Source organism: Agrobacterium rubi TR3 = NBRC 13261 (genome assembly GCF_000739935.1).
Lineage (GTDB): Bacteria > Pseudomonadota > Alphaproteobacteria > Rhizobiales > Rhizobiaceae > Agrobacterium > Agrobacterium rubi.
In genome coordinates this window covers 1-57,671 of the sequence record NZ_BBJU01000007.1, presented here as the reverse complement: position 1 = coordinate 57,671, position 57,671 = coordinate 1, and the positions used below count along the sequence as shown (strand labels likewise).

At 56.1% G+C, this 57,671-nt stretch carries 53 protein-coding genes and 1 pseudogene (1 of these 54 running past the window's edge); 19 read left to right on the top strand and 35 right to left on the bottom strand.

Annotated elements, in window-relative coordinates; translation table 11 throughout:
• On the top strand, window positions 1-492 hold the end of the coding sequence (locus RRU01S_RS04835) for an alpha/beta hydrolase (protein WP_234936099.1). Its footprint begins 645 nt before the window's first position; 492 of the gene's 1,137 nt are visible here — the last part of the coding sequence; its start codon lies beyond the left edge, outside the window; the stop codon is at window positions 490-492.
• Window positions 493-659: 167 nt separating this feature from the next.
• Entirely contained in the window at window positions 660-1,223 is a 564-nt protein-coding gene (locus RRU01S_RS04830; protein ID WP_045229599.1) for a metal-independent carbonic anhydrase family protein, read from the top strand.
• Between the two features lie 8 nt (window positions 1,224-1,231).
• On the opposite strand, the gene RRU01S_RS04825 is transcribed toward RRU01S_RS04830, so the two are convergent.
• Complete coding sequence (locus tag RRU01S_RS04825; protein ID WP_045229127.1) at window positions 1,232-1,942, bottom strand: response regulator transcription factor; 711 nt, start codon at window positions 1,940-1,942, stop codon at window positions 1,232-1,234.
• Complete coding sequence (locus RRU01S_RS04820; protein ID WP_045229126.1) at window positions 1,939-3,576, bottom strand: sensor histidine kinase; 1,638 nt, start codon at window positions 3,574-3,576, stop codon at window positions 1,939-1,941. The genes RRU01S_RS04825 and RRU01S_RS04820 overlap by 4 nt, the downstream gene beginning before the upstream one ends.
• A gap of 258 nt (window positions 3,577-3,834) precedes the next feature.
• Here RRU01S_RS04820 and RRU01S_RS04815 point away from each other — a divergent pair, with 258 nt between their 5' ends.
• Both RRU01S_RS04815 and RRU01S_RS04810 read left to right on the top strand, forming a co-directional pair.
• Window positions 3,835-5,517, top strand: a complete 1,683-nt coding sequence (locus RRU01S_RS04815; RefSeq protein ID WP_045229125.1) for an FAD/NAD(P)-binding protein — start codon at window positions 3,835-3,837, stop codon at window positions 5,515-5,517.
• A gap of 47 nt (window positions 5,518-5,564) precedes the next feature.
• Window positions 5,565-6,353: an MOSC domain-containing protein gene (locus tag RRU01S_RS04810; protein WP_045229598.1), complete on the top strand. Its 789-nt coding sequence runs from the start codon at window positions 5,565-5,567 to the stop codon at window positions 6,351-6,353.
• Here the strand turns inward: RRU01S_RS04810 and RRU01S_RS04805 are convergent.
• Both RRU01S_RS04805 and RRU01S_RS04800 read right to left on the bottom strand, forming a co-directional pair.
• Entirely contained in the window at window positions 6,346-6,852 is a 507-nt protein-coding gene (locus tag RRU01S_RS04805; protein WP_045229124.1) for a sigma-70 family RNA polymerase sigma factor, read from the bottom strand. The genes RRU01S_RS04810 and RRU01S_RS04805 overlap by 8 nt on opposite strands.
• 91 nt (window positions 6,853-6,943) lie before the next feature.
• Complete coding sequence (locus RRU01S_RS04800; RefSeq protein ID WP_045229123.1) at window positions 6,944-7,180, bottom strand: DUF6894 family protein; 237 nt, start codon at window positions 7,178-7,180, stop codon at window positions 6,944-6,946.
• A gap of 126 nt (window positions 7,181-7,306) precedes the next feature.
• Between RRU01S_RS04800 and RRU01S_RS04795 the strand changes: the two genes are divergently transcribed.
• A complete protein-coding gene (locus RRU01S_RS04795; RefSeq protein WP_045229122.1) occupies window positions 7,307-8,011 on the top strand; it encodes a Crp/Fnr family transcriptional regulator in 705 nt (234 codons plus the stop codon).
• Window positions 8,012-8,118: 107 nt separating this feature from the next.
• The gene (locus RRU01S_RS04790; protein WP_174447683.1) at window positions 8,119-9,360 is read left to right on the top strand and encodes a glucoamylase family protein; all 1,242 of its coding nucleotides are present in this window, start codon (window positions 8,119-8,121) and stop codon (window positions 9,358-9,360) included.
• Window positions 9,361-9,405: 45 nt separating this feature from the next.
• Here the strand turns inward: RRU01S_RS04790 and RRU01S_RS04785 are convergent, their stop codons facing one another.
• The 5 genes from RRU01S_RS04785 to RRU01S_RS24975 all read right to left on the bottom strand — a co-directional run bounded on the left by RRU01S_RS04785 (window position 9,406) and on the right by RRU01S_RS24975 (window position 13,742).
• Window positions 9,406-10,278 carry an NAD-dependent epimerase/dehydratase family protein gene (locus RRU01S_RS04785; RefSeq protein ID WP_165572209.1) on the bottom strand — a complete coding sequence of 291 codons (873 nt, stop codon included), beginning with the start codon at window positions 10,276-10,278 and terminating at the stop codon, window positions 9,406-9,408.
• The gene (locus tag RRU01S_RS26170; protein WP_052815964.1) at window positions 10,182-10,559 is read right to left on the bottom strand and encodes a hypothetical protein; all 378 of its coding nucleotides are present in this window, start codon (window positions 10,557-10,559) and stop codon (window positions 10,182-10,184) included. Before RRU01S_RS26170 ends, RRU01S_RS04785 begins: the two co-directional genes overlap by 97 nt.
• Window positions 10,560-10,764: 205 nt before the next feature.
• Window positions 10,765-11,820 carry a DUF1501 domain-containing protein gene (locus RRU01S_RS04775; protein ID WP_209806544.1) on the bottom strand — a complete coding sequence of 352 codons (1,056 nt, stop codon included), beginning with the start codon at window positions 11,818-11,820 and terminating at the stop codon, window positions 10,765-10,767.
• A gap of 20 nt (window positions 11,821-11,840) precedes the next feature.
• Complete coding sequence (locus RRU01S_RS04770; protein ID WP_052815961.1) at window positions 11,841-13,496, bottom strand: DUF1800 domain-containing protein; 1,656 nt, start codon at window positions 13,494-13,496, stop codon at window positions 11,841-11,843.
• Between the two features lie 57 nt (window positions 13,497-13,553).
• On the bottom strand, window positions 13,554-13,742 hold the full coding sequence (locus tag RRU01S_RS24975; protein WP_131367766.1) for a hypothetical protein: 189 nt from the start codon (window positions 13,740-13,742) through the stop codon (window positions 13,554-13,556).
• A 428-nt stretch (window positions 13,743-14,170) separates the two neighbouring features.
• On the opposite strand from RRU01S_RS24975, the gene RRU01S_RS04765 reads away from it, so the two are divergent.
• Together RRU01S_RS04765 and RRU01S_RS04760 are read left to right on the top strand one after the other, a co-directional pair.
• A complete protein-coding gene (locus tag RRU01S_RS04765; protein ID WP_165572208.1) occupies window positions 14,171-14,668 on the top strand; it encodes a hypothetical protein in 498 nt (165 codons plus the stop codon).
• Between the two features lie 232 nt (window positions 14,669-14,900).
• The gene (locus RRU01S_RS04760) at window positions 14,901-15,836 is read left to right on the top strand and encodes a LysR family transcriptional regulator (protein WP_045229119.1); all 936 of its coding nucleotides are present in this window, start codon (window positions 14,901-14,903) and stop codon (window positions 15,834-15,836) included.
• A 10-nt stretch (window positions 15,837-15,846) separates the two neighbouring features.
• Here RRU01S_RS04760 and RRU01S_RS04755 read toward each other — a convergent pair whose 3' ends face one another.
• From RRU01S_RS04755 to RRU01S_RS04680, 16 genes and pseudogenes are all read right to left on the bottom strand, one after another.
• On the bottom strand, window positions 15,847-17,223 hold the full coding sequence (locus RRU01S_RS04755) for an MmgE/PrpD family protein (protein ID WP_045229118.1): 1,377 nt from the start codon (window positions 17,221-17,223) through the stop codon (window positions 15,847-15,849).
• 37 nt (window positions 17,224-17,260) lie between these two features.
• Window positions 17,261-18,067 carry an ABC transporter ATP-binding protein gene (locus tag RRU01S_RS04750; RefSeq protein WP_045229117.1) on the bottom strand — a complete coding sequence of 269 codons (807 nt, stop codon included), beginning with the start codon at window positions 18,065-18,067 and terminating at the stop codon, window positions 17,261-17,263.
• Window positions 18,064-18,930, bottom strand: a complete 867-nt coding sequence (locus RRU01S_RS04745) for an ABC transporter ATP-binding protein (RefSeq protein ID WP_045229116.1) — start codon at window positions 18,928-18,930, stop codon at window positions 18,064-18,066. The genes RRU01S_RS04750 and RRU01S_RS04745 overlap by 4 nt, the downstream gene beginning before the upstream one ends.
• On the bottom strand, window positions 18,923-19,852 hold the full coding sequence (gene nikC / locus RRU01S_RS04740; protein ID WP_045229115.1) for a nickel transporter permease: 930 nt from the start codon (window positions 19,850-19,852) through the stop codon (window positions 18,923-18,925). Before nikC ends, RRU01S_RS04745 begins: the two co-directional genes overlap by 8 nt.
• A gap of 7 nt (window positions 19,853-19,859) precedes the next feature.
• A pseudogene (locus RRU01S_RS04735) lies at window positions 19,860-20,935 on the bottom strand (ABC transporter permease).
• Between the two features lie 10 nt (window positions 20,936-20,945).
• Complete coding sequence (locus RRU01S_RS04730; protein WP_174447682.1) at window positions 20,946-22,556, bottom strand: ABC transporter substrate-binding protein; 1,611 nt, start codon at window positions 22,554-22,556, stop codon at window positions 20,946-20,948.
• 82 nt (window positions 22,557-22,638) lie between these two features.
• A complete protein-coding gene (locus RRU01S_RS04725; protein ID WP_045229114.1) occupies window positions 22,639-24,069 on the bottom strand; it encodes a M20 family metallopeptidase in 1,431 nt (476 codons plus the stop codon).
• Between the two features lie 25 nt (window positions 24,070-24,094).
• Window positions 24,095-25,918: a S9 family peptidase gene (locus RRU01S_RS04720; protein WP_108722562.1), complete on the bottom strand. Its 1,824-nt coding sequence runs from the start codon at window positions 25,916-25,918 to the stop codon at window positions 24,095-24,097.
• Window positions 25,915-26,874, bottom strand: coding sequence for a prolyl aminopeptidase (gene pip / locus RRU01S_RS04715; RefSeq protein WP_045229112.1), 960 nt, complete (start codon window positions 26,872-26,874; stop codon window positions 25,915-25,917). Before pip ends, RRU01S_RS04720 begins: the two co-directional genes overlap by 4 nt.
• Before the next feature lie 209 nt (window positions 26,875-27,083).
• Window positions 27,084-27,809 (bottom strand): copper homeostasis protein CutC, encoded by a 726-nt coding sequence (locus RRU01S_RS04710; RefSeq protein ID WP_045229111.1) that lies wholly within the window; start codon window positions 27,807-27,809, stop codon window positions 27,084-27,086.
• 57 nt (window positions 27,810-27,866) lie between these two features.
• Window positions 27,867-29,072 (bottom strand): MFS transporter, encoded by a 1,206-nt coding sequence (locus RRU01S_RS04705; protein WP_045229594.1) that lies wholly within the window; start codon window positions 29,070-29,072, stop codon window positions 27,867-27,869.
• 78 nt (window positions 29,073-29,150) lie between these two features.
• On the bottom strand, window positions 29,151-30,584 hold the full coding sequence (locus RRU01S_RS04700) for a M81 family metallopeptidase (protein ID WP_045229110.1): 1,434 nt from the start codon (window positions 30,582-30,584) through the stop codon (window positions 29,151-29,153).
• Window positions 30,585-30,595: 11 nt separating this feature from the next.
• Window positions 30,596-32,518, bottom strand: a complete 1,923-nt coding sequence (locus RRU01S_RS04695; RefSeq protein WP_045229109.1) for a beta-N-acetylhexosaminidase — start codon at window positions 32,516-32,518, stop codon at window positions 30,596-30,598.
• Window positions 32,519-32,560: 42 nt separating this feature from the next.
• The gene (locus tag RRU01S_RS04690; RefSeq protein ID WP_045229108.1) at window positions 32,561-33,334 is read right to left on the bottom strand and encodes an SDR family oxidoreductase; all 774 of its coding nucleotides are present in this window, start codon (window positions 33,332-33,334) and stop codon (window positions 32,561-32,563) included.
• A gap of 19 nt (window positions 33,335-33,353) precedes the next feature.
• Window positions 33,354-34,217, bottom strand: coding sequence for a MurR/RpiR family transcriptional regulator (locus RRU01S_RS04685; protein WP_045229107.1), 864 nt, complete (start codon window positions 34,215-34,217; stop codon window positions 33,354-33,356).
• A gap of 29 nt (window positions 34,218-34,246) precedes the next feature.
• Window positions 34,247-34,633 (bottom strand): RidA family protein, encoded by a 387-nt coding sequence (locus RRU01S_RS04680; RefSeq protein ID WP_045229593.1) that lies wholly within the window; start codon window positions 34,631-34,633, stop codon window positions 34,247-34,249.
• Between the two features lie 115 nt (window positions 34,634-34,748).
• Between RRU01S_RS04680 and RRU01S_RS04675 the strand changes: the two genes are divergently transcribed.
• The 3 genes from RRU01S_RS04675 to RRU01S_RS04665 are packed head-to-tail and all read left to right on the top strand — an operon-like array spanning window position 34,749 to window position 37,815.
• Entirely contained in the window at window positions 34,749-35,243 is a 495-nt protein-coding gene (locus tag RRU01S_RS04675; RefSeq protein WP_045229106.1) for a hypothetical protein, read from the top strand.
• Window positions 35,244-35,255: 12 nt separating this feature from the next.
• Window positions 35,256-36,725 carry a M81 family metallopeptidase gene (locus RRU01S_RS04670; RefSeq protein ID WP_045229105.1) on the top strand — a complete coding sequence of 490 codons (1,470 nt, stop codon included), beginning with the start codon at window positions 35,256-35,258 and terminating at the stop codon, window positions 36,723-36,725.
• Between the two features lies 1 nt (window position 36,726).
• A complete protein-coding gene (locus RRU01S_RS04665; protein WP_045229104.1) occupies window positions 36,727-37,815 on the top strand; it encodes a D-TA family PLP-dependent enzyme in 1,089 nt (362 codons plus the stop codon).
• Window positions 37,816-37,850: 35 nt separating this feature from the next.
• On the opposite strand, the gene RRU01S_RS04660 is transcribed toward RRU01S_RS04665, so the two are convergent.
• The 5 genes from RRU01S_RS04660 to RRU01S_RS04640 all read right to left on the bottom strand — a co-directional run bounded on the left by RRU01S_RS04660 (window position 37,851) and on the right by RRU01S_RS04640 (window position 43,258).
• Window positions 37,851-38,963 carry an ABC transporter ATP-binding protein gene (locus RRU01S_RS04660; RefSeq protein WP_045229103.1) on the bottom strand — a complete coding sequence of 371 codons (1,113 nt, stop codon included), beginning with the start codon at window positions 38,961-38,963 and terminating at the stop codon, window positions 37,851-37,853.
• A 92-nt stretch (window positions 38,964-39,055) separates the two neighbouring features.
• A complete protein-coding gene (locus RRU01S_RS04655) occupies window positions 39,056-40,249 on the bottom strand; it encodes an ABC transporter substrate-binding protein (RefSeq protein WP_108722561.1) in 1,194 nt (397 codons plus the stop codon).
• A 71-nt stretch (window positions 40,250-40,320) separates the two neighbouring features.
• Window positions 40,321-41,181, bottom strand: coding sequence for a carbohydrate ABC transporter permease (locus RRU01S_RS04650; protein ID WP_045229101.1), 861 nt, complete (start codon window positions 41,179-41,181; stop codon window positions 40,321-40,323).
• Entirely contained in the window at window positions 41,178-42,062 is an 885-nt protein-coding gene (locus RRU01S_RS04645) for a carbohydrate ABC transporter permease (protein WP_045229100.1), read from the bottom strand. Before RRU01S_RS04645 ends, RRU01S_RS04650 begins: the two co-directional genes overlap by 4 nt.
• 11 nt (window positions 42,063-42,073) lie before the next feature.
• A complete protein-coding gene (locus RRU01S_RS04640; RefSeq protein WP_045229592.1) occupies window positions 42,074-43,258 on the bottom strand; it encodes a Gfo/Idh/MocA family protein in 1,185 nt (394 codons plus the stop codon).
• A gap of 439 nt (window positions 43,259-43,697) precedes the next feature.
• Between RRU01S_RS04640 and RRU01S_RS04635 the strand changes: the two genes are divergently transcribed.
• From RRU01S_RS04635 to RRU01S_RS04620, 4 genes are read left to right on the top strand one after another with little or no spacing between them, the layout of a single operon-like run.
• Window positions 43,698-44,450 (top strand): GntR family transcriptional regulator, encoded by a 753-nt coding sequence (locus tag RRU01S_RS04635; protein ID WP_045229591.1) that lies wholly within the window; start codon window positions 43,698-43,700, stop codon window positions 44,448-44,450.
• Window positions 44,451-44,474: 24 nt separating this feature from the next.
• Window positions 44,475-45,497: an SIS domain-containing protein gene (locus RRU01S_RS04630; RefSeq protein WP_045229099.1), complete on the top strand. Its 1,023-nt coding sequence runs from the start codon at window positions 44,475-44,477 to the stop codon at window positions 45,495-45,497.
• Window positions 45,494-46,669 carry an N-acetylglucosamine-6-phosphate deacetylase gene (gene nagA / locus RRU01S_RS04625; RefSeq protein ID WP_045229098.1) on the top strand — a complete coding sequence of 392 codons (1,176 nt, stop codon included), beginning with the start codon at window positions 45,494-45,496 and terminating at the stop codon, window positions 46,667-46,669. The genes RRU01S_RS04630 and nagA overlap by 4 nt, the downstream gene beginning before the upstream one ends.
• Window positions 46,666-47,592 carry an ROK family protein gene (locus RRU01S_RS04620; RefSeq protein ID WP_045229097.1) on the top strand — a complete coding sequence of 309 codons (927 nt, stop codon included), beginning with the start codon at window positions 46,666-46,668 and terminating at the stop codon, window positions 47,590-47,592. Before nagA ends, RRU01S_RS04620 begins: the two co-directional genes overlap by 4 nt.
• 85 nt (window positions 47,593-47,677) lie before the next feature.
• On the opposite strand, the gene RRU01S_RS04615 is transcribed toward RRU01S_RS04620, so the two are convergent.
• From RRU01S_RS04615 to RRU01S_RS04595, 5 genes are all read right to left on the bottom strand, one after another.
• Window positions 47,678-49,306, bottom strand: coding sequence for an FGGY-family carbohydrate kinase (locus RRU01S_RS04615; RefSeq protein ID WP_045229096.1), 1,629 nt, complete (start codon window positions 49,304-49,306; stop codon window positions 47,678-47,680).
• 51 nt (window positions 49,307-49,357) lie between these two features.
• Entirely contained in the window at window positions 49,358-50,086 is a 729-nt protein-coding gene (locus RRU01S_RS04610; RefSeq protein WP_045229095.1) for an SDR family oxidoreductase, read from the bottom strand.
• 21 nt (window positions 50,087-50,107) lie between these two features.
• Entirely contained in the window at window positions 50,108-51,370 is a 1,263-nt protein-coding gene (locus tag RRU01S_RS04605; protein ID WP_045229094.1) for a sugar ABC transporter permease, read from the bottom strand.
• The gene (locus RRU01S_RS04600) at window positions 51,367-52,185 is read right to left on the bottom strand and encodes an ATP-binding cassette domain-containing protein (RefSeq protein ID WP_045229093.1); all 819 of its coding nucleotides are present in this window, start codon (window positions 52,183-52,185) and stop codon (window positions 51,367-51,369) included. The genes RRU01S_RS04605 and RRU01S_RS04600 overlap by 4 nt, the downstream gene beginning before the upstream one ends.
• Before the next feature lie 75 nt (window positions 52,186-52,260).
• Window positions 52,261-53,307 carry an ABC transporter substrate-binding protein gene (locus RRU01S_RS04595; RefSeq protein WP_045229092.1) on the bottom strand — a complete coding sequence of 349 codons (1,047 nt, stop codon included), beginning with the start codon at window positions 53,305-53,307 and terminating at the stop codon, window positions 52,261-52,263.
• 270 nt (window positions 53,308-53,577) lie between these two features.
• Here RRU01S_RS04595 and RRU01S_RS04590 point away from each other — a divergent pair, with 270 nt between their 5' ends.
• The 4 genes from RRU01S_RS04590 to RRU01S_RS26360 all read left to right on the top strand — a co-directional run.
• A complete protein-coding gene (locus tag RRU01S_RS04590) occupies window positions 53,578-54,603 on the top strand; it encodes a LacI family DNA-binding transcriptional regulator (RefSeq protein ID WP_045229091.1) in 1,026 nt (341 codons plus the stop codon).
• A 328-nt stretch (window positions 54,604-54,931) separates the two neighbouring features.
• On the top strand, window positions 54,932-56,656 hold the full coding sequence (locus RRU01S_RS04585) for a putative bifunctional diguanylate cyclase/phosphodiesterase (protein WP_045229090.1): 1,725 nt from the start codon (window positions 54,932-54,934) through the stop codon (window positions 56,654-56,656).
• A gap of 331 nt (window positions 56,657-56,987) precedes the next feature.
• Entirely contained in the window at window positions 56,988-57,170 is a 183-nt protein-coding gene (locus RRU01S_RS04580; RefSeq protein WP_045229089.1) for a hypothetical protein, read from the top strand.
• A gap of 305 nt (window positions 57,171-57,475) precedes the next feature.
• The coding region (locus RRU01S_RS26360) for a hypothetical protein (protein ID WP_045229088.1) at window positions 57,476-57,671 on the top strand (196 nt) is incomplete at its 3' end.

Genomic DNA, 57,671 nt, shown 5'->3' with positions numbered 1-57,671 from the left:
GGCGGCTTTCTGTCGATGGAAGCGGCCAGACAGCTTAGGCTTGAAGGGCGCAGCAACGTCTTGGCAAAGCTTCAGATCGTGCTCGCCGCACCGGACATCGATGTCGATGTGTTCCGTTCACAGATCAGAGACGTCGGCGCCATTCCAACCCCCATTACGCTCTTGGTCTCGAATTCGGACCAGGCGCTCAGCTTTTCCAGCTTCGTCGGTGGCGAACGGCCGCGAGTGGGAAGTCTCGACGTGAACGATCCGGTGATCCAGCAAGCAGCAAAAGCCGAACGCATCCGCGTCATAGATATTTCGGCGTTGAAATCATCCGATGGCCTTGGTCATGATCGCTACGCTTCGCTTGCACAGTTTGCAGGAAACATAGACAAGGCGGAAGCTCGGATGCGCTCAAGCGGCAGTAACATCGGCGCCTTCGTGTTCGACGCTGCCGGTGCGGCGGTCGCCAGCCCTTTCAGGCTCGCCGGGCAAATCGCACGTCAGTAGATTTACGTCTTGAGCCAGGAAATATGACGTTCAAGCAGCCCCGTGGCTTGGCAGGCTGAACTGTAATCTTCTGTCCATCATCTGTTCATGAAGCAGCCACGCCTGCTTCAGGGAGGGAACACATACTCCTGTTGTCGCTCATCAAGAGCAATCAACAGGAGACACACATGCGCTGGATAGCCAAGGCGACTGCCGTAACAGGAACCGTTCTGCTTATGACCGCCGGTGGCGTGAACGCCATCGAAATCCACAACGGGTCCATCAGCGAGGCTGAAGTCCTGAAATCACAAAAGGCCTGGGGTGAGGCTCTCGTCGCCATTTCGCGTGAATATGAAGACAAGGGCGCAAAGCCGGCCCATGACATGGCGGCAAAGGTCATCGATGCGGCCTATGGCTATCAGCTGGGCCCGGTCCTCTTCAAACCGACGCTGACGCAGGAGCCTCAGACCTTCAGGACGGACCGTGAGGGGGCTTTGTCCTACTTCGTCGGACAGAATCCGAAATATCCAAGCGATACGGGTTTTGCGCTGAAGGGATGGCGTGAAGTCGAAGTCAAGAACGCCGCCATCCTTCTCGATGGCGAATATGCCACCACTTTGGGCAAGGTGTCCTTCACCGACAAGGACGGCAAGGTAACGACGGTCGATAAATCATGGACCTTCAAAAAGGATGATGAGGGGACGATCCGTATCGTTCAGCACCATTCCTCGCTGCCTTACGCCGCCCAATAAACCGCCGTCTACCGATCTTGCTCCAGACGATAACCGATGCCGCGGACAGTGGTGATACACGAGCGGCCGTCTGACGCGCGATCGATCTTGGCCCGCAGGCGACGCACATAGACATCCACGACATTCGTCAAGGGGTCTTCGCCTGCGCCCCATATATTCGCCAAAATCCGTTCCCGGCTGAGCAATCGCCCGGGAGCGGACATGAACAGCTCCAGAAGCGCAAGCTCCTTGGCGGTCAGCGAAATCTCCTGGCCTTCGACAGTGACGCGCATGGACTCCCGGTCGAGTTCCAGCAACCCGACGGACAATGTCTTTGCTCCCAGCGGCCTCAGATCGACAGGGCGGCGCATCAGCGCCTCTATCCGCGCCAGCAACTCCTCGAACGAAAACGGTTTGACCAGATAGTCGTCTGCGCCCATTTTCAATCCCGCGATGCGATCATTCACCGAACCAAGCGCCGTCAGCATCAAAATGGGTGCCGATATTCCGCTCGCACGCAATGTCTGACACACATCGGAACCATTTATGATGGGCAGCATGACATCGAGCAGAATGGCACCGCTTGCACCGGTGGAGCGCCATTCCTGCCATAAGTCATGAGCGCGTTCGATGCCGCTCGGGCCATCGCGGGCAACGGTGATGCTGTAACCTTCCGCACGCAATCCGCGCTCCAGGAAATCAGCCACTCTTGGATCATCTTCTATGATCAGTATGTTCACTCTGTCGTCTCCGCGGTGGGTTCAAGAACGGGATGGGCTCCCAACAACGGCAAGCGAAGTGTGGCCGTCGTTCCCCGATCGGTGTCGCTGTGAAGGGTGATCGTTCCATCGTGGGCTGATACAAGATGTCTGGCGATGGACAAGCCCAGACCGGTGCCCTCAGGGCGATGACGTCTTGCATTGTCGCCGCGATAATTGCGGTCGAACACATGGGGAAGTGCATCGGCTTCAATGCCAATCCCGTGGTCGCGAACAACCAGCTCCCATACATCTGCCATCACGTTGGAACGGACCTCGACCCGACCCTTGTGTGGCGAATAGCGAATGGCATTGTCGAGCAGAATGGCGATGACCTGTCTGAGGCGGAACGCGTCACCGGCCACGATCGCTTCTGCATCCTCGATCTCGGTCGCAATTGCAATGCTTCGCTGATTGGCTAGGGCGGCGGCACTCAAAAGCGCCTCTTCAAGCGGGCCTGCGATATCGATCGGCTCTTTGTTAAGCAGCAATGTCTCATCTTCGCCACGCGACATCATCAACAGGTCATCAATCAGGCAGCCCATCTGGCTGGCTGCCTGTCCGATACGCTCAAGCGATGCGCGGTAATCTTCACTCGCCTTTTGTCCTCGCAGGGCGATCTCCGCCTCGCCGCGAATGGCGGTGGTGGGTGTGCGCAGCTCGTGACTGATATCGGCCAGCAAACTGCGCCGACGCCCCTCCGACGCCCGCAATCGTGATAAGGCATCTTCGAGAGCAGACGTGCGCTCCTTGACCTGTTGCTCGAGAAGACTGCGTTGATTGGCTTCCTCGTTTCGCCTGAGGGAGAGTTCGGACGCCATGCGGTTGATGCTGGTGGCAAACCGGCCGAACTCGTCTGTGGTGGTCACGGGAATACGATGATCGAGCTGGCCGGCCTCATAAGCCTTCGCCCCTTCAGACATCTGCTGCAACGGACGGCGAATGGCGTTGGCGATGGCATAGGCCAACCCCATGCCGATGACGGCGATGACGAATGTCAAAACTGCAAGGACGCGATTGAGCTGCAAGAGTGCCGCATCCGCATTCGCGCGCTTGATGACGAGCTGGGATCGCTCCGTAGCGATTGTGCTGTTGAGCAATTCGCGCAGATCCCGCCCAGCGCCCTGATCGAAAATCGTTTCGATGGAGGCCCATGCCGTTCGGGCATCATCTGCTCCCGTATGCGATTTTATGTCCTCTATGGCCGGTTTCAGCGCGACGACGCTGCCCGAGATCAGCTGCAAGGCCTCATCGCGCGCATTATCGTCATCGACATCTTCTTCTGGCGCACCAGCGAGATGATCCAGTTCGCGCGTTTTCTTGCTGATACGTTGAAGCTGCTCGATGGTCGCAGCCATATGAGCGCGCAGCATTTCGCCATCTCCCGGTGCATGGTCGGCGCCGATCAGCGCGCGTAAAGACCATGCCCGCAGCCGCTGCTTTGTTGCGGAAAGCTCCAGCAAACCGGAAAGAAGATCGCCGGCATATCGGCCGCGAATGACCTGCTGCTCTGCCTCCGTGGCGATATGCCGATTGAGAAGACCTTGGCACACGATCAGCATGGCAAGGACCGCGAACGCCGCGACCAGCCGTATCGTGAAGTCAAACCGTCCCATTTGATCGCTCTCCGTTCCTCAACCCTTCAGGTCGAGATATTCACATTACAAGCGAACACATGCAAAGGCGGACTTTGCGGTATTTGTTCGGCTGCATCACTTATGAGGAGCAGAAGTCTTGCCAAGCACCTGCGCATCTGCCGAAACGCTACGAACAAGCGTCAGTCCGGCAGCGTACGTATAACAAGGCAGTTGGAACAGATGTGCCAGGCAGGTGTTTAGGTCGCGCGGTATATTAGGTATCGCTGGAGAGAATTTATGAGTAATCGAGTTTGTATCATAGGGTCTGGCCCTACCGGCATTTATACGTTCCAACATCTGTCCAGCTCACCTAAGCCATTATCCATTACAATATACGAAGCTGAAAATTATGCGGGAAAAGGTACACCTTATCTTCCCACAATCAATGACCCGGCCATGCTGTCCAACATTCCCAGCATCGAAATCCCACCGCTTGGTGAGACATTGGTCGACTGGCTTCGTGGCCGGGACGATGAGTACCTCTCAACATTTGGGATCGTGCGCGCCAGCATCAGCGAGCGTCAGTTCTATCCCCGCTTGGTGCTAGGCGACTATTTCCACGACCAGTTCCTGTTTTTGAAAGCTCAGGCGGAAAAGCGCGGTCACAAAGTGGACATTCGTGTCCAGCATCGCGTGAGGGACATCGCCCTGGAAACACATGATATCCGTCTGAAGGTCGAAGCCTCAGGGGAGGCTTTCGACGCGGTGTACGACCACGTCGTCATGGCAACAGGTCACAACTGGCCGGAAAGCACAGAAACCCACCCGGGATATTTCATGTCGGCCTGGCCTGCATCGGCGCTTCAGTCCATCGAGGGCGGACGTCTGGGAATACTCGGCACCTCATTGAGTGCGATCGATGCACTTATGACGGTTGCGACCTCTTGCGGTTCGTTCATTCATGACAGTGCGGGCAATCTGCAATACCAGCCATCGACAGGGCGGGAGGATTTCCATGCCGTTTTGATGTCTCGCAAAGGATTGTTGCCGGAAGCAGATTTTTATTGCCCGCTGCCCTATATGCGACCACGCGTTTGCACCCCCGAAGCCATCAACGCTTTGATCGCATCCGGCTCGAACGGCCTTCTGGATAAGGTGTTCGAGCTATTCAGGAGCGAAGTCGTGCTTGCAGATCCTCACTATGCCGCTGAGATCGGGCTGAGCCAACTGACGGTCGATACATTCGCAAGTGCATATTATGCCCGCCGTTCAGACATCGATCCATTTGTCTGGGCTGCAGCAAACCTGGCCGAAGCCAAACAAAACGCGGCAGCGGAATTCACCGTGCCTTGGCGTTACGCCATCATGATCACGCATGAAATCATCGCGAAAATCGTTCCACATCTCGACACGGACGATTTTGCCCGATTCAACAAATCGTTCAAAGGCATCTTTATCGATGAGTACGCGACCGTGCCGCATCTATCGATCGAGCGTTTGCTGGCCTTGCGCAATGCCGGCCGGATTGAAATCTTGAAGCTCGGCGGCGACTACGACATCACGAAACCTCAGTCATCACGCGGGGCATGTGTTGCGATGGGCGAAAAAACAGAGCGCTTCGACAACTTCATCGATGCGACAGGCCAGAGCGCACTTTCTGCAAGGGAACTTCCCTTTCCGACCCTCGTCAACCAGGAAACCGTGCGAAAAGCACCCACCCCTGAGCCATCAGGTTTCATGCTGGGCGACGACACCGTCTCGACCGTGCGCTTGGGCGGGATCGATGTGGATGAATCCTACCGCACACGAACAGCGGGTACTGTTTCCAACCGTCTCTATTGCGCCGCGATACCGTTTCTGCTGCACAAAAATCCATTTGTGCAGGGCATCACCAGCGCGGCTGAAACGGGTGAAATCGTTGCGCATGCCATCATCGATGATCTGAACCACGTTCAGTTCACCGAATTGCTCTCTGCATGAATGGTTTAAGTGCCGGAACCGCCATAGCGTCGGAACGTTGTCCAACCATGAAAAACATTGGACACGTAGCTGAGCTGTGGCGTTACCCTGTAAGCTCCTTGGGCGGCGAAAAATGTGATCGGGTGCACATCGAAGCACGCGGGATCGTCGGGGACAGAGGCTTCGGTATTTACGATCTCTCTACCGGGCATGTCGCCGCACCTGAAAAAGAGACCCGTTGGCGACCTGCTTTGTTTCTTCAAAGCACGTTGGATACCAACGGCCTACCACACATTCATTTCCCTGATGGCACAACGCTGTCGATTTTAGATGATGTACTGTCTCCGCGCTTGTCGGATCACTTTGGTTTTCACGTCGGCATTGGACGATACCAACATACCGACTTGCCCGAAGTGGCCAATTTACCGATCATCTCAAACCGGTACGACCCGAGCCCTCTTCATCTGGTGACAACGCATTCGTTGACGAGGCTAGCCCAGCTTGCCTCCGTAAACGAGATGAACCACAGACGTTTTCGCCCTTCGGTGTTGATAGACACGGATGGAACTGCTTTTTCCGTTTATGAGGAGCAGGGCTTTCTGGAAGAAGCTTGGCTGGAACGTACACTCCACATCGGCCAGATAAAGGTCGGCGTTTCGGAAAAAGCCAAACGATGCGGGATGACCTTCATCGCGCAACCCAGTCTGAATGAGCAGCCCGAAATTTTGCGGACCCTTGTTCGCCAGAACTCGAGAAACTTCGGGGTCTATTGCAATATTCAACAACCTGGCACGTTGGCCCTTAGAGACAACGTGCATCTCGACACAGATGTCATGCAGAGGGCGATGTCTAGGTGAACGATGCTTCACCGAGCGTCCGCATGAGGCTGGCGCGGGCGCGGTTCACGCGGCTTTTGATCGTCCCGACCGGGCAGGCGCAACGGCTTGACGCTTCGTCGTATGAGATGCCCTCAACGAAGACCATCCACAAAGCATCCCTGTAATTATCAGGCAGGTCCGATATAGCGGATACCAGTTCGTTGCCTCTGACTGCCCACTCCTGCACGGGCTGGATTTTCGGTGCTGCCAGCGCATTGTCGGTCAACCCGACCTGCTCGCGCCGGGCAACGACGAATTTCGAGCAAAAGAGATTTCGCATGATGGTGAAAAGCCACGACTTCAGCCGCGTACCGCGTTGAAACTTCTCGGAATTTGCCAGTGCCCGCATCAGCGTCTCCTGCACCAGATCATCCACGTCATTCGATGTTTTATAGAAACGTGTTGCAAAGTTGCGGAGCGCTGGAACACAGTTCGTGAGTTCCAAATGGGAAAAGCCGGTAGGCGACAAGCTGCTCATGAAATTCCTCCTATCAATGTGAGGAGGAAACTGTTTGTTAACACCGTCGTTCCGGGCACAAACGCCTTGGTACGATAGCGCACCGGCTGCGCTATTTCAGCTTAATCGCGTCACTGAATGGAACCGTTGCAATGACTTGCCCACGCGTATCCGTTATTTCGAATGTGCGCATAATAACCAACTCGCCTTTTCTGACAGACTCGGCCGTCATCTCGCGCGAGGCGGCTATCGCCTCTTCGACGGCGACCTCGATGGACGCATAATCGTCACCTTCAGGGTCTTCGTAGAGAAGGTTTCCTGACCGGATGTTGAAATAGTACCTGGACATAGTCACTCCTTGCCTATGTTCCCAACAAAGGTGAGGCGTCAAAGTTTCCAGCACGCGCAACTATTTGAATGTCTTTGCATTTGCACCCATTCGGTATTAGTATTTAATAAATAAGTAAGGTTTGCGATGCCCTGGACAACAAATGGACTTTTGAGTGCTCTGTCTCAGGACGACAGGGCCCTCCTTCTTCCCCACCTTAAACAGATTACGTTGAATCAGCGCGATGTGCTTTTCGAGTGCAACAAACCCATCAGCCACGTGTATTTTTTCGAAAGCGGATTATCATCGGAGATCGCAGTTGGCGGTTCGAACAAAATCGAGGTGGGCTGCATCGGCAAAGAGGGCTGCTCAGGCGTCCCGGTTTTGCTCGGCGTGACATCGTCACCGCACAGAGCGTTCATGCAAGCAGGCGGTACCGCTCTTCAAATCGAAACCGGTATCATCCAGGCCAAAATGGTTGAAAGCCCCTCTCTGTCGAAGGTTTTGCTCCGCTATGCCCACATATTCATGATCCAGATCGCATCCACGGCTCTGGCTGATGGACGTTGCGATGTGGAGACACGCCTCGCTCGTTGGCTCCTAATGTGCCAAGATCGCCTAGGTGACCAATTGCCCCTCACCCATGATTTTCTGGCCCTGATGCTAGGGGTACGCAGACCCAGTGTTACGGACGCGCTTCATAAGCTTGAGGGCGAACTGATGATCAAGGCTGAACGAAGCCTCATTACCATCAGAAGCAGGGCAGCTCTGGAAGCCGTCGCCGGCTCCGCATACGGAATGCCGGAAGGGGAATATAAGAGGCTTATCATCCCCCAACACGAACCGGCATGACCGGTTCACAACACCCCAAACAATAATTCGGTCGGATGATGTGGAAAAGCCATATCGCTCCTATATGAACACCTGCGGCGTGTTCTCAAAAAGGAGCGGAGCGCTTTATGCCCCTTACAAAAGCTGGTCCTGTGCCCAGTCATTCATTTTCAGCAGACATTGATCACATTCAATTTCGCACATTCGAGTATTTCTGGCTTGGCAGTCACCCCACCTCTGGATTGGCCAGAGATCGCATAGGTTCCGACGGAACTGTAATCAATAACTTAGCATCGGTCTCAGGGACGGGCTTTGCCCTTCTCGCCATTCTGGTCGGCGCCGAGAGACATTGGATCACGCGCGAACAGGCACTGGAACGCGCTGTTGCCATCACCGAATCTTTGCATAGAGCCCCGCGGTTTCATGGCGCATTTTCTCACTTTCTCCACGCGGAGACGAGTGAGGTTATCCCGTTCGGTTCCAAGGATGATGGCGGCGATCTCGTCGAGACAGGTTTTCTGCTGCAAGGCCTGATCTGTGCACGCCAATATTTCTCTCGCATGACGCCAGCCGAAACCCAGTTCAGACACCGGGCCGATGCATTGATCGGAAGTGTGGAATGGAAATGGTTTACGCGCGGCGGCAATGGCCCGATGTGGTGGCACTGGAGCAGGAAATATAGATGGAGCCGTAACATACCGATCAGCGGCTGGAACGAAGCTCTGATTTGTTACGTGCTCGCCGCTGGCGCAGACCAGGATGCCATTGACCCCATCAATTATCATACGGGGTGGGCGAGGTCCGGCGACATGCGCAACGGAAATTCCTACCTTGGCGTCGTACTGCCGCTCGGAGAACCGTTCGGGGGACCTCTGTTTTTGTCTCAATATTCCTTTTGCGCGCTAGATCCGAGAGGACTTAGCGATCGCTATTGCAATTACTGGACGCAAATCCAAGCCCATACGCAGATACACTACCGATATGGCCAAGATAAATATCCGGGCCGGAACCTGTGGGGAATGACTGCCAGCGATGGACCGAAAGGATACAGTGTCCACTCTCCCACAAATGATGGCGATGTCATCTCGCCAACTGCCGCACTATCTAGCCTTCCGTTTCTCCCAGACGAAGTTGCCGGTGCCGCAACAGCGTTTCTGAACTACAAAGGGGGCAAACTCATGGGACGCTACGGGCTTGTCGATGCGTTCTCACCCGGTTCGGGATGGATCGCTGATACCCATCTCGCAATCGACCAGGGTCCAATCGTGGCGATGATGGAAAACCACCGTTCCGGCCTGCTCTGGAAGTTGTTCATAACAGCGCCAGAAGTCCAGCGCGGCCTTGATCGTCTCGACTTTACAATCACCTAACGGGCTTGGTGGTGCCGGGCGCAAGACAACGCGATAGCGTTCGATTCACAGCAGAACCTGGCCATTGATGCGTATGCGATCGAGACGCTCCTCCCATTCCATCAGGCTCAGATACCATTCGGTGGTGTAGCAGGTGGGACTGGGTGCCGGGGTTGCTGGTGTTCGCAGATAGTTGACAATATCGCGAACGCCATCATCGACCATGCGAATGGGCGTGAAACCAAGGATGTCTTTCAGCCTGGCAAACGACAAACGATAGTCTCGGCTGTCCTGAGTGGTCGGATTGTGAGCAATGTCCGCACCGGGAACCAGACGGGCCACACATTCAGCAATCGATTGGATGTTGTAATTGAGCAGATCGCTTCCAAGGTTGAATATGCGCTGTTCCACCGCGTCAAAATCGAATTCCAGCACCGCCAGCATAGCCCTACCAACGTCTTCGACGTGGATGAAGGGCCGGTTTTGCAATCCATCGCCATCGACCTCGATCCGGCCTCTTTGGACTGCCATCAACGACATTCTGTTGATGACGAGATCAAAGCGCATTCTGGCTGCAAGCCCGAAGACTGTGGCACTTCTGAAAATGACAGGGTTGAAGGCGTCGTCACGCATCTCGTTCAGCGCCTGCTCGACCGAAAGCTTAAGTTCGGCATAAAGACTTTGTGGATGGCAAGGGTCCGTCTCGCAAGATGTGCCGTCCGACTGCCCGTAGACCGAAGCGGAACTCATGTAGATATAGCGTCTGATCCCCACATCCTTGGCGATCCGGGCAAGATGGCAGGCTCCATCGTAATTGATGGAGCGGGTCAGTTGCGGGGAGATCATTGATGCCGGATCATTGCTGAGCCCGGCCCCCTGTCGGGATTGAGCCCGAATGTTTGCAGCAGTCTGGAAGTGTCGGGATCGATGCTTCTGCACCCATCCAGCATGATGCAGATTTTGAGCTCGGGTGTGTTTTCCGCACGGGCGCTGCGCAGCGTCAGCTGGTTCCTGACCAGACCTGCCAGCGTCAGATTCATGGCCTCGACCGGCTCGTTGAAAAGGGTGAGGCAAACAAGAACCTCTGCGGTCGCCGTCTTCGGTGTGTCCAGCAAGATCGTGTTGGTCTCGTAGACATCCCGTCTTGTCCTTCGGGTTTCACGTTCGGAATCCGGCAAGGGAAATGCCGTCGTCGATAACGGATGTGCAATCAGGTTCACGATGTGCTCCTAAAAAAAGTGTGCGGCTAGCTGCAGGCTTCAAGGTTCACACGCGGATGGTCAGCGGTGAAAAGCCTTGCTGGGACATGGAATTGTTGGGCATTTTCCAAAAATTCTGGACGATGGTGGAGTAGACCTCGCGGAAATCCGTTCGAAAGCGCAGATTGCCGTCAGCGTCCAAATCCTCGAGATCACTTCGCGCGCCTTAGACGCCGCCAGCGACCGCGCCGCCGACAAGAAGAACGGGGCTAGATGTCCCGTGGTCGGTGCCGCCGGACGCATTTTCGGTTGGTCTTCTTCCAAATTCCGATTGCACTACAATCAATGTGTCTTGCCAGACGCCAAGTTCGACGAGCCCGCGTCGAAGACCCATGAGCGTATTCTGCACTTTCCCCAGCAGCCCTTCATGCGCGCCACGCAGGTTCGAGTGCATGTCGAAGCCCGAAAGGCTGAGTTTATAGAGTGGGGTTTCGACGCCGCTTTCGATCAGCCACAGAAGGAGGGATGCTTGAGCGTCCAGTGGCTCGATATAATGGCCATGGCTGAACCACGCGTCGAAGCGGTTATGCTCGCTTAATTTCGAGCGGACACGCTGCGCGATTGCCTCCTTGTCACGTAGCAGCCTGTAGAGGTGAGATAGCGCTTTATGGTCCTGTTCGCCTGAAACAGGTGCGGCGGGATGTTCGGAATTTTGCAGAAATGCCTTGCTGTCTTCGAGTGCCAGAACCTGAATGCCTGTTCCAGCGAGCAAATCCTGATCGCCCGACAGGACAATCCCGTCAGCATCGATGTGTCCAAAATCCGGGCGGTTGTCCTGTACGATCTTGCCCACCCATCCGGCACCATGGGACGCGTCATGTTGGGCCGAGGCCCAGATCGCGGCGGAGCCGAAGTGCGACAGGTTCGGATCGGGATAGCCGACATCCTGAATGACGACCATCTCCCCCTTGTGGCAAAGATCTGCCAATCCTCGCCACGCGGGATTGAAGCCAACCTCGGAATCCAGCCGAAGAACATCGTGTGCCGATATCGCAAGTGATGGTCGATACTTGCGGTACAGCGGATCCTTAAAGGGGATGAGCGTATTCAGCGCGTCGTTTCCGCCAAAAAGTTCAAGCAAAATAACGCGTTTGCTGCGTGACAATGTTGGCGTGTTGGCACCAACCGCCAAGGATGCCCAGGCTGGCATTGCCGACAGGCCAAGCGTTGTGCCGATCATTTTCAAAAGGTTGCGTTTGGAATATCTGCTTGAATCGAGCATGATCTTGTTCTCCCGACGAGTTATTTGAGGCTGTATGCAGGGTCCAGCGTCAGCGACATGGCCTTGCGAACAGCGGGATCAGACGACATCTCCGGCAGTGCTGCGCGAAAGGACTTAGGCGCCGCCAGCAGATAGGCTTCAAGCGCCCGGTCGTTCTCGCGGGCTTGCATCTCGTCTGATGGTTTTGACGTCAGGAGGTGCCGCGCGACGCTTTCTCCAAAATTCGCGGCTTTCGGCATCGTCGCAGCGCCATCCGGTGTGAACCACAGGCGGCTGGTTCCATATTCGATGTTGGAGTTGTGCGGCGCGCGCAAATCGTCAAGCGTGGCCTGAAAGGGATCGACCGGCTTGATATCGAACTCAAGACCGACATCACAATAATAGGTGCCCAGAGGAACCGTATAGGGGCAATCGGTTTCCTTGAATCCCACCCAACGCGCATCGTTTGGCGAATATCTGTCGCCGTCCATCGATATCCAGTTGACGAAGAGATGGGTATCGGGATCCTTCGCGCTCAGACGAACCGTCACCTTTTCCACGGTGGCGGGGAGACTGGCTTTCGGGATGACAGCCGTCTCCCACATCGGCTTGAAATTGCCAGGCTCGTTAGATGATTTTTCTTTGTATGTATCGACACCCAAGGTGGCAGTGATCGCGCCAACCTGGACGCCATTGACCTCCACCACAAAGTGCGCCGGTGTGTTGCGATGTTCTGAGCCGAAACGGACGAGCAGATCGCCAGGGTTGGATTCTGGCATGGACGCACTGCCACGATAGGCGTCCCAGAGACGCTTTAAAATACGCTCACGGTCGACAATCGATTTCGTCGTCAGCCAGTCCGTGCCGCCGCGCCACCCGGCAACGGAGGGCGCCATGAACGGTCTTTGTCCCAGCACCGTCATGTAATCCACAAGGATCTTCTGATCCGGTAAGGTCAGAGCAAACGTGCGTGAGAACCCGACGATCAGATCAATTGGCGATTTGATAAGGTTGGCGCGGTTGTCCTCATCCCAAAAGTCATCGCTGAGCAACAGCTGTTTTAAAAAGGGCTTGATCTCGTAATCATGGCGTTTCAGGACATCGGCCAATCGTTCGATCTCTATTGGATTTGGCACGAGCGACACGAACTCAGTGTAAAATTTGGCGGCGATCAGTCTTGCCGTTTCAGGGCCGGAGAGAATGATCTCGACAAGGGCATCAACACCGTCATCGTCTCCGGGCGGAATGACCCGTCCCAGGATATGCTTCTCACAGGTATCTGTGTTCGTCAGATTGCGCCGATACGTCCAGTTCTCGAAATCAACGCCGTGGCCTGCGAGAACTCTCGCCACTTCCTTGATATCAGCCTCGCTATAATTGCCGATACCGAGGGTGAACAGTTCGAGCAGTTCGCGCGCCAGGTTTTCGTTGGGCCGCGCCTTGGTGTTGTGAACATTATCGAGGCTGGTGAGCATCATCGGATCGCGCAGAATGCTGCGCAGGAATGTTCGAAAGCTTTGGCTTCCATCACGCCGAAACAAGGCGATCTGATCGTAAAACGGTGCGCTCACTTGGCCCGGATCAAATCGCGATACTAGGTGGTTGTGCCAGAACAACGCCAGACGTTCTGCCATGGGGTTGGGCGTCGTTATCATTTCCTGCACCCACCAGACCTGCAACTGGTCGATCTCGTGCACCCTGTAGAGGGTGATTTCCCGCCCCTCCCAATCGCCGGCCCAATAGTTGGGGCGTGGCTACAACACAAAGGGAGGCGGCGGCAGGACTGCTGGCTGACCGAGCGATCCCAGGAGGTGATCGACAGCCTCTTCCCGTGTGAGGGCGAGAAAACGTGAAGTCTCCTGGGGAGAGCTTCCAAAACCTGTGCGATCCAGCAAGTGGCGCGTTTCGGACAGGCTCAGCGCATCGACTTGCGTCGCGGTCAAGAGAAGTCCGAATGCCGCGACACTGACTTTGAACGGCATTCCACATTGGTTTTTACATTGATGAAACATTGCGACATCCAGCCCGCTTGATTGCGCCTGGATGAAGCTTGCGTGGTGCAGCCCGCAGCCACAATGCGGAACAGTTCCGCAGTGCTACGGCCAAGTTCCTGCGCAGCGAGCTAACAACATTGAGTACGTGACATCATCAGGAAAATTGAACGCGAGAAAACAGGATGAAGAACAGAATCCACGCGCATGTCATCAGTGAGATTATTATCTATAAATAACTTATAATATTTGATTTTTCTGAACTTATTGAACTCGGTTGCATTTTTTTATTATATATACAAAATGGATATAAGAAGGTTTTATTTATATATTACTTTATTTCGATATTTGATTAGTCATCACGAAGAAAGTGCTTTTGGGTGGGATTGGCACCGGAAAACGATCCTTTTCTGCAATCTGTATCACAGGTGTTCTGCGGCATACCTTTACCCGGGGACGCGGCCTTCGCCGTCATAGTTGAATTTTATGAGCGCTCTAAACCGGAAGTCCTAGCCTCAATGCCATGGGTCGCCGCCGAACTGTGTGAACATGAAGGCCTGGAAACAATGCTGGGCTTCATAGAAAAGAACGGGGGGCGGCGATTGTATATCGCGAAAGACTTCAAGGCATTTAATAAGAAAATCAGTGTGGTCATTAAAGAGACAACACACGAGCGCCTGAGACATTTTGCAAGAGATCACTCTCTTATCGATATTCCCTCCTTATGGGGTATTTTCTTGGCCTTAAGGCGTGTGGCCATACGTCATCTCATCCGCAAAGGCGCAAATCCCGGTCGGATTTCAAAAGATTTCGGCGTAACCGACCGCTATATTCGTAAAGAGTCGAAGCTCATAAATGACGTCGACGTGTATAATTGATCCAATCGGTTGGCAGCCTTTGTTTAATTGGCTCAAGTATTCCTAATATCCCTGGATAGGCCCTACAACGTCAACACGGCATACGCTTCCAATTACGGCGGTGTCCAAGTTGGTTTGCTGGCCTGCCGTTTTTACAAGCCTGCCGATTGTCTCGTTGTGATTATCTTGCTTCCTTTAGCGTTCCTTGGGGCCATAATGCACCGATCATAAAACGGATGACTGGAGATGGCTGATGGAACTGAAATGGCTTGAGGACTTTCTGAGCCTGGCACGCTTCATGAATTTCACCCAGGCAGCAACCGACAGGAACATCACCCAATCCGCACTTAGCAGACGGATTCGCCAACTGGAACAGTGGGTCGGTGTTCCCTTGATCGATCGCACCACCTACCCTGTTCGACTGACTTCAGCGGGCACCAGCTTTTTGCCCAAGGCTCGCAAGAGTGTCGATTTGCTGTCATCGCTTCGGGAAGAGACACTGGAACATCACAGCTCCAAAGACGAGGTCCTGTCGTTTGCCACCATGAGCACGCTAGTGCTGACCTTTTTTCCGATCTGGATGGAACGGATCGAGGCAAATGGCGGCTCCTTTCGAACACGCTTTTCCGAGGCCTATTCTTCTTTTTCCAGCAATGTCTCAACCCTCTTTCGCAGCGAATGCGACTTCCTGCTGACCTACGCTCATGACTGTGTGCCAGCCATTCGGGAACTGTCTGAAAACGCGTATCTTACCCTTGGGTCAGAGCGGGTGATCGCGGTGTCTGCTCCTGGAGAAGACGGCACCCCTCTGCATGCGGTGCGAACCGATGGGAACCCCACCAATTATCTGAGCTATCGCGACAGTTCGTTTTTTGCCCAGGCACTTCCCAAAGCCATTTTCGAAAGAGTGCCGGTACGGCTAAACACAGTCTACGAAAATGCCATGTCAGCGGCACTCAAGGCGATGGCCGTATCAGGCCATGGGGTTGCATGGATTCCGGAGAGCTTGGCTATCAGCGAATTGAAATCCGGCAAGCTTGTGCGTGCCGCTGGTCCAGAATTGGAAATCGAGGTTGAAATAAGGCTCTACCGGTCGTTCCGCCTGCGTTGCAAACAGGCCGACCAATTCTGGAAACAGGCAGCGGAAGTCGGCGTGCTTGCCGAACGTGTTGCACTGCCCGCCGCCTGACCGCGGAGAGTTACCCCGATTTTCTGACGTCTTGGACCTCTACCCCATGAAAAAGCGGATCGAGAAACCGAAGGTCCATTTGCATATCAAGGTCCGTGAGGGACAACATGATCGCCTCGGCATTCTTCACACCATCAAAGCAATCTCTGATTTTCGTCAATCGCTCGCTCTCAGAAAACGGATCTGCCAAGCCACCGCGGGCAACCGCACGCTCTGCCTCTAAAACGGACCCGTCGCTCAACGTTATCTTCAGCTTGTGCGGCAGATAGGTCTTTGCCTGCTCTTCCTCAGCGGCACTGTAATGCGTCATCGATATTGTCGAGAGCAGCGGATCTTGAGAAAATTTGTCGACGGCCGATCGTGTGAAGTCAGAAAGGGACAGCGTCTTTTTCCTGAATGCCAGCGCTAAACAATATTGCATGGAAAACCGCGCCTGCATCTCGTCCCTGGGTTCGCTATAGGCAAGGTTGCGGTAGTTGGCGATTCCGACATGGCATTGTGCTGAGAGAATGTTTTCGGGATCGATCTGTGCATTGCGCATCAGGTCGAGTGCGGCATCGACGATCATGTGGGTAGAACCACAGCACGGATGCAGTTTTGGCATCACGCCCACGGTTTCAATCGTGTGCTCCCGCGTGCTCATAATCGCTCGACTGTCATAGCCCTTCGGCCGTTCGCCGCCGAACATTTCTAGAAAGCCCTGTTCGCACTCGAGAATATCGAGCCGGCCGCGAAGCCCCTGTTCCGCGAGGAAAGCCGCCTCCACAGCATTGCGTGCGGCCATACCCGCGTGAAACGGCTTGGCCGGCGCCCCGAACTGACCCTTTGTCCCAGAAGCCATGCTGACGCCCAAGGACAGCGCAAACGCGATGCCTTGCGCGTCCATTCCCAGCAGCTTGGCTACGCCAGCCGCTGTACCGATGCTGCCAACCGTTGATGTACCATGCCATCCGGCCGTGTAATGCGATCCGGCAACGCCGCTACCGACAAAGTCCTGAGCCTGCAAAGCGACGAGATACGCGTCTACGAAGGCTCGCCCAGTCGCGCCCACGCGATCAGCAATCGAAAGCAACGCCGGGACGATGACGGCAGAAGCATGGCTCATGCCAGGCCTGAAATTGTCGTCATAATCGAGGGCATGTGCCGCCGTTCCATTGATCAGAGCCGATACGGAGGCTGATTGACGGCCACCCGTGACGAGCGGCGCTTCACCAACCGCATGAACGCCAAAAGCACGACGGACAGCAGACGTAGACGTATCGTCACGGCCAGCATACAGGCATGCGATCGTGTCTGCGATGGCATGGTGGGCAAGACGCCGCGTAGTATCGGACGTTGGCGGCGGGGCCGCACACCATGCGGCTATGGTTTCGATGATCGTCGGCATAAAAAGCTCGTCGTTTAGGGAGGAGGTGAAAGGGCGCTCACGCCAAAGACGTGTTTGTCCCAAGGTTTGGCTCGTCGCGGCGGGCGACTGCCTCGATTGTCGCTTTCAGAAACTCGCTTGTGTAGGCTTCCTTTGCCTGCGATTGGCGGATTTGTGTCGAGGTCAGCTCCTCGATGATCTTGCCCCTGTACATCATGCCCGCGCGCCCGCAGATGTGGGCGATCACGGCCAGATCATGCGACACCATAAGATAAGTCAGATTGCGCTCGATACGTAGCCGTTTGAGAAGATTGAGGATTTCCGCCTGCACAGACACATCGAGCGCGGAAGTCGGCTCATCGAGCAAAAGGATTTCCGGCTCGGTGATCAACGCCCTTGCGATCGCCACACGCTGCCGCTGACCGCCCGAAAGCTCATGCGGATAGCGGTAGCGAAAAGAAGGTCCCAATCCGACCGCATCCAATGTCTCGGCGATGCGCTCTGAAGCACGGTCGATGCCATGGATGGCGAGTGGTTCGGCCAGAACCTTTTCGACGATCTTGCGTGGGTGAAGGCTGCCGTAGGGGTCCTGAAACACCATCTGCACGCGGCGAAAGAACTCTTTTGACCGCATCTTTGGCAATTCTCGGTCAGCAAGGGTCAAAGCGCCGTCGTACTCGCTGTTCAGGCCGGACAGTGCACGCAAGATGGTTGACTTGCCACAACCGGATTCGCCAATCAGGCCATAAGCCTCACCCTTGTCGATCCGGAAGGACACATCGTCGACGACGCGGGTAGAGGCATGTTTCGGACCGAAGCTAACGGAAAGCCCTACCGCCTCGATGAGGGGTCTCGTGGGTTTCATGCCAGCACTCCATTGCGATAAACGGGACCATCGAGCCATGATGGATCACGCACCGGCACCTTGAGATCATCCACGGCGACATCAAGCCTGGGGAGGCTTTCCAGCAGCGCACGGGTGTATGGGTGGCGCGCATTGTGAAGTTCGGAGGCTGGCAAGTCTTCCATGATGCGACCGGCATACATGACGAGCACCCGGTCGCAGAAACTAGCGACGAGGTTGAGGTCGTGGCTGATGAACATCAAGCCGGTGCCGCGGCGCGTCACCAACTCATCGAGGATCGTCAAGACCTGGCGGCGAACCGTGACATCGAGTGCCGACGTCGGTTCATCGGCAATGATCAAGTCGGGTTCGGGAATGAGCATCATCGCAATCATGATGCGCTGGCCCATGCCGCCTGAAACCTCGTGCGGAAACAACTTGAAGACGCGCTCAGGATCACGGATTTGCACCGCTTCCAGCGTCGCCAGCGCCTTGGCCTTCGCATCGCTGGATGGTGCCTTATGGTGCAGTCGATAAGCCTCGACAATCTGGTGGCCAATCCGCATCAATGGATTGAGGGAGTATTTCGGGTCCTGCAGGATCATGGAAATATGGTTTCCACGGATTTTGCGCATCTCCTTTTCGCTGGCAGCAAGCAGGTCGATGTCCTTGAAGCGCATATGGGTGGCGTTGATCTGCGCACCTTGGGGCGTGAGCTTGAGAAGGGAACGGCCGGTCAGAGACTTCCCCGATCCGGACTCACCGACAATGCCCACTTTTTCACGACCGATGGTGAAGGACACACCGCGCACGGCATCATGGCTGCGTTGAGCACTGTGGAAGCTGATTTTCAAATCCTTGACGTCGATCAGCGGCTTATCCATGGCGGGGATCCAATACATCGCGCAGCCCATCGCCCAGAAGATTGAAGGCGAGACTTGTGAGGAGAATGGCAAAGCCGGGAATGGCAGCGATCCACCAGCTGGTCATGACGAATTCACGACCAGATGAAAGCATCGTGCCCCATTCCGGACTGGGCGGCTGGGCACCCAGGCCAAGGAAGCCGAGGCCCGCAGCCGTCAGGATGATAGCGGCCATGTTGAGTGTGACGCGCACGACAACGGAGGGAATGCACATCGGCATGATATGGCCGAAAATGATCCGCAGGCTCGACGCCCCCTGGAGGCGCATCGCGGCAATATAATCCGACTTGCGGATGGAGAGGGTTTCAGCGCGGGCAAGCCGTGCAATTGGCGGCCAGGACGCAAGCGAAATGGCGATAATGGCGTTTTCGATGCCCGGCCCGAGCGCCGCCACGAAAGCAAGCGCGAGAATGAGGTTAGGGAAGGCAAGGAAAACATCGACGATGCGCATGAGCACCGTATCGACCCAGCCGCCCAGATAACCGGCTGTTGTGCCGACGATAAGACCGATCGGCGCGACGATGACCGTGGTCAAAAGCGCAATGTAAAGCGTGATGCGCGCGCCGAACAACAACCGGCTGTAAACATCGCGGCCCAGCTCATCAGTGCCGAGCCAATGTTGCCATGACGGTGACAGAAGACGGGCGGCGAGGTTTTGCTCATAGATATCATGCGTGGCCAGTAGCGGTGCAAAAAGTGCCGCAACGAGAATGACGACGATAACGATGAGGCCGAACAGTGCCGAAGCGTTGGCACGCAACCGCCGCCATTGCAGCCAGAATTGCTGCATGCGGGCATGAAACGGTGAGGTGGGCACAGGCGCACGCAGCCATGCACCGAAACCGGCGGGTGGGATGGTTTGGGAAAGAGCTTTGTCTGTCATGGCTACCTCACCGGGTTCGGGGATCGAAGACGCGATAGAGCAGATCGCAGATGAGGTTCAGTGTGACGAAGATGACCCCGATCAGAAGCGAGCAGCCGACGACGGCATTCATGTCACCCACCAGAAGCGCATTGGTCAGATAGCGGCCGAAACCTGGCCACGCGAATACGGTTTCGGTGAGCACCGCACCTTCAAGCAGGAAAGCGTAGGACAAGGCGACGACGGTCAGAACCTGAACGGCGACGTTGCGGAACGCATGCACCCAGACCGTTCTCGCCCAGGAAAGACCCTTGACGCGAGCCGTGACAATGTACTCTTGCGAGAGCTGCTCGATCATGAAGCTGCGCGTCATGCGGCTGATATAGGCAAGCGCGCCAAAGCCAAGGATCGAGGCCGGCAGGATGATGTGCCCGAAAACGTTGCGGAAAACCTCCAAATTGCCGGCAAGTGCACTGTCGATGAGGTGAAAGCCTGTGACTGGCTCAAGCTCGAATTCGTAGATGAAATCGATACGTCCCGGCCCACCGATCCAGCCGAGCGTCGCATAGAACAGCACCAGCCCCATGAGGCCCAACCAGAAATTCGGTGCCGAGTAGCCGATGAGACCCGTAAACCTGATGGCGTTGTCGAGCCAGGAATTGCGATACATGGCAGACAGAACGCCCGCAGGAATGCCTATACCCGTTCCGATGATGATCGACAGGGTGGCCAGTTCGATGGTCGCTGGGAAAACACGAGCGATATCATCGATCACCGTTTGCCAGTGGTCAGCGCATCGCCAAAATCGAGCGAAAGGATGCCCTTCACATAGACACCGAACTGGTACCAGAGCGGCTTGTCCATCCCGAGTGCAGCAGACATTTTTTCATAGGCGTCCTGGGTGGCATTATCGCCCAGGATCGAGGCGACGGGATCGATCGGCAGCATTCTGCCGATGAAGAAAGTCAAGGCCGCAAGGCCGAAGAGTGTCACGAACACCGGTAGCAACGTCTTGCTGAGCACGCTGAGCACAACAAACACCGGGTTCGGTTTGGCTATGTTCCCCGCATCGCTGCGAGGAACCGAATGAGTAAGGTCCGCCATGGGTTTCGCCTTACTTCGATGCGAGATCGTAATAGACGCGGAAGCCGTTCCAGGTCCAATCATTGACCTTATCGCTCATGCCCAGAATGTTATACATCTGGAACATGATTGCCATCGGTCCCTGCTGCATCACATCCTTTTGCAACTGGTAGTAGATTTGATTGCGCTTTTCCGCATCGCCTTCGAGAAGGGCTTGCTGCACCCGCTTGTTGAAGTCTTCGTTCTGATAAGCCGACCGCCATGCCGGAATCTGCGTGAGTTTGGCTTCCGGGCGGTTGTCAGGATTGTAGACCAGGCGCGAGGCATTGCCATGCGCATCGGGAACGCCGGTTTGCCAAGCCAGCATGCCCGTCTGAAACTCACGACCACGGATGCGGCTGAACAGCTGGGCGTTGGCCATGCGCTCAAGGTTCAACTTGACACCCACCTTCGATGCATTCTGCTGGATGCTCTGAGCAATCGGCGCCGAATGCGGCAGGGTGCCGAACAGGACAGTGGCTTCAAAACCGTTCGGATAACCGGCTTCTGTCAGAAGCGCCTTGGCCTTTTCAAGATCAAGCTTGAACGGCTGGCCCTCTTCTGCATTCAGCGCACCGGTCGCACCAAGCTGGGCAAAGCTTGCGCGCGGCACGCCCAGATAGGTCATGACCGACTTGGCAAGTCCGTCATAATCAATCAGGTAACGCATCGCCAGACGCACCTTTTCTTGTTTGAAGATCGGGTCGAGCGCGTTGAAGGTCCAGAAGAACAACTGAGGTTTCAGGACACGCTCCACCTTCAGGCCCGGCTTGCCATCGAGATCGGCAAGGTCATCTGGCGAGAGGTCCCGGGCGATGTCGATGTCGCCTTGGGTCAGAAGCAGGCGCTGCGTACCGGGCTCAGCGACATGCCGAACAAGAACACGCTTCAGCTTTGGCTGGGTGCCATAATAATCTTCATTGGCCTGCAAGACGATCGACTCACCGGCATTCCACTGCATCAGCTTGTAAGGGCCGACGCAGGCGGTGTTGGTGGCGAGATACTTGTTGCCGAAATCACCATTGACCTCTTTGGACATCAACGTCTTTTCATCCAGCAGAGCCGACACGCGGTTGGCAGCTATCGCCTGTAAAATAAGGTTTGTCGGGTAAGGATTGTCCAGCGTCAACACCAACGTGTTGTCATCCTTGGCAACAATGCGCTCCTTCACATTGTCCTTGGTGAAACCATATTCCGTGAGGGTAGCGGCATTGCCATAACCGAGAAGCACCACGCGGTGCATCGACCATGCCAACTCCTTGGCAGTGGCAGGCGCACCGCCGGGGAATTTCATCCCTTCGTTGAGATGGAATGTAATCTGCTTACGATCCTCGGAAACGTCCCAGCTTTTTGCGAGCCTTGGTATGACCTTCGATTCATCCTTTGGATCAAAGTCGACCAGCGAGTCACAGGTGTTTTGTAGAAGTTCGTTGGTGACGACTTCGCCCACCTGTGCCGGGTCGAACGTGCTGATGGCGTCGATATTCCAGGCCATGACGAGCGCCGAACCGGGCGTTGCCGCCAGCGCTGGCATGGCGATTGAAGACAACAACGCTGCGGCGGCGATCATGGTGCGGCTCTTTGCAATGTTTTTCGGTATCATGCTTTCAGTTCCCCTTATTTTTTGAATCTCAAGCTCTGATGTCCAGTTCCGGGGCCTTTGCAGCCCCGGTGTATTTCACTCGTCAGGCGGCAACATTTGGCCGCGGCTGTAGTGGCGGCTGCACGTCTTGTGGGATCGGGCACACATAAGCGGTCTTGCCGACCCGCGCCTGATGGTCTGCCTTGGCTGCTGCAAGCAGGTCCGCATCGGTAAAGAGGTCGATTGCGGTACCGGCCATCATCTTTGCGGCGTGGGTCATGCCCTTATGGGCCGCTGGCGTTTTGCCCTGAGCCGTGACCTGCCAGGAGTGGCCCGGCGTGCCGATGGCGATGGTGGCTGCATGGGCCTGAACGGTTGGCATGAGCCAGCTGACATCGCCGACATCTGTAGAGCCAATCATCGGCTCGCCATCCACATCGAGCGGCACGATGAAATCGCACAGAGGCGTGTTTTCCTTGCACGGCAGTCCGACGCGGAGATAGGCGTTATCGACGTCTTCTTCGCTCAACGTCGCCTGAATTTGTGCAGCGAAGGCCTTGTCGTCGGCATCGAACGGCACCGGGCCGAGCCGCTCGAGATTGCGCTGCATGGCTTCTTCCAAAGGACGATTGGCGAGCAGATTGGAAACAGCACTCATGATCGAGATATCGACGGTGGTTTCCGTCATCATGGCGGCACCCAAAGCCACCTTTTTGACGCGCTCATTAAGATCCAGCATGCCTTTGAGATCACGCGAGCGAATGGCGTAGCGGACCGCAGCCTTTGCCTGCACGACATTCGGCGCTATTCCACCGGAATCGAGCATCGCATAATGGATGCGGCTGGAATCCGGGACATGTTCGCGCAGATAATTGACGCCGACATTCATCAATTCGACGGCATCCAACGCGGACCGGCCCAGATGCGGGGCAGCAGCGGCATGCGAAGAGCGGCCCGTGAAGCGGAAATCCATCCGGGTATTGGCTAGAGACAGCGCCTTGGCAACCTCCGTGAAAGCGCTCGGATGCCAGGTAATGGCAGCATCGACACCATCGAAGGCACCTTCTCGCGCCATGAAGGATTTTGCGGCCCCACCCTCTTCAGCCGGGCAGCCGTAATAGCGCACCCGACCGGGTTTGCCGGATTGGGCGAGCCAATCTTTGATCGCCGTTGCAGCCAACATAGCGGCGGAGCCGAGCAGATTATGGCCGCAGCCATGACCGTGACCATTGCCCGGCAGCGGCTTCGGTTCGGCGATACCAGCCTCTTGGCTAAGGCCCGGAAGGGCATCATATTCCCCCAGGATAGCGATGATAGGACCGCCCTCACCCGCTTCGCCCATAACGGCAGTGGGAATGCCAGCCACGTTTTCCGTTACCCGAAACCCCTGTTCACGCAGCATGGTGGTGTGTTCTGCAACCGAACTATATTCGGTGTAGGCGATTTCCGGCATGCCCCAAACCCGGTCGCTCAGCGCCTCGAATTCGGGTCGGTGCTGATCGACGAAATCCCAGATCGGCTCACTATTCTGCATGTCTCAACTCCAAGTATGTTTGCTGTCAAAGATGGTGTTCAAGGAAGCGGGCGAAGGTGGAAAACACCTTCAGACGGTTTTCAAGACGCGCGAAACCATGACCTTCATGGTCGATGCGGAGATACTCGCAATCATGCCCAAGACCGCTGAGGCAGGAATAGACGTCCTCGCTCTGGCCCAAAGGCACACGCGGATCCCGGTTGGCATGAACGATAAGCAACGGCGCCTTCATGCATGCAATGCGGTTGATGGGCGAAAAACGTTCCAGCATCTCGCGCATCACAGATGGCTCACCATATTCGGCGGCGCGCTGCTGGCGACCCCAGGGGGCCGTTGCAAGCAGGTGAGTTAGAAAATTGCCGACACCGTAAAAATCAACGCCAAGGCACCAAAGGTCCGGGTCTTCTGTCAATGTCGACAGGACCATGAAACCGCCATAAGAGCGACCAAAGACACCGATACGGCTTTCATCGACATCCGCGCGAGCACCGATTGCCAGGCGGATGGCGCGCAGGTCGACAACCGAATCCATACGCTTTTCGCGGTCATCGAGCTGATGGAACGTCCGCCCATACCCCGTGCTGCCACGAACATTGGGCGCGACGACCATGACACGCTGGCTTAGCAGGAATTGCACATCCGCCCGGAAATCCGGCTTCCACTGCATTTCCGGGCCGCCGTGAACGATGAAGAGAACCGGATAACCGTCGCTGGGTGGTGGTGAGGTGGGTTGATAAATCAAGGCTGGTACCATGAGACCGTCGAAGCTTTTGAACCGTTGTACGACTGGCTCCTGAAAACGTGTTTTCTCCGATGCGATCGGGTCGGAGCCGACGAGCATCTCGAAAAACCCGTTGCCGAGATCGAGTTTCCAGATAGATGGCGGCGTTGCGACACTTTCCAGCGGAAACACAAGCGACTGTCCGTCCGGCGTGAATGCTACATAAGAAATAACCCCGTTCGGCTGCTCCTTGATCATACGGACATCACTGCCGTCGCGATTGCACAGGCCGATATGGCTCCAGCCTTCGTCGTTGACCACAAAAGCGATCCGCTGTTGATCGGGAGAAAGGGCAAAGGCTTCGATATTGCGGTTCGGCACGGCAACGACGGGCGTGACACTGCTGCCCTCGTTTGCAAAGCCGACGATCGCCATGAAATCACTGCCTTGGTCGCAGACGGCAAGGCCACCACTGCCGTCCTTGAACAGTCGTGCTGCGAGATAGCGCGCTTTTCCGTCATGTGGCAGAACCGGGGTCAACTCGCCGCTGTCGATGGCGAGACGGAAAATATCCTGATCGTTGCCCGAACGCAGAGACTCCCGTACCAGCAGGGATTGTCCATCTGGCGAGAATGCCAACACCTCCCGCATGCCCTTGCCGAGATGAATGGCAGAGATTTCACGTGTTGCTATCGCCATGACGTGGATGTCCATGTGGTGAGGCGACCGCGCATTCGACGCATAAGCCAGACGCTGGCCATCCGGCGACCATGCGCCCCAGAGATGAACAACGCTCGGGGAGTTGGTCAATGCTACGGCAGCCGAGGCCATATCCGGCAAAAGCCAGAGCTGATGGCGCTCATCGCCACCGCAGTCGATGGTGAAGAGGATTTCCGGTCCCTTTGGATTGAAGGAGAAAGCACCCACCGGTTCCGGCATATCGGTGAGTTGCCGCGCCTCACCACCGGCAAGCGGTTTGATCCATATCTGATTGAAACCTGAGGAATCGCAGAGATAGGCAAGCCATTCACCGTTCGGGGAGAGTGCAGGCGACTTGACCGAACGGATTTCGATAAAGGGGGCAATTGCCGAAGCGTCGAAGGATTTTGCCATTGTGTACAGTTTCATTGCATGCGCGCCCTGTCGTTCCGCGTCAGCTTGTTGTGCAGACGCACGCTGGCGTTTTTCAACTCCTCGAAAAGCGGACCTTTGGTGGATTGATGATTGGCTTCGGTGACGACCATAAAGCCGGCTTCAGGCCAAGCTTTGTGCAAACGCCATGCCGACGCCATCGGTGTGACGGTATCGTATCGGCCTTGAATGATCTCACAGGGCAAGTGGCGGATGCGATCGATACCGGCGAGCAACTGCCCTGGCACCAGAAAGGCATCGTTGATGCAATAATGGGTGAAGAGCCGGGCAACAGAAAGTGCCGCCTTCGGCTCCATCAGCGTCGCAACATGTCCCGGATCTGGCAGAAAAGTCTGTGTTTTTGCCGAAAAGCCGCGCAGGCTCAGCGCTGCCGCTGCTTCCTCGTGGGCATTACCACTGGTCAGTCGACGATAATAGGCAGACAAAAGGTTGCCGCGTTCGGCCTCGGGAATGAAACCTGCGAATTCTTCCCACTGGTCTGGGAAGATGGCTCGCACGCCATGAAACCACCAGTCGATGTCGTCCTTCCCGGCGAGGAAAATGCCGTGAAGGCGCAAGCCAAGGCAGCGGTCCGGGTGAGCCTGGCTGTAGGCCAGCGCGAGGCAACTTCCCCAGGAGCCGCCTGCAACGAGCCAGACCTCGATACCGAGCGCTTGCCTTATTGTTTCGATGTCGGAAATCAGGTCATCAGTCGTATTGTCGGTGAGATCGGCGTGTGGCGTAGAGCGACCAGCGCCTCTCTGGTCGAACAGAATGACGCGAAATACGGATAGATCAAATGTCTCGACCTGCTTGCGAGACATTCCCGCACCCGGGCCGCCGTGCAGAACCACGACCGCGACACCATCGCTTTTTCCGTAGTCCTCAACATAGAGCTGATGAAGATCACCAACCTCCAGAAAGAAACAATGATTTGCGATGGCTTCGTGCATCCAGTCCCGCGCCTCGTCAAAAATCCTCATCTGCACATATAATAGGCTCGATGAATATTTAGACATGATGCGACGTGATGGACTGCGTGTCTAATGATAAATCAAACTGGCCCATTCTAATATGGAATAGTTTAAGGCGCGGCTATGCAACATGCCTTGGGTGTGCAGTACGGATTTTGACATGACAGGTCGTGCGCGAGACGCGCCCTTCACGATCGACTAGAATTCAGAATTTGTTTCAGTTGCCGAACGGTCGCTTCATCCGTCTTCTTCCCATGGGAAACGGTAAAGCCCAGCATTGAAAGCCTGTTGTCTGCATCGAAAGGGGCACTTGAGGAACAGGATGCATGGATTTCGCTAATGGCAAGGCGTTGCAAAATATCGGCAACGACAGTTGGCCGAACGCCTGCTCCGGGCATGATGGAGATGCGCCCACGTGCGACCTCGATCATCGCTTCGAGTTGATCGATACCTTCGAAAGCTGACTTTGCGCCACCCGATGTGAGTATGCGGGAAAATCCGAGCGCAATCGCTGCCTCAACCGCCTCGGGAAAATCTGGCACGACATCGACCGCACGGTGGAGTGTGGTGTCGAGACCGTGCGCATGGGCACAAAGATCTTCCAACATATCCGTATCGAGCGCACCATTGGCGAGAGACGCACCGAGCACGACACCTGAAACGCCCGCGCGGCGCGCGGCATCGATATCATGCTTCATGACGTCCAATTCGGCACGCCCGAACATGAAATCACCCGAGCGCGGACGTATCATGACACTGACAGGAATATCCACGGAACCGGCCAACTGCATGAAGCCACTGGAGGGTGTTACGCCACCACCGGACAGTGCCGCGCAAAGTTCGATACGGTCCGCGCCACCCTTTATCGCTGCATCCAGCCCCGCTGCGTCGTCAACGCAAATCTCAAGAATCATGGGAGTTCCTTTTCGACTGCATCCATAGGCTGAAATTGCGGGATTTGCAAAAGCGCGCTAGCGCGTTCTTCGTGTTCCATCCAGCACAAAAAGCATGACGATGCCTGCCAGACCAAACACAGCACCAAGGATCGATGCCCCCGCATAGTCGGAGACATAGGTGCCAATGGCGAAGACCAAGGAACCGATGCCGGCGCTCAGAAAAATGTTGACCGCAATCAGCGAGCTGCCGAGACCCGGGCGATCGGCAATCAACTCTTGAAGATAGGTGATGGGTATGCTGATGATGGCCGCAGCGCCCAGCCCGCTGATCAGCGTCTGCGCATAAATGTGCCAAGGTTGCGTCGCAAAGCCTTGCAGCACGAGATAAACGGCATAGATGACGGCACCCGTGGCAAGTGTCATCCTTTGCGTCGAGCGCCGCTCGACAATGCCCCACATGATGATGAAAACGATCTCCAGCCCTGCTACGATACCGACGACAATTCCGATGTCCGTCACCGTACCACGCGCCTGACCGGTGATGATGAGAGCACGCACGAAATCGTTGAGGTGCAGCATGGAGCAGATGAGCGCGATACTGATGACCCGCAGCAGCACACGGGGTGCGCATATTTCGCCAAGCGACGCCACAAGACCGAAGCGGGCCTCGCCGTTTCGCACAACCGGTGTGGCAGTCTTCGGCAGATAGACGGCGACCAGCAGGAAACAGATTGTCGCGAAGATGCCGGAGAGCAGAAACGCCGACAGCATAGTGTTGGATGCGGCCAGAACGATACCGACGATGCCCGGCACCAGCACCCACGAAAGCGAAATCGTTGCCCGCATTATGGAGTTTACGGAGATCATTTCCTTCGGTGAAAGCCCTCTCGCATCCGCCCGCACATGCGCGAAAATGAGCGAATTCATCGCTCCGAATATCGGCAGAAGCAGCAGCTTGGCCGCGATGAAGGCAGGCGCGTTTGCAGCGAAATACACAAGGAAGTAACCGGAAATACCAAACAGCGCGATGCACAACATCGGTTTGCGGTATTCGCCCAGCCGGTCTGCGACGATGCCCATCAACACGCTGGCGCTGACATTGATGACGGCGGCCACAAGCATCAGCAGCGAATAGACGCCATCGCTGAGACCCAGTTCCCGAATGCCTATGACGGCCTGATAAGGCGCGGTCGCCGCATTGGAAAAACCGAAAAACAGAATGGCAAGAGCGCCCACCCGGATCGACGGGTTTCGAATGACGGTGGAAAGGGCGGCACGCATTGTATTCTGTCCTGCTGTCAAAAGGCCCATGGCCAAACATTCTCTAAAGCAGGCGTTTCCGTCGGCTGATGTCTACCGTCAACTCCAGCGCGAAGATCGTCGTGCCTGCGGCACATACTCGAAATTCGTCTGGAAAGGATAGATATTTTCATCTCTGCGTTTGTTCGGCAGGCTTTCGATATCCTGATTGATGACGCCGTTGGTCAAGGCCATCAGATTGGGATTGGCGATGGGCGCAAGCTCTGGCGAAAGATAGCCGGATTTGACGACGAGCAGCCTGACCTTGGAGGGGTCAAAGCCAAGGCGCGTGAAATCCGAGATCATGTGATAGGGCCGCCGACGCGAGGCGAGTATAACCACGATACCGCCGATTTCGACAACCGCCTGTCGCTCGTTTGCAGCCGCTTGATCGTCCAGCTTCAAGACCTTCGCGGTCACCTGCACAGAAGGGCTGTTCGGATCGAGACTGCCGCCAATCTTCACGTCTATGGTGGCACCCGCGCCTGCTGCAAAACATGCATCGACTGCAGGGCGGTCGGTTATCCCGCCCAAAAGCGCACCATGCCAGTTTCGCTCGATCAACGCTTTCAGCACATCCGCACGGTCGCCCACGCCACCGCCCGTCGGGTTGTCACCGGAATCTGCCAGAATGATCGGTCTCGTCTCGGTTGTCTCAGCGATTTCGATGACATCGTCCAGTACCTCCGTCACCGGCCCGAACCGGAACGACTGGCGCGCAGTCCAATAGGATTGCGCGATCTCAGCCGCCACCTGCTCGGCAGCAGCAGCATTCGTACCTGTTACAACGGCGCAAGCGGTGGCGCGCGGCTCGTCCGCCCAGACGTAACCGATCATCAGATTGGCATCCAATATGCCCGGCCTCGCATCGAAGGCTAGTAAAGCGGCATAGAGGCTTTTCGCTGGTTCGTCCTCGGTTGAGGTTTTCTCGCCCGGCAGAAGAACCGGCACTTTGGCCCATGCAACACCCGGCCGCACGCCCGTCTTCAGTGCCTCGACCAGCATCGACCATGCACGCACCATCGTTTCGCGCACATCGATATGCGGTGCTGTGCGGTAACCCGCAAAAATATCGAGCTGATCTATGATCCTCTGGCTGACATTGCCGTGCAGATCATAACTCGCAGCCACCGTGACATCAGGCCCGACAATGGCGCGTGCTGCCGAAATCCAGTCACCCTCGGCATCATCCATACCATCGACATTCATGGCGCCATGCATGGCGAGATAAAGCCCATCCACGGGAAGCGCCGCTTTCAACCGCTCGAGAAAATCCTGTTTGAACGTCTCGTAGGTTTCACGGGCAAGCGGCCCGCCGGGAACAGCGCGTGCATGCAACAGAGGCAGAGGCTGCACGCCGTCTGCATTGAGAAAATTGAAGTAGTCCATGCCGAGAAGTTCATCGCCCCGAAAGACGCGGAAATCCTCAACTTGCATCAGCACCGGAGAATAGGTGCTGCATTCCGTGTGAATTCCACCGACAGCAATACGCATGGAAACCTCTCTCAAAAGACTGGACGCAAAGGCACGATGGCTGCAAAGCGCAACCAATCTTTCTTCGCTTTCGGTGTCCATGCCGCTTCCGCAATGGCAGGCAAACGCGGGAAGACGAGATGATTGAAATAATCACGCGTCAGGAAATGCTCGGTCCAGATGCAGGCCTGCACACCCTTCATGCGGTCTTTCAAATCGTCTGGAAAATCGCCTTCCGCCTCATAGTGGTAAGTGTGATAAGGCGGCACTGTTCCGGCCCAGCTTGCGCCGGGCTCCTGCCAGGCCTCGTCCTGAACCATATCCAGATAATAGGCCTGCCCCGGCGTCATCACCACATCGTAACCCTGCTTGGCCAGCTCGATGCCCACTTCCGGCTTCTGCCATGCCATCAGCAATGTGCCTTGCGGGTTGACACCGCCGCCATGAGACACCTCGTCCCAACCGGCGATTTCGCGGCCGCGCTCGTGCAACATGCCCTGAATACGCTTCATGAAATGCGACTGGATGCCGAACGTGCCATCCAGCCCTTCCTTGTCCATCAGCTTCTTGGCCAATGGTGAGGCCAGCCATGAACCATTGGCAACTTCGTCGCCACCGATATGGATGAGCTTGGATGGGAAAAGCTCGACCATTTCATCGAATATCTTGCCCAGAAACTCATAGGTGAACTCAATAGCCGGGTTGAGCGCATTGTTGGGAAAGCCCTGCACCGATCGGTAGCTGTCCGGTGCTTCCTGCCCGTCGGTCAGTTCAGGATAGGCAACCAGCGCCGCCGTGCTGTGGCCGGGAATATCGATCTCCGGGACAACCTCGACATTGAGCACCGCAGCATGAGCAACAATAGTCCTGATGTCGTCTTGCTTATAATGTCCTTCGACCGGTTCCGCACTGTTGCCGAGCTGCGGCAACAACGGCTCATCGGGGCCGCGCTTCACGCCGACAGTCGTTAAAAGCGGATAGGCCTTGATCTCCAGCCGCCAGGCTTCGTCATCGGACAGGTGCCAGTGGAAGCGGTTCATGCGATACCACGCCATGATGTCGATCAGCCGTGCAACATCATGCGTCAGGTAGAACTGGCGCGACACATCCAGATGGCAGCCACGCCAGCTATAGCGCGGCGCGTCCGTGATCGTACCCGATATGGGGAAGCGGAATTTTGCAGGTTCCGTCCGTGCGCCATGCAGCATTTGTGCGAGCACTGTCAGGCCATATTGCCGTCCTGCCGGTGCCGAATATTCAAGAACCACATTGGTTTCGGAAAACGACAAGCGATAGCCTTCCGCCTCCAGCCCGCTCTTTTCCTCAAACGTCAACGTGCGCCCTTCGTGGACGGGTGCCAGGCTGAACGGAACGTGAGCGCTGGCATAAAGTCGCCGGAACAGCGAAATCACCGCGTCAACCGCAAGCACATCCTCTGGCTTTGCGACATCAGCCGGGAACAGCGCGACGGGAAATGTGTCTCCGCCTTCAGCCGAGACATCCACGGGCCATGGCTGGATTGCAAATGGCAAGTCCAGTTCGCCTTCCGGCAAAAGCACCGGCGGCGGCTCGCTGTGGCGGCCCTCCAACATCAGATCGCCAACGGCAACCGTGCGGTGCGTGCCATCGGCAAGGCTGACATAGGCGGATTTTGCACCGTCGGTGCGATGGCGTGCAGGCCGCAGAAGTCCATCCACGGTGAAACGCCATGACTGACCCGGCTTGAGTTCGAAGCCCGCAGGAGGTGCGAACTCATGAAAATTGGCGTTGCGACGCAAATACACGGCGTTGCCGCAGACAGGTTTGTCGATTGTCCGGGTCAGCGACGTGTAGACGACGCGGAAATCTTTTAACGGTTCGCTCGAAAGATTGAAAAGCGTGAAGATGAAGCCGCCGCTCGGATCACCCTCGTTCGGGTGCCAGGCATTTTCAAGACGGTATTGTGCAAGCGTCATGATCGTTCCCTTTTGTATTTTTGCGACCCTGTGGGTCGGAATTTAATAGTGGTCTGATTGCGAAAACGTGTGTGCAAGCGGGGCCTGCCCCGCGGTCAAACCGCAATCCACTGGAAGACAAACGCCGCTGATGGCGGCGGCCTGATCGCTGGCCAGAAAGCCAACGGCATTGGCCACATCATCAGGCGCAACAATGCGCCGCAACGGATACCAGTGCTTGGCCTCCTCGAAGACCTGCGGGTTGACCTCCGCGCGGGCCTCCCACGCCCGCGTCCGCACCGTTCCCGGCGCCACTGCATTGGCGCGAATGCCAAATTTTCCGTATTCGACGGCAATCAGCTTGGTCAGATGAATGAGACCGGCCTTGGCAGCGCTATAGGCAGGATGGCCGAAAACCGACATGCCGTTGACCGAGGCGATGTTGATAAGCGACCCCTGAGACTGTTTCAGCGCGTTTTCGAAGGCCCTGAAACACAGAAACGGTGCCTCCAGATTGAGCGCATTATCCTGCCGCCATATCTCAGGCGTCGTATCATGAAGGCTGACGGCCCTCGCAGCACCGGCGTTGTTGACCAGCGTGCGGACGACGCCCAAGGCATCAATTTTCTTGGAAAGCTCGGCGAGGCTAGCAGCATCTGTCACATCGCAGGCCATTGCCGTGAAAGACGAGCCACCGAGCGTTGCAACCGCACGCTCCACGGCCGGACCGTCGATATCCACCAGCACCACGCGGTCATGGGTCTCACTGAGCTTGGCGGCGATGGCGCGGCCGATATCGCCTGCCCCACCGGTGACCACTGCTATCGTTTCCGCCATCCTCATGCCTCTCCCTCGGTCAGTCGCCGAGCAGTTGACGGTCATCACCGTCCCGATGTTCGATCAGTTGTTGCTTGATATGGCGCAGCGTCACCGTGGACTGCTGCTTGTTCTCGTAAGCGACGAGGCTGGCGATCATGTCGACCACCGCAAGATAAGCGTAACGCGATGATGTCGGCTTGAAGATATTGTTGCCCTCGGGAACATCGACCGGAACAACGATATCCGCCGCCAGTGCCACCGGGCTATCACTCTGGGTGAGCGCGATGGAGGAAATACCCATCTCGCGCGCCAGTTTGAAGCACTTCACCAGCTCCATATTTCTGCCCGAAAAGGACGATCCGACAATCACGTCATTCGGGCGCGCCGCAGCCGTCATCATCAACTGCATGCTGTGATCGCTGCTGGTGGTGACGCGCAGCCCCAGCCGAAACAGACGGTTCTGGATCTCACCCGCAATCATCGAGGAATTTCCGCCCGAACCGAAGGCATAGACATTGCCGCTTTTTGCGACTGCGGAAGCCGCCAGGGCCAGAACGGCAGGATCGAGCGTGCGGTGAAGCAGAAAAAGCGCGTCCTGCGCTTTGGTCAATACGTCTTCGGCAACGTCAGATGGTTCGGTGCCGGAAATTTCTGGATTGAGATATCGCACGCCGACATAGGCCGTTTTCGCCAGATTGACCTTGAAATCGGAAAAGCTCTGAAGACCGAGCCTGCGGCAGAAGCGCGTTACCGTCGGTGGGGAAACCTGCGCGCGTCCGGCCAGTTCGATGATCGATGCATTCACGGCGAATTCGAAGTCGGCCAGCAGAATATCCGCAATGCGGCGTTCCGATTGCGAAAACTGCTCTTTATTGTCCTGCAATTTCGCAAAAATATCCATCCGCACACCGCTCCGATTGATGCCAAAGATCAGACTTTGGCTTTATAAGCGATGCAGTCTATTTCCACCTTGCAGTCAACCATCATCGATGCCTGAACACAGGCACGCGCCGGTGGATGCTCCCCGAAATAGCCCTGATAAATCTTGTTGAAGCTCCAGAAGTCGCGCGGGTCATCCAGCCACACGCCGCACCGCACCACATGCTCGACGCCGTAACCAGCTTCGTGCAAAATGGCGATGAGATTCTCGATGGTCTTGTGAGTCTGCTCCACGATGCCACCGGCAATGATCTCGCCATCCACCATGGCCACCTGACCGGAAACATGGAGCCAACCATCCGCTTCGACTGCCCTTGCAAAAGGCAGTCTCTGTCCGCCCGCACCCGCCTTTTCAGCGCCATACCGCTTGATCGTCATCATCAATATCCATGCAAATTATTTTCTTTATTCGTTGACAGGACACCATAGAAAAGTGATCTTTGCCAGTGAAAAACAATGATTATGAAAATAATTTCAACATTGGATCAATTGCATGCGCGACCCGTTCAAAAACCCTTTCCCGGAAAACGATACAGCCCGCCATTCCATTTGGGAAATGCTGATGCCACGCGATATCGATGCCTTTCTGGCTGCGAACTGGTCGAAAGTAGAAGATGATTTCGTCGAAGAGGGCTTCCTCGCGATCAATGCGAACCGTGCAGACAACCCGGATAAATGGAGCCTCGGCTTTCCAAATCTGACCGCCTATCGCGATGAATGGCTGCGTCAGGCGCAGGATTTTCAGACGCAGAGTTTTGCAGAAGATACCCGCACTGCGATCTTCACCACCACGACGCTCGAGGAAATTGAAGTAGAAGGTGACACGGCGCTGGTGCGCAAGAAATTCGATGGCGGCATTCGCAAGGCGGATGGCTCGCTGGATGTCATGAAATGGCAGACACTGTATTATTGCAGGTTCCATGGTGGTCGCTGGAAGATCAGCGGCTTTACCGGCTATCTGCCGAACCCCATGGGCAGCGCTTTATAAGAAAGCACAACATTGCGCATTTTTACGGCCGCACTGGCAACCGAGACCAACACGTTTTCACCAATTTGCGTTGACCGGAAAGCCTTCGAGGAATCCTTTTACGCAGGCCCCGGCCAGCATCCGGAAACGGCAACGCTCTGCACCGCACCAGTTCCCGTTGGCCGCCGTCTGATGGCCGACAAGGGTTGGACGCTCATCGAAGGCACCGCGACGTGGGCAGACCCGGCAGGACTGGTCAACCGCCAGACCTATGAGGGTTTGCGCGACGAGATTCTGGACCAATTGCGCGCAGCCATGCCGGTGAATGCCGTCGTTCTCGGTCTGCACGGGGCTATGGTAGCCGACGGATATGTCGATCCGGAAGGCGATTTCCTGACACGGATTCGTGAGATCGTCGGGCCGGATATTCTCGTTTGTGCCGAACTGGACCCACACAGCCACCTGACCGCAAAACGGGTTGCTGCGGCTGATTTCTTCGTCGCGTTCAAGGAATTCCCGCACACGGATTTCGTGGACCGCGCACACGACCTTTGGGCAATCGCCATCGATACGCTGGAAGGCCGGGTCAAACCGGTCATGTCCACCTTCGATTGCCGCATGATCGATGTTTTCCCCACCTCCCGTGAGCCCATGCGATCCTTTGTGGACAAGTTGATGCGGATCGAACGTGAAGACGCCGATGTGCTTTCGCTATCGGTCATCCATGGCTTCATGGCAGGCGACGTACCCGAAATGGGAACGAAAACAATTGTCGTTACCAATGGCAAGAAGGACAAGGGCGAGCGTATTGCGCGCCATCTCGGACTTGAGCTGTTTTCAAATCGCGGCAAACACATGATGCCGTGGACCGACGAAAAAGAGGCCGTCGCGAGCGCTATCGCAGCATCCAAGGGTCCGGTCGTCATTGCCGATATGTGGGACAATCCGGGCGGCGGAACGGCGGGAGACGCAACCGTCGTGTTGGCTGAACTGTTCGCTCAAGGCGCAACCGATGCTGCCATCGGCACGATCTGGGACCCTGTTGCCGTGCAGATCTGCATGGCGGCGGGCGAAGGTGCTGAAATTCCGTTGCGTTTCGGCGCAAAATCCGCACCGGGCACCGGCAATCCCATCGATGGTCGCGTCAGAATCATTCGCCTCGTACGCAATGCGGAAATGAAGTTCGGCGAGAGCATCGCACCCTTCGGCGATTCGGCGCATATACGGTTGAACGGCATCGATATCATCCTGAATTCCATCCGCGCCCAGAGCTATGATCCATCGCTGTTTTCAGCCATGGGGATCGATCCGACGTCGAAGAAAATTCTCGTCATCAAATCGACCAATCATTTCTATGCGGCCTTTTCGAAGATCGCCTCCGACATCATTTATTGCTCCGCAGGCACGCCATACCCCAACAATCCCGCAACGACGCCTTATCAACACGCGCCCTGTGATATATGGCCGATGGTGGACAATCCCCATGGCGACGAGGCACATTGACATGACCCTTCCAACCGCGAAGCCCGGCGATCTCATACAGGCTCTTTCGACGCCGCTGGCGCTGATCGATGAGGACAAGATGGAAGCCAATATCCAGCGCGTGCAGTCCTATATGGACAGCCATGGCCTAGCGTTTCGTCCGCATATCAAGACCCACAAGATCCCGGCGATCGCTGCTTTGCAGGTCAAGGCGGGCGCGAAGGGCATCAACTGTCAGAAGGTGACAGAGGCGGAAGTTTTCGCCGATGCCGGTTTTGACGATATTCTAATTAGCTTCAATATTTTAGGGCCGGAGAAGCTGGATCGGTTGCACGCGCTGAATGCCCGCATAGGCAGCCTTAAGGTCGTGGCCGATAGCGCAGTCACCGTCGAGGGCTTGGCCAGCCGCTTTTCCCCTGATCGTCCGCTCACGGTTCTTGTCGAATGCGATACCGGCGGTGGCCGCTGTGGCGTCCAGACGCCGCAGGCTGCGGCGGCGCTGGCATCGCAGATTGCCGCCTCTAATGGCCTCGTGTTCGGTGGCCTGATGACTTATCCGAAACCGGACAGTGCTGAGGCGGTCGAGAAATTTCTGTCGCAGACAATCGCAATACTGAAGTCGCAAAATATCGAATGCGCCATCGTCACCAGTGGCGGCACACCAAGCCTGTTCGATGCCCATCTTGTGTCATCCGCCACGGAGCACCGCGCTGGCACCTATGTCTATAACGACCGCTCCATGGTTCGTGCAGGCCATTGTACAATGGACGATTGCGCCATGACCATTCTGGCCACGGTCGTCTCCCGCCCGACACCGGACCGCGCCATTCTGGACGCAGGCTCCAAGGCGTTGACTTCGGACCTTCTGGGCTTTTCCGACTACGGCCACATCATCGAATATCCAGACGCCGTGATAACCGGCCTATCAGAAGAACACGGCACCGTCGATCTGTCGAAATGCACAGGCAAGCGCCCGGAAATTGGCGAGAAGATACGCATTATCCCTAACCACACCTGCGTCGTGTCGAACCTTCAGGATGTCATGACGTTCCACCGCAACGATGTCGTAACACGCGTCGAGCCGGTCGCCGCACGCGGATTGGTCTGGTAATCAGAAAAAGATAGTGGCGGGGATAATCCCCGCCTTTACTGTCCCAGCGCAATCGCCGACATATCAACCCGTCGCTCGAATGCGATGCCGCTTTCATCGAAGAGATGGCAATCGGACACCTTGATGCCGGTCATGATCGGTTCATCAACGGCAACGGGTGCGGCGCCCGACAAAAGCGCGCAGTAATTTTCACCGGTCGGCGCAACGCCATAAGCGATGGTGTTGATACCAAGCCGCTCGATAACGCTTGGGACCACCCGAATGTTGAGATCGGCAGCACCGATTGCGGTGTGTTCCGGCCGAATACCCAACATCAGTTTTGAACCTTCCAGACCGGCACGCGGCTCAACCGGTACCGTAATCGTCTGACCGTCATACTCGACTGTGATGCCCTCAGCACCGACCGCCTTGCAGGTGACCGGCAGGAAATTCATTTTTGGATTGCCGATGAAACCGGCCACGAACAGGTTGGCGGGCTTGTGATAAAGCTCCAGCGGCGCGCCCACTTGCGCGATCTCTCCGGCGTTCAGCACCACGATGCGGTCGGCCATTGTCATGGCTTCCACCTGATCATGCGTCACATAGATCATCGTCGCTTCGAGGGTGCGGTGCAGGTTCGTCAATTCGATGCGCATATCCGAGCGCAGGGCGGCATCGAGGTTGGAAAGCGGCTCGTCGAACAGGAAGATTTCCGGCTCACGCACAATGGCGCGACCGATGGCGACGCGCTGGCGCTGTCCACCAGAGAGCATACCCGGACGCTGTTGCAGACGCTGGTCGAGTTGCAGGATTTTCGCAACGCCTTCGACCTTCTGCTTAAGCTTGGCTTCTTCCATATTCTCCACACGCAGCGGAAAGGCGATATTCTCGAACACGGTCATATGCGGATAAAGCGCGTAGGACTGGAACACCATGGCAATGCCGCGCTTGACGGGCGGAAGGTCGTTGACCTTCACACCATCGATGATGACGTCGCCTTCGGAAATATCCTCAAGCCCCGCGATCATGCGCAGCAGCGTGGATTTACCGCATCCTGACGGGCCGACGAAGACGACGAATTCGCCATCCTTGATCTCAAGCTGCACGCCCTTGATGACTTCGAAATGCCCGTAAAATTTGCGGACGTTGTTGAGAGAGAGCTGACCCAAAACTTGTCTTCCCCGCACCAGCCAAAGCTGCTGTTTTGATTGACATGAAGAAAGCCGCGAGCGTTACACCCGCGGCTCTTTCGATGGCTGGATTACTTGTACTGCTCGACTTCGGCGGCAGCCTTTTTCAAGGCCTCTTCAGGTGTCGCCTTGGATGTCACCACAGACTGCACCATTTCGATCATGGCGTTCTGGAAGCCCTTGTAGTCCTTGAACAGAGGCTCAGGTCCACCAAAGGCGATACCGTCGATAAACGGCTTCCAGTAAGGCTTGTCCTTCACCAGCTGATCGACTTTCGCCGATGGACGCAGTGGCGTCAGGCCGGAATCGGTCGTCAGCTCGTACTCTTCCTGCGGACCAGGAGAGGTGATGAACTTGGCGAATTCGATGGCCTTGTCCTCGACGCCCGATCCCTTGAAGATGGCAAGGCTGTCGGTGATGAGCAGCGTGCCTGGACCCTTGGCAGACGGACCAAGCGGCAACGTTGTCACGCCCCAGTTGATTTTGGTGTTCAGCAGGCGATAGGCTGCGCCAGTGCTGTTCTGGATCATGCCGGCCTTGCCATCGAGAAAGATAGCGCGGATTTCGTTCTGCTCGTAGGCAGTAGCACCTTCGACAGAGTAAGGCGTGATATCCTTATAGGCCTGCAAGGCTGCCAGAACTTCCGGGCTGTCCAGCGTCACATTGCCTTCAGCATCGGTCACCTTGCCATTATTGGTGTAAACCCAATGCAGGAACTGGTGCATCGTGTTGTCGAAGGTCTTGGCAGGCATTCCGTAACCGGCAATGCCTGTCTTTTCCTTGATGATCTTGGCGTATTCGATTTCTTCGGCCCAGGTTGTCGGTGGCTTCTCAGGGTCGAGACCGGCCTGCTTGAACAGATCCTTGTTCCAGTAGAGAGCCTTGGTCGAGAATGCGACCGGCACGCCCCATTGCTGGTCATCGAACGTGACCGTATCGGGAATGTAAGGGTAGTACGCCTTCTTCTCGTCAGCCGTCATCGGCACGGGAACGATCAGGTCGTTCTCGGCAAATTCCTTCAGCGTGCGCGACCCGACATAGGCCATGGCAACAGGCGTGCCGGCAGCGGCAAGGGTCGTGGCCTTGTCCTGGCACTGTTCCCAGCCCACGACTTCCGGCGCAACCTTCCAGCCAGGATTTTTGCCTTCCCATTCCTTGATGTATTTTTCATGGACCGGGTCGATCTTGTCGCCGCAATAGATCCAGCTGATTTCCTGATCAGCCGCCTGTGCGGTCATGGCGCCAAGCGCGGTGGAGCCGAGCATGGCCAGGGCAAAAAGCCCGGTTTTGAGATGAACTGTCACGTTTTAGCTCCCGTTTTTCTCTGGTGGTTGGCTTATTGTTTCACCGCGCCCGCGGTCAGGCCGCTGACGAGATAGCGTTGAAGGAAGAAGATCACGATGGTTGCTGGCGCGATGCCGACGAAGCTGGCCGCCATTAGCTCGTTCCAGATCACTTCCTGCTTGCCGAAATATGCAAACAGGCCCACCGGCAACGGCGCATATTCCGTCTTTGAATTGAAGGTCAGTGCGAAGATGAACTGTTGCGCATAAGACCCGATAAAGGTGGTGATCGCCACGACCATGATACCCGGCATGGCAATGGGCACAATGACTCGGCGTAGCGTATATAGGTGGCTGGCACCATCTACGAAGGCAGCCTCATCCAGTTCACGCGGGATGCGCATCATATAGGTCCGCAGCAGCCAGATGGCCGAGGGAATGAGAAACGCAACACCCGGCACGATCATGGCAAAGTAGGTATTCAAAACACCCAGCGACCGCATCAAGCGAAACAGCGGGATCAGAAGTACGGCGCCGGAGAACATATTGACCGCCAGAAATGCTCCTAGAAGCGTGCCGGAACCTTTGAATTCAAAGCGTGCCAACGCATAGGACGCCGGGACGACCAGTATCAGCACGACGGTCGTCACGACGATTGAGATTAGGAATGAATTGAAAATGTACCGAGCAAATCCCGGAATTCTGATCCACATGGTGCGGTAGGCTTCGAACGAACCGTTTTCGGGAATGAAGCGGTAAGGCGAGGAGAACAGCTGGCTGAGCGGTTTCAGCGAAACCAGAAAGCCTTCCACGAAGGGTGACAGAATGAAAATAAGGAAGACGGCGATCCCGGCATAAATGCCGATCAGCTCGTACCAGCTATAACGGTTGATCAGAGCAGGAGGTTGTCTCATCGCTTGTCTCCGGCAGAAAGGCGGCTGGTTACGCGGAAGTAGCAGACGCAGAAGATCGACAGGAATATGCAGATCAGCACAGCACGCGCGGCACCCTCACCATATTTGTTGGAGCCGATGGCGGTGCGATAGGTGTCGATAATCATCGTCGTCGTCTCGCCACTTGGCCCACCACGTGTGAGGATCCAGATGATGTCGAAAGAGTTGAATGTCGCGATCAGCGACAGCATGGACATTGTGATCACCGCAGGCACCAGAAGCGGCAGCGTAATACGACGAAAGCGGTAGAAGCGCCCTGCACCATCCGTCCACGCCGCCTCGTAGAGATCCTGCGGAATGGATTGCATGGCGGCCAGCATATAGAGCGTGACCAAGGGCACACCGATCCAGACATCGGTCATGATGGTCGCCCAGAAAGCGGTAGAACCATTTGCGAGGAAAGCAACAGGGCCATCCACGAGACCGAAACGTTGGAGCATGCCGGAAATCATCCCGAACTGACCATTATACATCCAGCCCCACATGAAGATGCCGATAGCCATCGGCACGATCCATGGCGGCATGGTCAGCATACGGAAAATCGTTCTGCCGGGCACCGCCGCATTCAACATGCAGGCACCGAAAATTCCGATGATCATTTTGAAAGAGACGGAAAAGAACGTCCAGATGAAAGTGCGCAGAATGACTTCGGCGAAGGTGGCGTTGAAAATCTTGGTGTAATTCGCCCAGCCCACCCATTCCGTCGTGCGCTTCAGCGAGGCGTCGGTGAAGGACAGAATGAACGTATCAACCAGCGGATAGGCGACGATGACCGTGATATAGAGAATGGCGGGGAGAAGAAGGAGCCAGGCGAAAATGACTGTGCTGCGTTTTGCGTCCACCGTCGCCTCCTCTACGCCGTTTTCGCGTCTTGTGCAGACAACGTATGACCATAAAGGGCCGCGTCATATGTTTCCCACACGGGTTTCAGGTCCACGACCTTTCGGCCATGTCGAGCCTGATCCATCGCCAGCGCAAGAATACCGGCCTCGATGGCATCCAGTGCAGAGACAGGCAGCGGCACACCGCTCACCACATGGGCAATGACATCCGCCGCCATCTGCTCATCGGCACCGTAATGCTGAGACAGCGGTGTCGAGGCCGAATAAGTCTTCGACACGGTTTTTTCGTTGGTGCGGGCATTGTGCACGTTCAGGAAACCACGCACGAAATCGCCCTCGGCCATCCCCTTGGCACCCATCACGCAAAAGCGTCGAAAATCATCCGGCACATTGAGATTGGTGTGGAACGCCAGCGACGCGCCGTTCTCGTATTCCACGATGGCGGTCTGGTAATCGATGATGTCGCCGTCGCTATCGAACACCTTGTCGGACCCCATCCAGCCGCTTGGCTTGCGATGGTAGACTTCCATGTCGTTGATACCGTCATTCTGCGGCGCGTTGGCGATCGTAAAGCTCTTGCGCCCGCCGAAGCTGGACACATAGCGCGGACGTGCACCGACCACACCATTGTACAAGTCCAGATCATGGCAGCATTTTTCCAGCATGAAGGAGCCGGAATAGTGCTCGTAACGCCGCCAGTCGCGCATGAAGAAAGCGCCGTGATAGGGCGGAATATGCTCGGACGCCTCGATGGAAACGACCTCGCCTAGTTTGCCTTCAGCCTGAGCCTGGCGCAGATCGCGGTAAAGCGGCGAGTAGCGCAGCACGAGGCCGACCATCAACCGCTCATGCCCATGCGTATTGAGCAGTTTTGCGAGTTCGAAGCTCTCTTCGATGCTGACGACGATCGGCTTCTCGGTGAAGATCGTGTAACCGGCCTCGAGGCCCTGCCGGATGTGGTCGAGATGCATATGGTTGGGAGAGCCGATCATCAGAAGATCGAACTCTTCATTGGCGAAAAGGTCCTGCGGCGTTTCATAGGCCGTGCCGACGGAAATGCCTTTCTCCTGCAAGCCTGGCAAACCAGCCGGCGCGGGGTCCACATAACCAACGATCTCGAAATCCTTGTCGATTTCGCTGAAAACGTAACCGAGATATCCCAGACGGAATCCCAGTCCTACGATTCCCACTTTCATGATCTTTTCGTTCCCTGTTTTGTTCGCGTAATTCTTTTTCGCAAACAACGCGCCATTTCTTCTGAAGGCTACATTATTTGCGTCTCTCGTCCAGTATTCTGAAATTTATTTTCAGAAACTGGCAAACTTTATCGACTTAAGAAAGCCCCCTCGTACAAAATACTCGCAGTCGAACGCATGAAATGCGCAAATGGCATCGATTTAGAGCCAACACCAAAACAATACCAAAAAAATGCCACCCGTCCACAGCAATTGTCTAGATCGGCAATTTTTTTAGAAAATCAGGCAATTTACCTGCCTATTGTCTGTATTTGACAGCTTGGAAGATATTTTCTTGCACAACCATAATTATGTGGTTTGATTTGGTATTGTTCATTTCGGGTGCTGTGCTATAGCGACAGACATGAAAGCGAAGCGTCAAACGCTGAGAGAGGTGAGGATGAGCGATGTTCTGGAGCTTGACCGGTTGCAGGCCGCTGCTCGCGGACCGCTTTACCTCAAGTTGCGGCAAGCCATAGAAGACGCCATCCAGTCCGGTCGCCTGAAGCACGGCGACGCTCTCCCACCTGAACGCGACATGGCAGAAGATGCCGCTGTCAGCCGTGTTACCGTTCGCAAGGCAATAGATGATCTGGCGCGGGATGGACTTCTGGTGCGCCGCCATGGCTCCGGCACCTTCGTCGTCAAACCCATCACCCGCATGCAGCAGCCTTTGACGCGCCTGACCTCCTTTACGGAGGACATGCGCCGCAGAGGCATGACGGCCAGCACGCGCTGGCTGGACCGCGGCCTCTATTACCCGACCGCCGACGAAACCATGTCACTCGGCCTCTCATCCTCGGCACAGGTTGCACGATTGACCAGACTGCGACTGGCCAACGAGCAGCCCATCGCGCTCGAAGTCACCAGCCTGCCGGACGACATTCTCAAAGACCCGCAATCCGTCGAAAACTCGCTCTACATGGTGCTGGAAAAAAGCGGCATTCGGCCCATTCGCGCCATACAGCGCATTTCCGCGCGCAATCTGACGGATGATGAAACGGTACTGCTGGGCGTGCCGCCCGGCTCCGCCGCATTGTCCGTACAGCGCATGGCCTATCTGGAAAGCGGGCGCATCATGGAAGTGTCAAAAGCGCTTTACCGCAGCGATGCCTATGACCTCGTTGCCGAACTGACCATGGGCTCAGACTAACAATCCAAGCAGGAAAAACGCGACATGACGACTTTGATGCGCCAGGAAATCGATGAAATTCCAGATGCCATCGCGCGGCTTCTGGAAACCTCTTCGGCAACGCTGGGAGCCGCCGGAAACACTCTGAAAGAGCGCAATCCCGCCGTTATCGTCACCATTGCCCGCGGCTCTTCCGACCATGCCGCCTATTTCCTGAAATATGCCATCGAGCTACAGACCGGCATTCCCGTCGCCTCCCTCGGCCCCTCGCTTGCCTCCATCTATGATGCGCCGTTGAAGCTGGACCGCGCAGCAGCCCTTGCTATTTCACAATCGGGAAAAAGCCCGGATATCGTTTCACTTGCAAACAATGCAAAACGTGGCGGCGCACTCACATTCGCTCTGGTCAACACGCTGTCCTCTCCGCTGTCGGACGCGGCAACGCAGGCCATCGATATTCAGGCGGGGCCGGAAAAGGCCGTCGCCGCCACCAAGTCCTTCGTCAATTCCATCGTCGCGGGCCTGTCCATTCTGGCCGCAGCGACCGATGACAGGTTGCTGACCAAAGCCATCGCCGCACTGCCCGCAAATTTCGCAAAGGCCATCGCCCTCGACTGGAGCGAAATCGCACAGGCCATCAAAGGCGAGGATTCGCTCTATATGCTGGGCCGTGGTCCGGCGCTCGCCATTGCCTCCGAAGCGGCGTTGAAATGCAAGGAAACCTGCGAGTTGCACGCAGAAGCCTATTCGTCGGCGGAAGTCATGCACGGGCCTGTGTCACTCGTCGCACCGAAGTTTCCGATCATCGCTTTTGCGGCACGAGACCGTGCCGAAGCATCCGTTTCCGAAACGGCCAATGGCCTTGCCGAAAAGGGTGCGAATGTTTTCATGAGCTCTGCCAAAGCGACATCCGCAAAAGCCCTGCCCTTCGTGGAAACCAACCATCCACTAACGGACGCGCTTCTGCTGATCGCCCCCTTCTACGGCTTCATAGAAGCGCTGTCGCGGGCGCGTGGTTTCAATCCGGATGCTCCCGTCGCACTCAACAAGGTGACGCAGACACGATGACTGCTGCCAAGATCATCACCGGCGCGCGCATCTTCGATGGCGAAATATGGCACGACGGGAAATCGCTGATTGTCGAAGACGGCAAAGTCGCTGCGATTGCAGCATCCATTCCCGACGACGTCGAGATGGTCGACGCAACCGGCATGCTCGTCGTGCCCGGTTTTGTCGATCTTCAGGTCAATGGCGGTGGTGGTGTGATGTTCAACAACCAGCCGGATGTGGATGGCATCACACGCATTTGCGCTGCCCACGCCGCATTCGGCACGACAGCCCTTATGGTCACGCTGATTACCGACAAGCCTGATATCACCGAAAAAGCCATTGAAGCAGGCATTGCCGCGCAAGGGACACGCGTTCCGGGGTTTCTCGGGCTGCATTTCGAAGGCCCGCATCTATCCGTAGGCCGCAAAGGTACACACGACCCGGCCCTCATCCGGCTCATGGACGAAAGCGACCGCCAAAGACTTCTCACCTGCAAGCAGTCCCTTTCCCACATCGTAACGACGATAGCGCCAGAGAGCGTCAGCACCGCACAGGTCACGTCGCTCGCTGAAGCAGGGATCATTGTCAGTCTCGGCCATACCGATGCAACCTACGCAACGGCAGCACACTATGCTGGTGCAGGCGCGTCGATGGTCACGCATCTGTTCAATGCAATGAGCCAGCTTGGCAACCGCGAGCCGGGTCTTGTTGGTGCCGGTCTTCATGAAGACGCGTTTCATTGCGGCCTGATTGCCGATGGCTTCCATGTGGACCCTGTGTCCATGGCACTCGCGCTGAAAGCCAAGACAGGACCGGGCCGCATCTTTCTCGTGACGGATGCCATGTCCACCATCGGCACGGACGATACCGGCCTTGAGCTGAACGGACGACACGTTTATCGCAAGGATGGACGGTTGACGTTGGCAGACGGAACGCTGGCGGGTGCGGATATCGATATGCTCTCCTGCATTCGCTTCGCTCACGAACGCATCGGCCTGCCATTAGAGGAAGCCCTTCGCATGGCATCGCTCTACCCCGCGCAGGCCATCAAGGCGGAGACAAAAGGCCGCCTTCTGGCGGGATATGATGCGGATTTCGTGATGTTGAACGACGATCTTTCCATAGAGTCCACATGGATCGCTGGCCGGGCAGTCTTCAACGCCGCTTCTTCGGAGAATGGAAGACCATGATTGTTTGCTTCGATATCGGCGGAACGACGATAAAAGGCGCCATATCATACGCGCCTGATGATATTCGCCCTGCTCCGCGCATACCAACCCCTCGAGACAGCTTCGAGGAATTCGTGGCCGCGCTGAAGTCTGTCATTGCGCAAAGCGGTGAGAGGCCGGATTGCGTCTCGCTGTCCATCACCGGCGTCATCGATGCCGAAACCGCAAAGGCGACCGTCGCCAACATTCCCTGCATCCACGGACGCACACTGCAAGCCGATCTGCAAGAAGCGCTCGGCATACCGCTCGTCGTCTCCAACGATGCGGATTGCTTCGTCATTGCGGAATCGGAAATCGGCGCGGGTCGCGGCCATAGAGTCGTGTTCGGTGTCATTATCGGCTCAGGCGTCGGTGGCGGGCTGGTCATCGACGGCGAGCTCATCAACAGCGAAGGCGGCTTTGCGGGCGAATGGGGCCATGCGCCGGTCGCCGCAACCCTGGCTGGCGATCCACCCGTAACACTTCCACGATTCCGGTGCGGTTGCGGACTGGATGGCTGTGTGGATGCCATAGGCAGTGCACGCGGCGTCGAAAAACTGCATCAGCATCTTTACCAGATCGATATGACCAGCGAGGAAATCATCGATGCGTGGCAGGCAGGCGATGAGAAGGCAGCGCGTACCGTCGACATTCTGGTTGATATCCTCGCCTCACCCTTAGCAATGGTGGTCAACGTTACAGGCGCGACAATCGTCCCGGTCGGCGGGGGACTTTCCAATTCAAAACCGCTACTGGCATGCATCGATGAAGCCGTGAGATCGCGTATCCTGAGACGCTTCAACCGTCCGCTGGTCGTGCCCGCCGTTTGCCGCATAGAACCAGGCCTCATCGGTGCGGCTGTGCTGGGCCTCAAACACGCCGAAAAAATCGCCCGGATTTTCTGAAGCGGGCGTTGGCGTGTACCCCATAAACGCAAACCGAGTGACTACCACGCATTTGCCCCCAAAATAACTCGCCGCTCCAGACTACTCAAAATTCACGAGAAGCTCTGGCCACCTCCTGAAACGTGACAAATGCGGCGTAACGCTTCGCGTGAATTTCCGCTATCGGTCCCTCGACCGGATCGTAGATGCGGTCGACTCGGCAAAGACTTGTCATCGCCGAATGTGCATCCGCGAAAGCGCCACTGGCGACCGCGCCGAGGATGGCGGAACCGAGCAGCACTGGCTCTTCCGAAACCGTGGAGACGACAGGTATGCCACACGCATCGGCCAGAACCTGACGGACCAGATCGTGCTGACCGGCGCCTCCGCTTATGACAACGCGCTCGACATTCGCGCCTGCTTTTGCCTGGGCCTCGATGATTTGCCGCAGTCCATATCCGATACCACAAAGACCGGCGACGTAGAGTGCGACGAGGCTGTCGAAGTCACGATCCATGCCGAGGCCGGAAATCACCGCACGCGCATGCGGATCGGCAAAGGGCGCGCGGTTGCCGAGAAATTCGGGAACGACGTGCAGCCCTGTTGCGAGGTGAACGACGTTCGAAGCGCTGGCCGCACTTGCGACAGCCGTATCGGCAATCAGCACCGGCAACGGCACTCCGTGGTTTGAAGCCTTTATCTGCGCCTCCGTGGCTGCCGGATGGAATGAGAGCAATTGGTCAATTGCCGCGCCTGCAGCGCTCTGGCCGCCCTCATTGAGCCACATGCCCGGCACCATCGCAGAAAAATAAGGTCCCCAGACCCCCGGCACGAAGACCGGCTCCTTAGTCGAGGTCATGGTGCAAGAGGAGGTGCCAAAGACATAGGCAAGATTGGCTTCCGGGCTGCCACCAACACCTGCGGTTCCGATCCCGCCAGCATGGGCGTCGATCATGCCAGCGGCAACCGATGTACCCGGCAACAATCCCATGGCGGTGGCGGCCTCCTTCGACAAGCCCTGGCCAAGCGGCGTTCCCGGCTCGACAATGGTGGTGCCAATGCGGGCAAATTTCTCGTCAGCCAGTGTTCGAAGGCCGATCCTTTCGAAATAGCTCGCGTCCCATCTCTGCTCATGCGCCAGATAGGTCCACTTGCACGTGACGGTGCAGGTCGAACGGGCAAGATCGCCGGTCGCTTTCCATGTCAGAAAGTCTGCGAGATCGAAGAACTGCCATGCTGCATCGAAGGTTTTCGGTCGGTTTTCCTTCAACCACAGCAGCTTTGGCGTCTCCATCTCCGGCGAGATACGACCGCCAACATAGCGAAGTACGTCATGCCCGAAAGCATTGATCCGCTCTGCCTGCGCAACGGCACGGTGATCCATCCAGACGATGATGTTACGACTGTCGTCCTCCGAAGGACCCACAGCCAAAGGCTGCCCGCCTTCGCCCAGCACCACCAGCGAACAGGTCGCATCGAAACCAAGCCCGATCACGGCTGCAGGATCGACGCCACTCGAGCTGACTACCTCTCGCACGACTGCGCAGACAGTATCCCAGATTTCAGCACTCGACTGTTCTACGATCAAACCGGCTTCGCGAAACAGCGAAATGTCTCGCTTGGCCACTGCAAGCATATGGCCATTAAGATCGAAGAGGCCAGCTCGCGCGCTTCCAGTGCCGACATCGATGCCAATGAGGTAGCCCGACGCGGTGGTGTTCGCTGTATCGTTCATTGTGCTTGGGCCTCAAAACTCTTGTGATCGAAAGATGGTGGTTGGCGTCGATCAAAGATCGACGCTGTTCGGCAGAATGACGAGATCGCGGATGGTAATGTTGCGCGGTCGCGACAACATGAAGAGAACGGCATCCGCAACTTCCTTGGGCTGCATCAGGCTGCCATTGGCCAGCGCATCCTCCAGCTTGGCCTTTGGCCAATCATCGATCAATGCGGTAACCACCGGTCCGGGCAGCACAGCCCCAACACGCACGCCATGTGGGGCCACTTGGCGACGGGTGGAATGCACGAAGGCCTGGACTGCGAACTTTGATGCCGTGTAAATCGGCTCCCAGACGACGGGAACCACGCCGGCAATCGAACTGGTGAACAGGATGTCGCCCGACTTTTGAGCGATCATATGCGGAAGCACCGTATGCACCGAGCGGAAGGCTGCGTTGATGTTGAGGTTCAGCATACGGTCCCAAGCATCCGGATCGCCCTCAGCCACCGGTCCGCCGACATACGCACCGGCATTGGCGTGAAAAATGTCGAGCCCGCCAGCAACTTCCAAAATACGTGGCAGCATGGCAGAGACTTCCGGTCCATTCAGTAGGTCAACCACCAGAGGCTTGGCTCTGTCCCCGAGTTCGGCACACAGCGCCTCCAGTTTGTCCTTGGCGCGGTCGATCAATACGACGATTGCGCCTTCGGCCAGCAGAGTGCGGGCGCATTCCAGACCAATGCCCGATGCGGCACCCGTTATAGCGGCAACTTTACCCTTCATGAGTTCAGCCATCAGATTTCCTCCAATATGGTATTAGGCGCGGCCATGACTGACGCGGGATCGGCGTGCCAGCGAATCGACAATGACGGCGATTGCAAGCACTGCCCCGGTTATCATGTAGCGCAGCGATGAGTTGAGGTTGAGCAAGGTGAGACCATTGGAAATGGCCTGGATGACGATGATGCCCAGCAGTGCCGAGTAAGCGCTGCCACGCCCGCCGAAAAGGCTGGTACCGCCGATCACGGCTGCCGCGATTGCATTCAGGTTCACGTCACCGGTACCGGCCTGCTGGCTGGACGAAGCAAGGCGCGAAGCTGACAGCACACCGCCCAAAGCGCCAAGTGTTGAGCACAACATGAAAGCGCTCATATAAATCCGTCTAACATTGATGCCGGAGCGACGGGCCGCCTCCCTGTTGCCACCGACGGCAAACATTGATCGACCCCATTGTGTCTTGGTCAGCGCATAGTTGAGAATGACGGCCAATGCGACGAAAAGGCCGAACATGTAAGGCACGCCGCGGCCAAGATTCAGATAGTAGACTGCGAATTCAAAAATCACCGTCAGCGCGACAGCTTTGATCACCAAGCTGCTAAGCGGCTGTGCAGACAAATTGACCGATAGACGACGCTGACGAACAAGATAGCCCGTGACGACAAGCACCAGGCCTGGCATGAGAGCCAGCGAATACGACAGCCAATCCGGCATCACCAGAATCTGACCGAAACGCACCAGTGGCGAGGCATAGGGAAGATTGATGCTCCCCGTCGGGCCGAGGATGTAAAGCTGCAAGCCGAGCAAGGCCAGCAGTCCTGCAAGCGTTGCGACGAAACTTGGCATTCCCAAGCGGTTGTACATCAGGGAATAGAGCGCGCCGACCAGCGCACCAAAAACAAGTGCCGCGAAAATCGCGACCGTGATTGGCAAGCCAGTGTTGACCCACAATACGCCGATGATGGCGGACGACAGTCCGCTCATCGAGCCAACAGACAGGTCGATCTCTCCAAGCAAAAGTACGCAGACGATGCCAAGCGAAATGATGCCGACAGTGGCACAATCGAACAGCAGATTGACAAGGTTGTTCGGAGCCAGAAAAACCGGATTGAGGATGCTGAACACCGTAGAGATGACAATCAGGCCAACCGCCACGGGCAACATGCCGAGATCGCCGGAGCGCACGCGATTGAAGAAACCGCGAACCATTCCCGATATGCCGTCATCATGCTCGACGCGAACATCGCTGCGATCGAGAGCTGATGCTTTGCTGGACGTATTGTTCGACATATTCTGGCTCATAGGGTGCTCCCGGTCGTTTCCGTATGTCCGGTTTTGCGCTCATTGCGACGCGAGACCGAGTTTTCGGTCGCACCGGTGATGGATGCGACGAGCTCCTGATTGGAGGCGTCCGGCTCGAAGACACCGTTGTTGCGTCCCAGCCGCAGGACGACGATACGGTCAGCAACGGCGCGCACGTCTTCCATATTGTGACTGATAATGATGACGCCCAGGCCGCGATCACGCACACGCTCGATCAGGTTCAACACCTCGGCGGTTTGCGCCACACCAAGAGCTGCCGTCGGCTCGTCCAGCATGATGATTTTGGGGTCCAGGAGCAGCGAGCGCGCAATGGCAACCGTCTGGCGCTGCCCGCCGGATAATGAGGCGATAGGTTCTCGCACCGAGGGAATGCGGGCCGCCAGCTCCTTCAGAAGCGTCCAGGCGCGGACCTCCATGGCGACTTCGTCGAGGTTCCAGGGCGACATTTCGTGGCCAAGAAAAAGATTGGCAACGACATCGAGGTTCTCGCAGAGCGCCAGATCCTGGAAGACTGTCGCAATCCCGAGTTCCAGCGCGCGGCTCGGACTATCGAGCGAGACATTCTGCCCACAGAATTCAATTGTCCCTGACGTCGGTTGATGAACGCCCGCTAGCACCTTGACCAATGTCGATTTGCCCGCACCGTTATCGCCCACCAGCGCAACGACCTCGCCAGCCCGCACTTCCAGGTCGATATCGGTCAGTGCCGACACCGCACCGAATTTTTTGGAAATTTTGCTCAATCTGAGAAGTGTGCTCCCCTTCTCAGGGACGTTTGTATCTTCTTGCACCATGAGATGACGCTCTTTTCAGGTTCGCGGATATGTCCAGTCGGGTACAGACACCCGACCAGACAAATTGGAGGACTGTTACTGCGTGATCCCAAGCTTCTTGCAGCCAGTGAGATATTCGCCGGTGCAAACCTCCTGAACGGTCTGAATCTTCTTGTCGAAGATTTCCGCCTTGATGTTTTCAGCTGTGACAACGGCTGGAATGAAGAGCTCGGACGGCGTGTCGTATAGAGAGGTTTTGGCCTCCGGCTTCTCGCCCTTCAGAAACTGGACCGCCACTTTAGCGGCAGCAGCGGCAACGATTTCCGAAGGCTTGGAGATCGTATTGTATTGATCACCGGAAATAACGAGTTGCAGCGCCGCAATCGTCGCGTCATTGCCGGTCACCGGTGGGACAGGATTGACACCAGCCGCCTTGAAGGCAGCAATCGCACCGCCGCCCGTACCGTCATTCGCCGCAACAACGCCCTTGATATCGGCACCGAAACGGGTGATCTGGCCAGCGGCCCATTCCTGTGCCTTGGGCGGTGCCCACTCCGGCGTGTCGAATTCCGCCAGCGTCTTGTAGCCCGAGTCCTTCAGTCCCAGATGAACACCGTCGCGGATCAGTCCCGCCGCGGCATCCGTCGGCGAACCGTTTATCTGGAGCACGCCTGCGCCCGTCGGGACTCCGGTCGCCTTCAAATGTGCAACCAGCGACTTGGCGATTGCCTCGCCGATGCCCTGATTGTCGAAGGAAACGTAATAATCTGCCGGCTTGGCTGGAATGGGGCGGTCATAGGCAATGACCTTGACCTCTTGCGACTGCGCAATTTCCACCAGAGCAGCAGCGGCAGCGGAATCGACCGGGTCCAGTACGATCACCTTGGCGCCCTGAGCGATGACTGAGTTGAACTGCTGCTGCTGAAGTGCCGCATCGCCATTGGCATTCTGGTAGACCAGCGAGCATTTTGCGCAAAGTTTCGACATCTCGGCCTTGAAGCCTGGATAGTCGTGATTTTCATAGCGTGTTGAGGCCTGATCCGGCATCAAGAACGCGACGGTAGCCGCCTCCTGTGCGTAGGCAGAGCCTGCAAACACTGCACAAGCAGCAACCGACATCACCATCATTGAACGAAGTCTCATAGTCTCCTCCTTTTGAATTCAAAATTCTTACCGAGAGACGCGTTCCGGTTTCTCCAAACCTCGTCCGTTGCTGCCACGCACAGCAGAACTTCGATCAACTGCTTCCAGGGTGTTTCCCGGCGCTACAATCTGGAAATGAACTCGGATGCCTCCCGGCCGACCCTCCACAGTCAACCAATAACATCGATTGCGCATCTATGCTCAATCGATGAAGCATATTGCTCCATCGGCGTATTGATGTCAAGACTGTGTTTGAAAGGGGAGACAAAAATGAATCGCGACAAGCCGGCAAAAAAGACGACGATCTATGATCTGGCCGCACTTGCGGAGACCTCGGCCAGCGCAGTCAGTGCTGTACTCAATGGCAACTGGAAGAAGCGCCGGATCAGCAGCAATCTGGCCGAGAAGATCACCCAGATCGCCAAGGAACAGGGCTATGCAGTCAACATGCAGGCCAGCCTGTTGCGCCGAGAGAAATCCCATATTGTCGGCATGATCGTACCAAAATACGATAATCGTTATTTTGGATCCATTGTGGAAACGTTTGAGACGATGGCGCGAGAACGCGGCCTTTTTCCCATCATCACCTGCACGCGGCGCGATCCTGCGCTCGAGATCGAAGCAGCCCAAACACTTTTGTCATATCAGGTCGAATGGCTGATCTCGACCGGAGCGACTGACCCGGATCGCATCAGCGATCTCTGCAATCAGGCAGGCGCGCGGAGTCTCAATCTCGACCTTCCAGGCAGCAAGGCACCATCGATCATTTCCGACAACTTTGGTGGCGCATACGAACTGACCCGGCGAATTCTCGCCAATAGCAAACGCAAGCTGGGCTCAGCCCAACCCCTGCTTTTTATCGGCGGTCGCGCCACTGACCACAATACCGCCGAGCGTGTCCGTGGATTTCGCGCGGCCCATGACCACATCGGCATTCCCGTCGATGACACCCATATCCTTGCCTCCGGTTACGCGCCGGAGAAAGCCGAAAACTCCCTTCAGGCCCTTGCAGCATCTGGTGATCCGCTGCCCAGCGGGATGTTCGTAAACTCAACCATCTCGCTGGAAGGCGTGATGCGCTGGATCAAACGATCCGGATACTATCAAGACCGCACGCCGGTTATCGGCTGCTTCGACTGGGATCCCTTTGCCGCATTGCTGGGAGATGAAATCGAAATGGTTCGGCAGGATGTTCAAGGCATGTTGGACGCCGTATTCAAAATTATAGATGAGGGCACGGCAACTGAGTTGCTTGTGGAAATCCCGCCGATATTTATCGGCGCAGAGGAACTATAATTAAATTTCTATTGATCCACCCGTTATTCTGCCACTTCTCATTCCGCAAAGCGTACAAAATAATTATTCAAACGGCTGACCAAACCCGCGATCCGCTATTCCAAAACCTTGCCGTTGACCCAGGCTGATCAGGGCCGCAAATCTGCAGAATGCATCCAAGCCATGGTGGAAAATCGGGACAACACTGTGGAACAAGACATCTTTGTTCTTGCCTGTCGTGTCGGTTTATCTAAAACATTAAAGGAAACTTCACTAATGTAGGGCAACATTACATAGCTTTACAATCACAAGTTAGTCCCGCCGCAACATTCTGGGGCCACCCTTACCAATGTCAACTCCAATAGTCGCAAGAACCAGCCGGCAGGTCGCGTTTACTATTGCACAGTTTGCAAAAGCAACGAACCTATCCCTGCTGTCAATTGACAGTAAAGGCGATATCGAGTTCGCCAATCCGTCTGCATGCAAGTTGTTTGGCTACGAGCAATCCGAGATGATCGGGCAACCGATCATGATCATAATTCCGGAGCGACTGCGGGGCGCCCATATGGCCGGACTGCAGCGAGTGGCTGGGGGGCAGGCTCCGCACCTTGGAGGACGGCCGGTCGAAGTTTCCGCTCTGAAGAAAGACGGTACCGAGTTTCCCATTGAGATCACTCTTTCTGTCTGGAGCGGCAAAAGAGGGTTTTGTGCTGGCGCTATCATCACAGACATTAGCGATCGGCGGGAACGAGAAGTTAAGTTGTTGCGACTCGCCAGTCAGGACACGCTGACAGGGCTTTTAAATCGCCATGGGTTTTCTACCCTTCTTTCGGAATGCCTAGAGAGCGGCAGTGCAGCCTCGATCATTCTCCTCGACCTGGACGGGTTTAAGGAGGTCAATGACACCCACGGACATGTAGCCGGCGATTGCCTGCTTGAAGCTATCGGCGTCCGTCTTCCTAATATGCTTGGTCGCAACACCCATGTTGCTCGCATTGGAGGTGATGAATTCGCTTTGCTCCTTCAAGGTGTCAACGACCCGATAGAAGCGCACGCGCTGGCGCAAGCAGTTCTTAAAACATTGCGTAAACCGTTCGACTTGGGAGGACAAATCCACGAGATAGGAACAAGCATTGGCATCGCGCTTGCTCCTTCTCATGGAACTGACACCGAAGAGCTATTAGCAAGCGCCGATTTCGCATTGTATCGAGCCAAGGCGGAAGGCGGAAACGTTATCCGACTTTACGACCCCACGATGCGCAGTGAAACCGCTGCGCGCCGCGAGCTTCGTGATGAATTACTTCAAGCACTGCGTGGCGGCGAACTGGAATTATTCTATCAGCCTCAGGTAAACCTTCTGGACAAGAGAATTGTCGGGCTTGAGGCTTTGCTACGCTGGCACCATCCACAAAGGGGCCTGCTTTCGCCAGGGGCATTTCTTCCAGCGTTGGACCAGAGTACGTTGGCGCTAGAGATCGGGTGGTGGACGCTAGACAAAGCCGCCGAACGCGCTGGCGAATTGCGGGCGAACGGCCATGACATCAAGGTGAGCGTCAACCTATTCCCAGGCCAGCTGCGCGCTCCGAACTTGATTCACAAAATTGCAGATGCTCTTCAGCGCCATTCTGTGAAAGCAGACAAATTTGAGCTTGAGGTCACAGAGACCATCGCACTCGCAGATGATGATCGCTCCTTTGACGCCATGACGTTGGCTCGTGATCTAGGTGTTGGAATTGCGTTTGATGACTTTGGAACGGGGTACGCTTCCTTGAGTTCGTTGCAGCGCTATCCGATCACTACCCTCAAGATTGACCGTAGTTTCGTGCAAAATATCAACGAAAAGCCGGGTGATATCGCGATTACGCGCGCGTTGATTGGCTTGAGCCATGAAATGGGTCTCAAGACGATCGTAGAAGGGATCGAGACGCTCGAGCAGGAGCGGACACTCATCCAACTTGGCTGCTGTTTTGGTCAGGGCTACCTCTATGGAAAACCCATGCCGTTTCGCAAGATTGTCGATATTCTGGAACCGACCACCTTGCCCCCGCAAAAAATCTGGCCCGTCGCAAGCTAGGACCCCGCGGGCCTGATGTTCCGCCTCAATAAGGCAGAGTATCCATCAGCACCATGGAGGGCAAACTTTGTCTGCCATTCCTGGCCCCGTCGGGACTGATCGTTAAGCGTACCGACCAGAGCGAGGGGGTATCAATGTTCAGCGCTAGCTGTCGCCGATCGAAGTTCCTGGCCTTTATGTAATTGTATGTCAGAAGTTACGTTGGGAGAATTGCCGATTTGCCCTGCGGCGGCACCGAGGTGAGCTCTGTAGTATCTTTAGACTACTGGTCAATCGTATCCTCAAGCATTATCTTGACCGCATTTTTCAAACTTAATTTATGAGTTGAGAAGTGCAAAATATTGAAATCGTGTCATTTGGACAGATACAGCATCTGCTTCCGGATGATTGCTGGGCAAAGAGCCGCAACAACCTCAAACGAGAATATGACGACGAAAACGTCATATATATTCAGGGTGATGCGCATGTCTCGGCACTCGATCTCGATAATCTATCGAACATCACAGCGGGTTAACTGTCGGACGACACCTGGATTTTTCTCATTTTCGTAGAAGGCAACCTGACAGTCGACAGCTGGATCGGGAACAATGATACGGACGGCGCACCCGGTATTATCGTCAAAGGCAATCTGCGGTCAAAGAATGCCATTTTAGGCGGGCAACAGGTGTATGTTTGCGGCGACATGGTCGTAGATGAATTTTTTTGGGGCGAATATAACCATGGTGATCTGATCGTGGTTGGCGATACGTCTGCAGCACTCTTCGTCGCCACCGAACAATACCATTTTGATCTTCGTGGGAAAAAATCTTTCCGGCATGATTGATCGGCGACGGCTCAGGTGAGTCCGGCTGGAAGTTCATAGATTTCGATACGATGTCGAAATTGATCGTGCCGGTGTGCTTGTCAGATGATCCTGATCTCGAAAACATCCTGTCAAGGCAACAGGTGCTGGACCAATTCAGGAGCGGAAAATCCGTCTTGCGTATCGCGGGACCCGTACAGCAACCCGTAGCCG

Bases quoted from the DNA above. Each gene is read 5' to 3' on its own strand.
- RRU01S_RS04725 (WP_045229114.1), bottom strand. From the start codon at position 24,069: ATGCAGAATAGTGAGCCGATCTGGGATTTCGTCGATCAGCACCGACCC.
- RRU01S_RS04830 (WP_045229599.1), top strand. From the start codon at position 660: ATGCGCTGGATAGCCAAGGCGACTGCCGTAACAGGAACCGTTCTGCTT.
- RRU01S_RS04640 (WP_045229592.1), bottom strand. From the start codon at position 43,258: ATGAAAGTGGGAATCGTAGGACTGGGATTCCGTCTGGGATATCTCGGT.
- RRU01S_RS04655 (WP_108722561.1), bottom strand. From the start codon at position 40,249: ATGCTCGGCTCCACCGCGCTTGGCGCCATGACCGCACAGGCGGCTGAT.
- RRU01S_RS04635 (WP_045229591.1), top strand. From the start codon at position 43,698: ATGAGCGATGTTCTGGAGCTTGACCGGTTGCAGGCCGCTGCTCGCGGA.
- nikC (WP_045229115.1), bottom strand. From the start codon at position 19,852: ATGACAGACAAAGCTCTTTCCCAAACCATCCCACCCGCCGGTTTCGGT.
- RRU01S_RS04685 (WP_045229107.1), bottom strand. From the start codon at position 34,217: ATGGATATTTTTGCGAAATTGCAGGACAATAAAGAGCAGTTTTCGCAA.
- RRU01S_RS04800 (WP_045229123.1), bottom strand. From the start codon at position 7,180: ATGTCCAGGTACTATTTCAACATCCGGTCAGGAAACCTTCTCTACGAA.
- RRU01S_RS04650 (WP_045229101.1), bottom strand. From the start codon at position 41,181: ATGAGACAACCTCCTGCTCTGATCAACCGTTATAGCTGGTACGAGCTG.
- RRU01S_RS04615 (WP_045229096.1), bottom strand. From the start codon at position 49,306: ATGAACGATACAGCGAACACCACCGCGTCGGGCTACCTCATTGGCATC.
- RRU01S_RS04730 (WP_174447682.1), bottom strand. From the start codon at position 22,556: ATGATACCGAAAAACATTGCAAAGAGCCGCACCATGATCGCCGCCGCA.
- nagA (WP_045229098.1), top strand. From the start codon at position 45,494: ATGACTGCTGCCAAGATCATCACCGGCGCGCGCATCTTCGATGGCGAA.
- RRU01S_RS04610 (WP_045229095.1), bottom strand. From the start codon at position 50,086: ATGGCTGAACTCATGAAGGGTAAAGTTGCCGCTATAACGGGTGCCGCA.
- pip (WP_045229112.1), bottom strand. From the start codon at position 26,874: ATGCACGAAGCCATCGCAAATCATTGTTTCTTTCTGGAGGTTGGTGAT.
- RRU01S_RS04745 (WP_045229116.1), bottom strand. From the start codon at position 18,930: ATGGATAAGCCGCTGATCGACGTCAAGGATTTGAAAATCAGCTTCCAC.
- RRU01S_RS04605 (WP_045229094.1), bottom strand. From the start codon at position 51,370: ATGAGCCAGAATATGTCGAACAATACGTCCAGCAAAGCATCAGCTCTC.
- RRU01S_RS04755 (WP_045229118.1), bottom strand. From the start codon at position 17,223: ATGCCGACGATCATCGAAACCATAGCCGCATGGTGTGCGGCCCCGCCG.
- RRU01S_RS04590 (WP_045229091.1), top strand. From the start codon at position 53,578: ATGAATCGCGACAAGCCGGCAAAAAAGACGACGATCTATGATCTGGCC.
- RRU01S_RS04710 (WP_045229111.1), bottom strand. From the start codon at position 27,809: ATGATTCTTGAGATTTGCGTTGACGACGCAGCGGGGCTGGATGCAGCG.
- RRU01S_RS04705 (WP_045229594.1), bottom strand. From the start codon at position 29,072: ATGCGTGCCGCCCTTTCCACCGTCATTCGAAACCCGTCGATCCGGGTG.
- RRU01S_RS04595 (WP_045229092.1), bottom strand. From the start codon at position 53,307: ATGAGACTTCGTTCAATGATGGTGATGTCGGTTGCTGCTTGTGCAGTG.
- RRU01S_RS04720 (WP_108722562.1), bottom strand. From the start codon at position 25,918: ATGAAACTGTACACAATGGCAAAATCCTTCGACGCTTCGGCAATTGCC.
- RRU01S_RS04675 (WP_045229106.1), top strand. From the start codon at position 34,749: ATGCGCGACCCGTTCAAAAACCCTTTCCCGGAAAACGATACAGCCCGC.
- RRU01S_RS04795 (WP_045229122.1), top strand. From the start codon at position 7,307: ATGCCCTGGACAACAAATGGACTTTTGAGTGCTCTGTCTCAGGACGAC.
- RRU01S_RS04690 (WP_045229108.1), bottom strand. From the start codon at position 33,334: ATGGCGGAAACGATAGCAGTGGTCACCGGTGGGGCAGGCGATATCGGC.
- RRU01S_RS04665 (WP_045229104.1), top strand. From the start codon at position 36,727: ATGACCCTTCCAACCGCGAAGCCCGGCGATCTCATACAGGCTCTTTCG.
- RRU01S_RS04630 (WP_045229099.1), top strand. From the start codon at position 44,475: ATGACGACTTTGATGCGCCAGGAAATCGATGAAATTCCAGATGCCATC.
- RRU01S_RS04680 (WP_045229593.1), bottom strand. From the start codon at position 34,633: ATGACGATCAAGCGGTATGGCGCTGAAAAGGCGGGTGCGGGCGGACAG.
- RRU01S_RS04585 (WP_045229090.1), top strand. From the start codon at position 54,932: ATGTCAACTCCAATAGTCGCAAGAACCAGCCGGCAGGTCGCGTTTACT.
- RRU01S_RS04620 (WP_045229097.1), top strand. From the start codon at position 46,666: ATGATTGTTTGCTTCGATATCGGCGGAACGACGATAAAAGGCGCCATA.
- RRU01S_RS04775 (WP_209806544.1), bottom strand. From the start codon at position 11,820: ATGCTCGATTCAAGCAGATATTCCAAACGCAACCTTTTGAAAATGATC.
- RRU01S_RS04820 (WP_045229126.1), bottom strand. From the start codon at position 3,576: ATGGGACGGTTTGACTTCACGATACGGCTGGTCGCGGCGTTCGCGGTC.
- RRU01S_RS04805 (WP_045229124.1), bottom strand. From the start codon at position 6,852: ATGAGCAGCTTGTCGCCTACCGGCTTTTCCCATTTGGAACTCACGAAC.
- RRU01S_RS04810 (WP_045229598.1), top strand. From the start codon at position 5,565: ATGAAAAACATTGGACACGTAGCTGAGCTGTGGCGTTACCCTGTAAGC.
- RRU01S_RS04790 (WP_174447683.1), top strand. From the start codon at position 8,119: ATGCCCCTTACAAAAGCTGGTCCTGTGCCCAGTCATTCATTTTCAGCA.
- RRU01S_RS04815 (WP_045229125.1), top strand. From the start codon at position 3,835: ATGAGTAATCGAGTTTGTATCATAGGGTCTGGCCCTACCGGCATTTAT.
- RRU01S_RS04750 (WP_045229117.1), bottom strand. From the start codon at position 18,067: ATGAAACCCACGAGACCCCTCATCGAGGCGGTAGGGCTTTCCGTTAGC.
- RRU01S_RS04600 (WP_045229093.1), bottom strand. From the start codon at position 52,185: ATGGTGCAAGAAGATACAAACGTCCCTGAGAAGGGGAGCACACTTCTC.
- RRU01S_RS04700 (WP_045229110.1), bottom strand. From the start codon at position 30,584: ATGCGTATTGCTGTCGGTGGAATTCACACGGAATGCAGCACCTATTCT.
- RRU01S_RS04760 (WP_045229119.1), top strand. From the start codon at position 14,901: ATGGAACTGAAATGGCTTGAGGACTTTCTGAGCCTGGCACGCTTCATG.
- RRU01S_RS04695 (WP_045229109.1), bottom strand. From the start codon at position 32,518: ATGACGCTTGCACAATACCGTCTTGAAAATGCCTGGCACCCGAACGAG.